Annotated in this window: 57 protein-coding genes and 2 tRNA genes (1 of these 59 running past the window's edge); 35 read left to right on the top strand and 24 right to left on the bottom strand. The window is 48.9% G+C overall.

Going from position 1 to position 57,671, the window contains the following annotated elements:
* The 15 genes from pstA to D1627_RS12415 form a co-directional block, all read left to right on the top strand.
* Positions 1-524 carry the 3' portion of a phosphate ABC transporter permease PstA gene (pstA, locus tag D1627_RS12485; RefSeq protein ID WP_119432608.1) on the top strand. 334 nt of this gene lie to the left of the window's left edge, so only the last 524 of its 858 coding nucleotides appear in the window; its start codon lies off the left edge, out of view; the stop codon is at positions 522-524.
* A gap of 6 nt (positions 525-530) precedes the next feature.
* Positions 531-1,295, top strand: coding sequence for a phosphate ABC transporter ATP-binding protein PstB (pstB, locus tag D1627_RS12480; protein ID WP_119432607.1), 765 nt, complete (start codon positions 531-533; stop codon positions 1,293-1,295).
* A 61-nt stretch (positions 1,296-1,356) separates the two neighbouring features.
* Entirely contained in the window at positions 1,357-2,064 is a 708-nt protein-coding gene (gene phoU / locus D1627_RS12475) for a phosphate signaling complex protein PhoU (protein ID WP_119432606.1), read from the top strand.
* 171 nt (positions 2,065-2,235) lie between these two features.
* Positions 2,236-2,901: a heme exporter protein CcmB gene (locus D1627_RS12470; protein WP_233555646.1), complete on the top strand. Its 666-nt coding sequence runs from the start codon at positions 2,236-2,238 to the stop codon at positions 2,899-2,901.
* A gap of 209 nt (positions 2,902-3,110) precedes the next feature.
* Positions 3,111-3,776 (top strand): cytochrome c biogenesis protein CcsA, encoded by a 666-nt coding sequence (ccsA, locus tag D1627_RS12465; protein ID WP_119432605.1) that lies wholly within the window; start codon positions 3,111-3,113, stop codon positions 3,774-3,776.
* The gene (locus D1627_RS12460) at positions 3,763-4,026 is read left to right on the top strand and encodes a CcmD family protein (protein ID WP_233555622.1); all 264 of its coding nucleotides are present in this window, start codon (positions 3,763-3,765) and stop codon (positions 4,024-4,026) included. The genes ccsA (D1627_RS12465) and D1627_RS12460 overlap by 14 nt, the downstream gene beginning before the upstream one ends.
* 62 nt (positions 4,027-4,088) lie before the next feature.
* Positions 4,089-4,373: a hypothetical protein gene (locus tag D1627_RS12455; RefSeq protein WP_199688431.1), complete on the top strand. Its 285-nt coding sequence runs from the start codon at positions 4,089-4,091 to the stop codon at positions 4,371-4,373.
* Positions 4,374-4,538: 165 nt separating this feature from the next.
* Positions 4,539-4,964, top strand: coding sequence for a cytochrome c maturation protein CcmE domain-containing protein (locus D1627_RS12450; protein ID WP_119432604.1), 426 nt, complete (start codon positions 4,539-4,541; stop codon positions 4,962-4,964).
* A 138-nt stretch (positions 4,965-5,102) separates the two neighbouring features.
* The gene (ccsA, locus tag D1627_RS12445; protein ID WP_119432603.1) at positions 5,103-7,700 is read left to right on the top strand and encodes a cytochrome c biogenesis protein CcsA; all 2,598 of its coding nucleotides are present in this window, start codon (positions 5,103-5,105) and stop codon (positions 7,698-7,700) included.
* Positions 7,701-7,799: 99 nt separating this feature from the next.
* Positions 7,800-8,597, top strand: a complete 798-nt coding sequence (locus D1627_RS12440) for a Rossmann-like and DUF2520 domain-containing protein (protein WP_119432602.1) — start codon at positions 7,800-7,802, stop codon at positions 8,595-8,597.
* Between the two features lie 104 nt (positions 8,598-8,701).
* Positions 8,702-9,031, top strand: a complete 330-nt coding sequence (locus tag D1627_RS12435) for a 2Fe-2S iron-sulfur cluster-binding protein (protein ID WP_119432601.1) — start codon at positions 8,702-8,704, stop codon at positions 9,029-9,031.
* A 92-nt stretch (positions 9,032-9,123) separates the two neighbouring features.
* Positions 9,124-9,369, top strand: a complete 246-nt coding sequence (iscX, locus tag D1627_RS12430) for a Fe-S cluster assembly protein IscX (RefSeq protein ID WP_233555621.1) — start codon at positions 9,124-9,126, stop codon at positions 9,367-9,369.
* Positions 9,370-9,529: 160 nt separating this feature from the next.
* Positions 9,530-10,027 carry a KdsC family phosphatase gene (locus tag D1627_RS12425; protein WP_119432599.1) on the top strand — a complete coding sequence of 166 codons (498 nt, stop codon included), beginning with the start codon at positions 9,530-9,532 and terminating at the stop codon, positions 10,025-10,027.
* A 120-nt stretch (positions 10,028-10,147) separates the two neighbouring features.
* The gene (locus tag D1627_RS12420; RefSeq protein WP_046310054.1) at positions 10,148-10,342 is read left to right on the top strand and encodes a cold-shock protein; all 195 of its coding nucleotides are present in this window, start codon (positions 10,148-10,150) and stop codon (positions 10,340-10,342) included.
* A 109-nt stretch (positions 10,343-10,451) separates the two neighbouring features.
* Positions 10,452-11,294 (top strand): geranylgeranylglycerol-phosphate geranylgeranyltransferase, encoded by an 843-nt coding sequence (locus D1627_RS12415; protein WP_119432598.1) that lies wholly within the window; start codon positions 10,452-10,454, stop codon positions 11,292-11,294.
* A gap of 57 nt (positions 11,295-11,351) precedes the next feature.
* On the opposite strand, the gene D1627_RS12410 is transcribed toward D1627_RS12415, so the two are convergent.
* On the bottom strand, positions 11,352-12,467 hold the full coding sequence (locus tag D1627_RS12410; protein WP_119432597.1) for a T9SS type A sorting domain-containing protein: 1,116 nt from the start codon (positions 12,465-12,467) through the stop codon (positions 11,352-11,354).
* 197 nt (positions 12,468-12,664) lie between these two features.
* On the opposite strand from D1627_RS12410, the gene D1627_RS12405 reads away from it, so the two are divergent.
* The 11 genes from D1627_RS12405 (at position 12,665) to rodA (ending at position 23,627) form a co-directional block, all read left to right on the top strand.
* Positions 12,665-13,096: a Fur family transcriptional regulator gene (locus tag D1627_RS12405; RefSeq protein WP_119432596.1), complete on the top strand. Its 432-nt coding sequence runs from the start codon at positions 12,665-12,667 to the stop codon at positions 13,094-13,096.
* 87 nt (positions 13,097-13,183) lie between these two features.
* Positions 13,184-13,684 (top strand): PaaI family thioesterase, encoded by a 501-nt coding sequence (locus D1627_RS12400; RefSeq protein WP_119432595.1) that lies wholly within the window; start codon positions 13,184-13,186, stop codon positions 13,682-13,684.
* 131 nt (positions 13,685-13,815) lie between these two features.
* Entirely contained in the window at positions 13,816-14,640 is an 825-nt protein-coding gene (locus D1627_RS12395) for an HAD family hydrolase (protein ID WP_119433011.1), read from the top strand.
* Positions 14,641-14,723: 83 nt separating this feature from the next.
* Positions 14,724-15,107: an SRPBCC domain-containing protein gene (locus D1627_RS12390; protein WP_119432594.1), complete on the top strand. Its 384-nt coding sequence runs from the start codon at positions 14,724-14,726 to the stop codon at positions 15,105-15,107.
* A gap of 540 nt (positions 15,108-15,647) precedes the next feature.
* Entirely contained in the window at positions 15,648-16,241 is a 594-nt protein-coding gene (purN, locus tag D1627_RS12385; RefSeq protein WP_119432593.1) for a phosphoribosylglycinamide formyltransferase, read from the top strand.
* Positions 16,242-16,275: 34 nt separating this feature from the next.
* On the top strand, positions 16,276-17,799 hold the full coding sequence (gene purH / locus D1627_RS12380; protein ID WP_119432592.1) for a bifunctional phosphoribosylaminoimidazolecarboxamide formyltransferase/IMP cyclohydrolase: 1,524 nt from the start codon (positions 16,276-16,278) through the stop codon (positions 17,797-17,799).
* Between the two features lie 291 nt (positions 17,800-18,090).
* Positions 18,091-19,116, top strand: a complete 1,026-nt coding sequence (locus D1627_RS12375; protein WP_025608913.1) for a rod shape-determining protein — start codon at positions 18,091-18,093, stop codon at positions 19,114-19,116.
* Between the two features lie 9 nt (positions 19,117-19,125).
* Positions 19,126-19,992 carry a rod shape-determining protein MreC gene (mreC, locus tag D1627_RS12370; protein WP_119432591.1) on the top strand — a complete coding sequence of 289 codons (867 nt, stop codon included), beginning with the start codon at positions 19,126-19,128 and terminating at the stop codon, positions 19,990-19,992.
* On the top strand, positions 19,982-20,515 hold the full coding sequence (locus D1627_RS12365; protein WP_119432590.1) for a hypothetical protein: 534 nt from the start codon (positions 19,982-19,984) through the stop codon (positions 20,513-20,515). The genes mreC and D1627_RS12365 overlap by 11 nt, the downstream gene beginning before the upstream one ends.
* Positions 20,512-22,338: a penicillin-binding protein 2 gene (gene mrdA / locus D1627_RS12360; RefSeq protein WP_119432589.1), complete on the top strand. Its 1,827-nt coding sequence runs from the start codon at positions 20,512-20,514 to the stop codon at positions 22,336-22,338. The genes D1627_RS12365 and mrdA overlap by 4 nt, the downstream gene beginning before the upstream one ends.
* The gene (rodA, locus tag D1627_RS12355) at positions 22,302-23,627 is read left to right on the top strand and encodes a rod shape-determining protein RodA (protein ID WP_119432588.1); all 1,326 of its coding nucleotides are present in this window, start codon (positions 22,302-22,304) and stop codon (positions 23,625-23,627) included. The genes mrdA and rodA overlap by 37 nt, the downstream gene beginning before the upstream one ends.
* Positions 23,628-23,638: 11 nt before the next feature.
* Here rodA and D1627_RS12350 read toward each other — a convergent pair whose 3' ends face one another.
* The 6 genes from D1627_RS12350 to D1627_RS18610 all read right to left on the bottom strand — a co-directional run bounded on the left by D1627_RS12350 (position 23,639) and on the right by D1627_RS18610 (position 30,401).
* On the bottom strand, positions 23,639-24,868 hold the full coding sequence (locus tag D1627_RS12350; protein WP_119432587.1) for a DUF418 domain-containing protein: 1,230 nt from the start codon (positions 24,866-24,868) through the stop codon (positions 23,639-23,641).
* 380 nt (positions 24,869-25,248) lie between these two features.
* Positions 25,249-26,331 (bottom strand): acyltransferase family protein, encoded by a 1,083-nt coding sequence (locus tag D1627_RS12345; RefSeq protein WP_119432586.1) that lies wholly within the window; start codon positions 26,329-26,331, stop codon positions 25,249-25,251.
* 464 nt (positions 26,332-26,795) lie between these two features.
* A tRNA-Leu gene (locus D1627_RS12340) sits at positions 26,796-26,879 on the bottom strand.
* Positions 26,880-26,959: 80 nt separating this feature from the next.
* A tRNA-Gly gene (locus tag D1627_RS12335) sits at positions 26,960-27,032 on the bottom strand.
* Between the two features lie 327 nt (positions 27,033-27,359).
* The gene (gene mutS, locus D1627_RS12330; RefSeq protein WP_119432585.1) at positions 27,360-29,993 is read right to left on the bottom strand and encodes a DNA mismatch repair protein MutS; all 2,634 of its coding nucleotides are present in this window, start codon (positions 29,991-29,993) and stop codon (positions 27,360-27,362) included.
* A 276-nt stretch (positions 29,994-30,269) separates the two neighbouring features.
* Entirely contained in the window at positions 30,270-30,401 is a 132-nt protein-coding gene (locus D1627_RS18610) for a hypothetical protein (RefSeq protein ID WP_262697035.1), read from the bottom strand.
* Between the two features lie 115 nt (positions 30,402-30,516).
* Here D1627_RS18610 and D1627_RS12325 point away from each other — a divergent pair, with 115 nt between their 5' ends.
* Positions 30,517-31,056: an RNA methyltransferase gene (locus D1627_RS12325; protein ID WP_119432584.1), complete on the top strand. Its 540-nt coding sequence runs from the start codon at positions 30,517-30,519 to the stop codon at positions 31,054-31,056.
* A gap of 266 nt (positions 31,057-31,322) precedes the next feature.
* Positions 31,323-33,809 carry an outer membrane beta-barrel family protein gene (locus D1627_RS12320; protein WP_158607183.1) on the top strand — a complete coding sequence of 829 codons (2,487 nt, stop codon included), beginning with the start codon at positions 31,323-31,325 and terminating at the stop codon, positions 33,807-33,809.
* Between the two features lie 50 nt (positions 33,810-33,859).
* Here the strand turns inward: D1627_RS12320 and D1627_RS12315 are convergent, their stop codons facing one another.
* A complete protein-coding gene (locus tag D1627_RS12315) occupies positions 33,860-34,354 on the bottom strand; it encodes a GNAT family N-acetyltransferase (protein ID WP_119432582.1) in 495 nt (164 codons plus the stop codon).
* Between the two features lie 131 nt (positions 34,355-34,485).
* On the opposite strand from D1627_RS12315, the gene D1627_RS12310 reads away from it, so the two are divergent.
* The gene (locus tag D1627_RS12310) at positions 34,486-35,094 is read left to right on the top strand and encodes a membrane-associated protein (protein ID WP_119432581.1); all 609 of its coding nucleotides are present in this window, start codon (positions 34,486-34,488) and stop codon (positions 35,092-35,094) included.
* Positions 35,095-35,153: 59 nt separating this feature from the next.
* On the opposite strand, the gene D1627_RS12305 is transcribed toward D1627_RS12310, so the two are convergent.
* From D1627_RS12305 to D1627_RS12285, 5 genes are all read right to left on the bottom strand, one after another.
* Positions 35,154-36,248, bottom strand: a complete 1,095-nt coding sequence (locus tag D1627_RS12305) for an efflux RND transporter periplasmic adaptor subunit (RefSeq protein ID WP_119433010.1) — start codon at positions 36,246-36,248, stop codon at positions 35,154-35,156.
* Positions 36,249-36,361: 113 nt separating this feature from the next.
* Positions 36,362-37,612, bottom strand: coding sequence for an ABC transporter permease (locus D1627_RS12300; RefSeq protein ID WP_119432580.1), 1,251 nt, complete (start codon positions 37,610-37,612; stop codon positions 36,362-36,364).
* 215 nt (positions 37,613-37,827) lie between these two features.
* Positions 37,828-39,072, bottom strand: a complete 1,245-nt coding sequence (locus D1627_RS12295; RefSeq protein ID WP_119432579.1) for an ABC transporter permease — start codon at positions 39,070-39,072, stop codon at positions 37,828-37,830.
* A 126-nt stretch (positions 39,073-39,198) separates the two neighbouring features.
* Complete coding sequence (locus D1627_RS12290; protein WP_119432578.1) at positions 39,199-39,915, bottom strand: ABC transporter ATP-binding protein; 717 nt, start codon at positions 39,913-39,915, stop codon at positions 39,199-39,201.
* Between the two features lie 345 nt (positions 39,916-40,260).
* Positions 40,261-40,356: a PLDc N-terminal domain-containing protein gene (locus D1627_RS12285; protein WP_119432577.1), complete on the bottom strand. Its 96-nt coding sequence runs from the start codon at positions 40,354-40,356 to the stop codon at positions 40,261-40,263.
* 225 nt (positions 40,357-40,581) lie between these two features.
* Here D1627_RS12285 and D1627_RS12280 point away from each other — a divergent pair, with 225 nt between their 5' ends.
* Positions 40,582-41,139, top strand: a complete 558-nt coding sequence (locus D1627_RS12280) for a hypothetical protein (RefSeq protein ID WP_119432576.1) — start codon at positions 40,582-40,584, stop codon at positions 41,137-41,139.
* Between the two features lie 51 nt (positions 41,140-41,190).
* Here the strand turns inward: D1627_RS12280 and D1627_RS12275 are convergent, their stop codons facing one another.
* From D1627_RS12275 to D1627_RS12230, 10 genes are all read right to left on the bottom strand, one after another.
* A complete protein-coding gene (locus tag D1627_RS12275) occupies positions 41,191-41,973 on the bottom strand; it encodes a pentapeptide repeat-containing protein (protein ID WP_119432575.1) in 783 nt (260 codons plus the stop codon).
* A gap of 146 nt (positions 41,974-42,119) precedes the next feature.
* On the bottom strand, positions 42,120-42,299 hold the full coding sequence (locus D1627_RS12270) for a hypothetical protein (RefSeq protein WP_119432574.1): 180 nt from the start codon (positions 42,297-42,299) through the stop codon (positions 42,120-42,122).
* A gap of 29 nt (positions 42,300-42,328) precedes the next feature.
* The gene (locus D1627_RS12265; RefSeq protein ID WP_119432573.1) at positions 42,329-42,700 is read right to left on the bottom strand and encodes a GntR family transcriptional regulator; all 372 of its coding nucleotides are present in this window, start codon (positions 42,698-42,700) and stop codon (positions 42,329-42,331) included.
* 1 nt (position 42,701) lies between these two features.
* Positions 42,702-43,439, bottom strand: coding sequence for a hypothetical protein (locus D1627_RS12260; protein WP_119432572.1), 738 nt, complete (start codon positions 43,437-43,439; stop codon positions 42,702-42,704).
* The gene (locus D1627_RS12255) at positions 43,436-43,654 is read right to left on the bottom strand and encodes a hypothetical protein (RefSeq protein WP_119432571.1); all 219 of its coding nucleotides are present in this window, start codon (positions 43,652-43,654) and stop codon (positions 43,436-43,438) included. Before D1627_RS12255 ends, D1627_RS12260 begins: the two co-directional genes overlap by 4 nt.
* Entirely contained in the window at positions 43,644-44,495 is an 852-nt protein-coding gene (locus D1627_RS12250; protein ID WP_119432570.1) for an ABC transporter ATP-binding protein, read from the bottom strand. Before D1627_RS12250 ends, D1627_RS12255 begins: the two co-directional genes overlap by 11 nt.
* Positions 44,496-44,670: 175 nt before the next feature.
* Entirely contained in the window at positions 44,671-46,074 is a 1,404-nt protein-coding gene (lpdA, locus tag D1627_RS12245) for a dihydrolipoyl dehydrogenase (protein ID WP_119432569.1), read from the bottom strand.
* A 28-nt stretch (positions 46,075-46,102) separates the two neighbouring features.
* Positions 46,103-46,468 carry a four helix bundle protein gene (locus tag D1627_RS12240; protein ID WP_119432568.1) on the bottom strand — a complete coding sequence of 122 codons (366 nt, stop codon included), beginning with the start codon at positions 46,466-46,468 and terminating at the stop codon, positions 46,103-46,105.
* Between the two features lie 41 nt (positions 46,469-46,509).
* The gene (gene odhB / locus D1627_RS12235; RefSeq protein WP_119432567.1) at positions 46,510-48,063 is read right to left on the bottom strand and encodes a 2-oxoglutarate dehydrogenase complex dihydrolipoyllysine-residue succinyltransferase; all 1,554 of its coding nucleotides are present in this window, start codon (positions 48,061-48,063) and stop codon (positions 46,510-46,512) included.
* Between the two features lie 115 nt (positions 48,064-48,178).
* Complete coding sequence (locus D1627_RS12230) at positions 48,179-50,926, bottom strand: 2-oxoglutarate dehydrogenase E1 component (RefSeq protein ID WP_119432566.1); 2,748 nt, start codon at positions 50,924-50,926, stop codon at positions 48,179-48,181.
* A 249-nt stretch (positions 50,927-51,175) separates the two neighbouring features.
* Here D1627_RS12230 and D1627_RS12225 point away from each other — a divergent pair, with 249 nt between their 5' ends.
* Positions 51,176-51,652: a very short patch repair endonuclease gene (locus D1627_RS12225; RefSeq protein WP_262697033.1), complete on the top strand. Its 477-nt coding sequence runs from the start codon at positions 51,176-51,178 to the stop codon at positions 51,650-51,652.
* 64 nt (positions 51,653-51,716) lie between these two features.
* A complete protein-coding gene (locus D1627_RS12220) occupies positions 51,717-53,453 on the top strand; it encodes a M28 family metallopeptidase (protein ID WP_119432564.1) in 1,737 nt (578 codons plus the stop codon).
* Between the two features lie 54 nt (positions 53,454-53,507).
* Here D1627_RS12220 and D1627_RS12215 read toward each other — a convergent pair whose 3' ends face one another.
* Positions 53,508-54,281 (bottom strand): DUF5602 domain-containing protein, encoded by a 774-nt coding sequence (locus tag D1627_RS12215; protein WP_119432563.1) that lies wholly within the window; start codon positions 54,279-54,281, stop codon positions 53,508-53,510.
* Positions 54,282-54,516: 235 nt separating this feature from the next.
* Between D1627_RS12215 and D1627_RS12210 the strand changes: the two genes are divergently transcribed.
* From D1627_RS12210 to aspA, 3 genes are all read left to right on the top strand, one after another.
* A complete protein-coding gene (locus D1627_RS12210; RefSeq protein ID WP_119432562.1) occupies positions 54,517-54,738 on the top strand; it encodes a hypothetical protein in 222 nt (73 codons plus the stop codon).
* Positions 54,739-54,891: 153 nt separating this feature from the next.
* On the top strand, positions 54,892-56,058 hold the full coding sequence (locus D1627_RS12205) for a ribonuclease D (RefSeq protein ID WP_119433009.1): 1,167 nt from the start codon (positions 54,892-54,894) through the stop codon (positions 56,056-56,058).
* Between the two features lie 55 nt (positions 56,059-56,113).
* Complete coding sequence (gene aspA, locus D1627_RS12200) at positions 56,114-57,523, top strand: aspartate ammonia-lyase (RefSeq protein WP_119432561.1); 1,410 nt, start codon at positions 56,114-56,116, stop codon at positions 57,521-57,523.
* Positions 57,524-57,671 lie beyond the last annotated feature (148 nt).

The raw sequence follows: 57,671 nt of genomic DNA, 5'->3' as shown, positions 1-57,671 counted from the left end.
CGGGTGTGCCTTCCATTATTTATGGTTTGCTTGGCCTGGAGGTTTTTGTGCGCCAGATGCGCTTGGGTGGCAGCCTGCTTGCAGGTGCCCTTACGCTATCGCTGCTTATTTTGCCGATAATCATTGTAACTACTCGTGAGGCTATTAAGGCAGTGCCCCGAAGCATCCGCGACGGCTCTTATGCACTGGGTGCCTCGAAGTGGCAAACCGTATGGAACCAGGTACTGCCTGCTTCCTTCGGGGGCATACTTACAGGCATTATCCTGGCGCTGTCCAGGGCAGTTGGCGAGGCAGCACCACTTATCGTGATCGGAGCATTGGCTTATGTACCCTTTACACCGTCCACACCGATGGATGAGTTTACGGTATTGCCAATCCAGATCTTTAACTGGACCTCCAGACCGCAGGAGGCATTCCTGACAAACGCTGCCGCGGCTATTATTATACTATTGATCATCACCTTCCTGCTGAATGGCATTGCCGTATACTTACGCAACAAACAGCAGAAAAAAGTTAAGTGGTAACACTCCATGAGCAAAAAAACGAATAAGCTGGAGGCTATAAACCTCGATGCATACTACGGCGACTTTCATGCGCTGAAGAACATCAACATTGGTATGGAAGAGAAGGCGGTTACTGCCTTTATCGGCCCATCGGGCTGCGGCAAGTCTACCTTCCTGCGTACCTTCAACCGCATGAACGACTACATTGATGGTTTTAAGGTAGAGGGCCAGATCTTGCTGGACGGCAAGGACATCTATCAGAAAAATATCCGTGTGGATGAGCTGCGAAAGGAAGTAGGAATGGTTTTCCAGAAGCCGAACCCTTTCCCAAAGAGCATTTTCGAAAACGTGGTATACGGGCTGAAGATACAGGGCATCAAGAAGAAATCGGTGCTGGAAGAGGCCGCTGAAACATCGCTGAAGCGTGCCGCCTTGTGGGACGAGGTAAAGGACAAGCTGCACAAATCTGCCCTGGCGCTGTCGGGTGGCCAGCAGCAGCGCTTGTGCATTGCGCGTGCGCTAGCAATCTCGCCATCCGTACTGCTGATGGATGAGCCGGCCTCAGCCCTGGACCCAATCTCTACCGCGAAGGTGGAAGAGCTGATCTACGAACTGAAAACCGATTACACGATTGTAATTGTAACGCATAACATGCAGCAGGCAGGCCGCGTTAGCGATCATACAGCCTTTTTCTATATGGGTGAACTGGTGGAGTTTAACAAAACGAAAACAATGTTTACAAGCCCCAAGGATGAGCGCACCCAAAACTATATCACGGGCCGCTTTGGTTGATACCCTTGCAGTAGCCTGCCGTATACTTGTAGATTCTCACCTTATTAAACATACCACCTAAATGCCACATATAGACACCGAATTAGAACGCCTCAAAACCAAGCTCCTGGAGATGTGGGACCTGGTAGAGTATCAACTCCAAAGCGGCCGCGAGGCTATGGTTAACGCCGATGTGGAGCTGGCTAAGCTGGTAATAAAAAGGGACCGCAAGGTAAACCAGTTCGACGTGAAGATAGACCGCATGTGCGAGAACTTCTTCGCCTTGTTTACGCCGGTTGCCGTGGACCTGCGCATGGTGTTGGCCATACTTAAGATAAACGCAAACCTGGAACGCATCGGCGATACGGCTGAAGGCATTGCACGCTTCGCCCGAAAGCTGGAAGCCCCCGTGGATCCTGCGCTGATGGAAATGACCAAAGTGCTGCCTATGTATGAGGAAGCCTTGGCTATGTTTGAAGATTGCCGCACCGCTTTTAAAAACAATGACCCCAAACTAGCTAAAGAGCTAATCAAGCGGGACAAGATCCTGAACAAGATTTACCGTAAGTCCGACACTGTGGTAACAAAGTACATGGTGCAAAACCCGAATAAAATCTCGGAAGCGCTGGCACTGCTCTCCATCATCAAGAAACTGGAGCGCGTTGGTGATCAGGTAACCAACATTGCCGAAGAAGTTATTTTCTACAGAGAGGCAAAAGTGGTAAAGCACCGTTCTGATAAGAAAAAGAAGAAAACTCCGAAAGACGACAAGCCTGGTAACACCCAGTAGGCTGCACAAAACTACACTTCAGAAAGGCACAAACCCTGGCGGTTGGTGCCTTTCTGCTTTTCAGCCTGCTCCAAAGTATAAAAGGCCTTAGCAGCTCCGCAAGCAATCCCTCACTAAAAATTACCTTTGCAAGGATTTGTGGCTTAACTTTGCAGCAAAAACCCAAAAGTGCTGTTTAAAGAAATCTTATACCTGATTCAGAAAGACTTGGTGCTGGAGTGGCGCCAGAAGTACGCTCTGAACGGGATGCTGCTCTACGTGGGCAGTGTCGTGTTTGTATGCTACCTCAGCTTTGGCATGCGCTCCAACCTGCTCGTGGCTCCCGTCTGGAACGCCCTGCTCTGGATTATCCTGCTGTTTACCTCGGTCAATGCCATTGCTAAAAGCTTTATGCAGGAAAACCGTGGCCGCCTGCTATACTTTTACTCCATTGTAAGCCCGCAGGGCATCATCTTGGCCAAGATCATTTATAACACCCTGCTAATGCTCTTATTGGCCATTATTTGCTTTCTGTTTTACGGTTTTGTGCTAGGCAACCCGGTGGCGGACATTCCGATGTTCTTGCTGAGCCTGCTACTCGGCGCAATCGGTTTTTCCACCTCGCTTACCATGATTTCGAGCATTGCCTCAAAGGCGGCCAACAGCAGCACTCTGATGGCCGTGCTTAGCTTCCCGGTGATCGTGCCGATGCTGCTGATGCTGATACGGATGTCTAAAAACGCGATGGATGGCCTTGACCGCAGCCTCAGCCTCGACGAACTGCTTACGCTGCTTGCCATAAACATGATTGTGGTCACTGTATCTTACATCTTATTCCCGTACCTTTGGCGTTCGTAAGGCTGGCGGCCGAGACAGTTTCCTGGCCTTGGTTTATGCATACTCCTTCAAAGAAATTGGGAAAACCCGATTCTGACATCGGATAAAAGCAGACGGCTCCGGAGGGAGAGAATTTGAGAAATTATTTGTTAGGATAAAGTATAGAAACAAACCGGGGAGTACGGGGCAATGCAGCCCAAGGCTTTAGCCCCGGCATCCGATTATAAGCAATGAGAAAGAATTGGTGGAAATTACTGGCTATTGTGCTACTGGTGTTTACCGTGGTGGCCGGTATGCTTTCTGAAGTACCGCGGCTTGCTATCCTTAACGAGACCATCCGCAATTTATACTTTCACGTGCCCATGTGGTTTGGCATGATCCTGATCCTGCTGATCTCAGTAGTATACTCTATTAAATACCTTCGTAACCCAACCGTTAAAAACGATGTGATAGCCTACGAGGCAGCCAAGGTAGGCATACTGTTTGGCGTGCTGGGCATCGTTACCGGCATGGAGTGGGCCAAGTTTACCTGGGGCGAGTACTGGAGCAACGACCCTAAGCAAAATGCATCGGCCATTGGCCTGCTTATTTACTTTGCTTACCTGGTGCTGCGCAGCTCGTTTAGCGAGCAACAGCAACGCGCACGTATCAGTGCAGTGTATAACATTTTTGCCTTTGCGGCCCTAATTCCGCTGCTGTTTATACTTCCGCGCCTCACCGACTCGCTGCACCCCGGCAACGGAGGCAACCCGGGCTTTAACACCTACGACATGGATAGCAGCCTGCGCCTAGTGTTTTACCCAGCCGTATTGGGCTGGACACTGCTCGGCATCTGGATCATTAACGTGAAATCAAGATTAGAAATACTCAGACAACGCATATATGAAACTGTTTAGAATACTGGCAGTGTGGTGCTTTATACTTGGTGCCACTGCAGGTTTGCAGCAAGCGCAGGCCCAGCCAGCCCAGACCGAAAGCGCTGTTGCAACGGCACAGCCAGAGGTAGAAATGGCCGACACCCTGCGCCAGGACGGCAAGATTTACGTGGTGGTAATTGTGCTGCTCACCGTAATGGCAGGCCTGATTCTGTACCTTGTAACGCTGGACCGTAAGGTAGGCAAGCTAGAGAAGCAAATGCGCGAATAAAGACGGCCGAAGGCCAACGGGTTTACGTATGAGCGCTCAGATAACTTTCAATTTTAAGAAAAATGAGCATCACCCTTAACCCTAAACTATACGTTAGCCTTCAGCCCTTAGAGCATGTAAAGCCGCACCCGGTAAATGATGGTCGCTTCGACCCCGCCTTTGCTTACAAAGTACTGGGTGTATATAATGCCAGCGAAACATCGGAGTGCTTTTTTATACTCAGCAATACATACAACGAGATCTGGTTTATCTCGCAGCGCCACCTCAGGGCCTACAAGCTGCTGGACTCTGACGCACTTTACCTGGCCCTGGACGAGGCAAAGCAGGAAAGCCTAATGAGAGCCTAATACTCACGATCATTGGCAGCAAAAGGAACTAAACGCCTTTGCTGCATACAGGCCCCGGTGATGTATGGCGCTGCAAGTATGAAATAAGCCGCAGGCAATGGATTTATATCATTCTGTTGTGTGTTAGGCTACAGGAAAAACAGCATACTTTAATTTTCATTATAGATGAAGAAGTCACATATCATCGGGATTTTAGTCATCGCAGTTGCGATTGTTATCATTATGTCGTCGGTTGGCGATGCCAGCACCTACGTTTCATTTGGAGAGGCCATTGAACGCGCCGAAGATGGCGACATGACGAAAGTGCATGTGGTTGGCCGCCTCAAAAAAGACCCGCAGGGCCATATTGTGGGCATGAACTACGATCCGCTTGTAGACCCAAACTACTTCACCTTCACGTTGGTAGACACAAACCGCGTAGAGCAACAGGTAGTATACTATAACCCCAAACCACAGGATTTTGAACGCTCCGAACAAGTAGTGATCACGGGCAATATGCAGCAGAATGTGTTTGTTGCCGACAAAATCCTGCTCAAGTGCCCGTCCAAATACGTGGAAAAAGAAATACAGCAAAATACAGCAAGCCTTTGATTTAGTTAGAAAGTTAAAGAGTTAGAAAGTTAGCGAGTTGTGTATTATGCCAGAATGGCTAACAGATAGAACTTCCTAACCTACTAGCTTTTAATCACTTTTTAACGTCTTAAATTTCTAACTTTTTAACTATCAGAAATGATTAATACGCTGATCGGGGATATTGGCCATGCGAGTGTGATTGTGGCTTTTGTAGCAGCCATTGTATCCTCTTACGCATATTTTATGGCATCACGCACCAAGGTGGAGGCTTCCGGCGACATGAGCTGGCGCAACCTGGCACGCGGTGCTTTTTACGTGCACGGTGCAGCCGTGATGATGGTTATCTTTTCGTTGTTCAATATTATCTATGAGCATCGCTACGAATACTATTACGCCTGGAGCCACTCCTCCAATCACCTGCCGGTATACTACATGATTTCGTGCTTCTGGGAAGGCCAGGAAGGCTCTTTCCTGCTTTGGATTTTCTGGCATGTATTGCTTGGCTTTGTGTTGATTAAGAGCGGCAAAAAGAACAATGTATGGGAAGCGCCAGTAATGGCCATGTTCTCTTTTGTGCAACTGTTTCTCACGTCCATGATTTTGGGTGTGGTGATCGGTGACTTGAAGATCGGCTCCTCTCCTTTTATCCTGATGCGCGATTTCATGACAGATGCCCCGGTATTTGCCATGGACCCGAACTTTGTACCGCAAGACGGCACGGGCTTGAACCCGCTGCTCCAGAACTATTGGATGGTTATTCACCCGCCTACCCTTTTCCTTGGGTTTGCCGCCACTTTAGTACCTTTTGCTTTTGCCATGGCTGGTCTTTGGAAAGGCAAGTTTACCGAGTGGGTAAAGCCTGCGCTGCCTTGGTCGCATTTTGCGGCAGTAGTGCTGGGTGTTGGTATCGTGATGGGTGCTTACTGGGCTTACGAAACGCTTAACTTCGGTGGTTACTGGAACTGGGACCCTGTTGAGAACGCCGTATACATTCCGTGGCTGGTGCTGGTTGGCGCTATCCATACTATGATTGCGTACCGCCGTGGTAAGTCTGGCCTGAAGGCATCGTTCATACTTGTCATCGCCTCGTTCATACTTATACTTTACGCTACCTTCCTAACGCGTAGCGGCATTTTGGGCAATGCCTCCGTGCACTCGTTTACAGACCTTGGCCTTTCCGGACAATTATTTGCATACTTGGCTGCCTTTGCGGTGCTGGCGGTTGGCTTGCTAGTTTACCGTTGGAAGAGCATCCCGACCACGGCCAAAGAGCTCTCCACGTACAGCGGCGAGTTCTGGGTATTTATCGGGGCAATTGTGCTTTGCTTAGCAGCATTTCAGGTATTGTTCACTACATCCATTCCGGTGTATAATTCCTTCATGGGCTTTATCGGCATCGAGACGAACATAGCCCTGCCAGCCGATCAGATTGCGCATTATACGCAGTTCCAGTTATGGGGCGGCGTAGCCATTGCCGTGCTTACCGGTGTCGGCCAATTGCTTTGGTGGCGCAAAGGCGATAAAGGCAGCTTCCTGGATGCAATTACGCTACCTGGCATGCTCACCTTACTGTTCGCCAGCCTGATTATTGTGCTTTCCAAGTTGGGCATGCTCCACGAGACAATGGATAATCCAGTGTATATAATACTATTGGTAGCGGCGCTTTTTGCTGTATTCGCTAACCTGAGCATTATCTTGAGCCTGCTGCACAAAAAAGTATCGCTCTCGGGTGGTGCAGTGGCCCATATTGGTATAGCCCTGATGCTAATTGGCGTGCTGTTTTCTTCGGGTTACTCTAACATCATCTCTCAAAATACTTCTGGTATGGTTTACTCCCGTGAGTTCCCGGATGCGATAAACCGCGACAACGTGCTGCTGTGGCGCAACGCTCCCGTAGAGATGGATAAGTACACTGTAAGCTACCATGGCCAGTTTCAGGAAGTAGAGGGCGTGCCGGGTTATGTAAATCGCGAGCTGCTTTTCCCAACAGCAGATGAATATAAAGCTATTGCCCGCGGGCAGATAAAGTCTGGCGATAAAGTATACTTTGAGACCGGCGACACACTGGACCTGCTTTCCCCGGAAAACACTTACTACCAGGTGCAGTACAAAGAGCGCGAAGGCGACAAGACCTTTACGCTTTATCCGCGTGCCCAGGTAAACCCGAACATGGGCCTGCTGGCATCCCCGGATATTAAGCACTTTGCCAATAAAGACCTGTATACGCACGTTTCTTCTGTACCTGACCCGAACGAGGAGAAAGAATGGGGTGACCTACAAGAATATGAGGTTGCCGCCGGCGATACCATCATCCTTAACGATTATGTGGCTGTGTTTAATGGTATTGAGCCGGTGCAACAGGTGCCAGGCGTAGTATTGGAGCCCGGAGACGTGGCTGTGCAAGCCGATATGAAAATCTTTGGCGAGCGCAAGAACTACCATGCCCACCCGGTACTGATGATCAAAGACCAGTTATTGGGCCGTGTGCCGGAAGAAGTGGCAGACCTTGGCCTGCGCCTAACTTTCCTGAACATCGATACAGAGAATAACAAGTTTAAGATCGGCGTAAATGCTACGCAAAAGGATTATATCATCCTGAAAGCCATGGAGAAGCCTTTTGTAAACATACTTTGGATTGGTACCATTGTGATGGCAATTGGTTTTGTGATGGCCATTGTACGCCGCAAGGACGATGGCACGCCGAAAAATGCTACGGCTAAACCTACTCCCAAAAGAAAAGCGCAAGCTGCCTAATTGCAGCAAAAGCACTTTCTAAAAAAGCCTTTGCTGCCGCAGCAAAGGCTTTTTTGCTTTATAGGCCTCCAGTTTTTAACTTAGCCCAACAGTTGAAGTATGGACTTACAGAAACCGATGAACATTGCCATAATTGGGGCCGGAAACGTTGCCTGGCACCTGGCGCAGGCATTACAGGCAGCAGGCCACAACATCATAGGCGTTTATAGCCGAACTGCCGGCAGCCGCGATGCGCTTCTGGAAAAGCTGGCACACGCCAAAGCCACCACTTCCCTCGATTTGCAACACATTGCTGTAGATGCCGTGCTCATAGCAGTTCCGGATGCAGCCCTGGCAAATGTGGCCGCAGCGCTTAAGGTGGCACCAGGCACTTTAGTTGCCCATACTTCCGGCGCAATGCCGCTGGCCGCACTTTCGCCTGTAACAGGCGCTGCCATAGGCGTTTTTTATCCGTTACAAACTTTCTCTAAAGCCAAAGCAGTCAGCTTTCAGGCTGTGCCACTTTTGCTGGAAGCTGAAAACCCGGGCACGCTTAAACAGCTTGAGGAACTGGCGGCAAGCATTACGCAAACGGTGCATAAAGTGGACTCAGTGGCACGAAAACAGCTGCACCTAGCGGCTGTTTTCGCCTGTAATTTCACGAATCATCTGCTTGGCATTAGTCAGGAGCTTTTGTATGGTGCCGGCCTGCCTCCACAAAGCCTGGACCCTCTGATTAAGGAAACAGTGAATAAAGCGCTTGAGCAACACCCCTTCACTGTGCAAACCGGGCCAGCTATCCGCCACGACGAGAATGTTATTGAAGCGCACTTGCACATGCTGGAGCAGCAGCCTCGCCTCCACCAGCTATACACGCTCCTTACGCAAAGTATACAAGGCACCCAACCTGATCAGTAAGCCTGCCCCCGCCAGATTGCAAAAGCGGCAACGCATAAATTCATACCTACTTTGATTCGGTAACCCGGCTTTGTAACTTTGCATTTTAGTATAAAGACACAGACATGAAAGTTGTAAATATAACATTTAAGTTTGCTGACGGCTCACCGGACCAAACACTCCCGGCCGTAGAAGGCGAGTCGGTGCTAGATGTAGCCCTGAACAACGACATCAAGCTGCAGCATAACTGCGGCGGCGTGTGCGGTTGCAGCACCTGCCATGTGTACATTGAGGCTGGTATGGATGACCTCCCGGAAATTTCTGACAAAGAAGAGGATTACATTGACCGCGCCGTAGACCCGCGCATCAACTCCCGCCTTGGCTGCCAGTGCGTTGTGCAAGGCAACGAGGATATTGTTGTAACCATTCCGGAGCAGGACTTCCTGGGCCACTAATTTAAATTGCTGAATGGCTGCATTGTTAAACTGCTGATGACTTACCTCATGCAGCGAAAGCCATTTAGCCATCAAACCATTTAACAGTTTAAATGATGAATAAGAGCTACGAACCACCAATACACTGGAACGACTACGAAGACATCGCGATGGCACTCTACGAGAAGTTTGGCGATGATTTTACCGAGTCGAAGATTTACCGCATCCGCTTTACAGACCTGCTGGAGTGGATACTTACCCTGCCTAACTTTGAAGGCACGCGCGAAGAAGCAAACGAAGGACACCTGGAGCAGATCCAGGCGGCCTGGGTTTACGAGTGGCGCGACAACCAAGACTAGAATAAACTTGTATCGGTAAGTATAAATTCTGAAAAATATATACTTTTAAAGGCTCTTTCATGTAAAGAGCCTTTTTGTTTTCAACCCAGCCCTGCCTCTTGAAGCCTTACACTTTCAGGGCCGCGCTATACTTCTTTTCCTGATAAACCTGACTGTCATTATGTCCATTACCCAAAAAGACCTGACCCGCATTAAGACATTTATCTTTGATGTTGACGGCGTGCTTACTGATGGCCGCCTATACTGCTTTGCCGACGGCGAGCAGGTGCGCGCCTTTAACATAAAAGATGGCTTTGCCATAAAGCACGCCATTAGCCAAGGCTACCGTGTAGCAATCATCTCTGGCAAAAACGAGCCGGGCGTGCGCAAGCGCCTGGAACAGTTAGGTATAGAAGATATCTTCTTGGGTATAGAGGACAAAGTGGACACCCTGGAAGACTACATTTATATGCAGGGTGTGCACCCGGCTACCGTAGCATACATGGGCGACGATATGCCTGATTTTGAAGTGATGCAACGCTGCGGGTTACGTGCATGCCCAGCCGATGCTGCCGATGATATTCAGGAAATTTCGATGTTTAAAGCCAGCAAGAAAGGCGGTGAAGGCGCTGTGCGTGAACTAATTGAGCAAATCATGAAAACACAAGACACCTGGTAATTGAGCCTGTTTATACTATTCTATAAAGAAATTGAATAATTTGTTTAATATGTTATTGCATATATTAAAAAATATTTCTAGTTTACGACAGATTAATTACTTATTAACAGTTCAAATTTTATGAAGACAGGAAAAGTAAAATTTTTTATTGAGTCAAAAGGCTTTGGTTTTATCACCGAAGACGAAACGAATGAAGATTTTTTTGTGCACGTAACAGGCTTAAATGGCTTGCAAATTCAACAGAACGACCGTGTTGAGTTCGACACTGTTGAAGGCAAAAAAGGAATTAATGCAGTAAATGTGAAGAAGTTCTAACAAAGCATACTTACTGATACAGGAAAAGCCCCTCGCAGGGGCTTTTTTTGTTGCCTGTTCCGAGCTGTATTGTAACTTTACAGCGGCCGCTCATCTTCTGCTACTGCCCGTGAAATCTATACTAACACTGATCCGAGCCCGCAACCTTGTGATGATTGCGCTAAGCCAGGCACTTGTGCAAGCATGCTTGCTATCGCCTGGCGTACAGTGGGCCAAGGTATTAAACTCAGACTTTCTGTTACTGGTTCTATCTACGGTATGCATTGCAGCGGCCGGCTATATCATCAATGATTACTACGATGTAAAAATTGATGCCATCAACAAACCAGACCGGCTATTGATAGGCCGCCGGATACGCAGGCGAAGGGCCATGTTTGCTCACTTAATTTTATCGGCACTGGGGGTTTTGGCCGGTTTATACTTAGCCTTACCTGTTGGCTTGATTAACCTGGGTGCTGTGCTGCTGTTGTGGGGCTACTCGGCAAGGCTCAAGAAAATGCTCTTAGTCGGCAACATCGTCATCGCGTTGCTTTCCGCATCCATGCTGCTGGTAGTGGCCGTTTACGACGACACCCTAAATAAGATAACGATGGGCTATGCCTTGTTTGCCTTGCTCATCTCGCTCATCCGGGAAATCATAAAGGACATTGAGGACATGAAGGGCGATGCCTCTTTCGACTGCCGCACGCTACCAATAGTGGCCGGGCTTCGGGGTGCAAAGCTAGTCCTTTACCCATTAATAGCCATTTTCCAGGTCTTTGTACTTGTGGTTATTTTCCATCCTGCTTCCCGCTTGTTATTTGATGTATATATGGCAGCCCTAGTATTACTGCCCAGCGTGTGGCTGCTGCTTAAGCTGGTACGTGCCGATCGCAAACGAGACTTCACATTTCTCAGCAACCTGAATAAGCTCATCATGCTTACAGGCATCCTCTCGATGCTGCTATTGTAAAAAGAAAAGCCTGAGGCGAGCGCCCCAGGCTTAAAACGTAACCAATTAATAGGGGTATTATTTTACAATCAGGCGGCTCGAGGCCACATCATTCCCTGCAAATACCTTTACAAAGTATGTTCCTTTAGCAAACTTCTTCGTGTTGATTTCTACCACACCGTTCGCTCTGTTAAGTTCCAGTACCTGGCGGCCCAGTATGTCTACCACAGCCACATTGGCATTACGGATTTTACCAAGATTCAGGCGCACCATACCATCAGAGACAGTTGGGTAAACAGCTACACGGGTATCGCCGATCATATCGTCGAGGCCGGCTACGGTAGCTACCATCACGGTCTCGTTGACTGAGGCTAATACGTTGCCATCCACACGGTGTAAGTTTAAAGCATAATTATAAGTGCCTGCTGCAGCAAAGTTAATTTTAAAATAGTACTTATAGTCTCCCTTCATCTCTTCTCCGCCTTCAGGGCCTATAACAGCCATTCCGGTTTCGTCGAATGTAACGGTGGAGTACTGTGCTTCTTCTTCGGTTTGAGCCTCGCGGTTAGCGTTATACATCAGGGTAAAGTTGTTACGCTGCTCTGGGTTTTGCAGCTTGATCACAAGGTTTACCATGTCGCCATTATCAGCTCTATCGTTAGGCCTTACCAGCACTTGCCATAAAATATCCTTGTCGGCTGTAACATCAGAGATTATGTCCAGCGTTCCATCTATGGTCGGCTCAGCGGTTTGCTGCACCACTACGCTACCTGAGGTGGTAACCACATTCTGGCCGTTAGCAGTGTTAACTAATGCGATTGTATAAGGATATGTTCTGCCAGCATTAAAGCGTATTTTAAAACTATGCACGCCATTGGCAAGCGCAAAGCCATTTTCTGGCCCAAACATTATAATACCATCGTTGGCAATGCTAAGGTTCATATAGGCTTCTTCGCCAGGGGCTTTATACTGTATCTGCCCAATTTGGTCTTTCTGGTAATCGGTAAACGCTAAGCGGCCACGTACTGTAGCAGTTTGCCCAGCCGCATCCACGGTTACGGTAAACTCTTTCTCTTGGCCGGTTTTAACGCCTTCTAGCTGGCCTAGCGTGGTGGTTACCGTCTGAGCCATACTTGCACTGCTAACAAGCATAACAGCTACCAGTATCAGGAAAAATTGTAAAGCTGCTTTCATTTTCTATTACAATATTAAGATTTTATATAATTGTTTAGTTTCACTATTTGGCTTTAGGATTCATACGTAAGTCATAGTTTTTAGCTTTCATTTTTTATACTTTTTTTACTATATATCGTTCGTCTTTTGTTACAGCACTGTTTTTAAACAGGAAATATGTAACTTTGAGAGTTTCCAGACCAGAGAACTTTATAAGTATGAATAAGGCGCAGGAGCTGCTTTCGGACTATGGCTTACGCAAAACAGGTTGCCGGCAAGAAGTGCTTCGCCAGTTCCTGGAGAAAGGCTATGCCCTGTCGCACGCTGATCTTGAGAAGCTGATCGGGGACCGATATGACCGTGTAACGATTTACCGTACGCTATACTCTTTCGAGGAAAAAGGCCTGATCCATAGTATAAATGATGTGGGCGGTGCCGTAAAATTTGCGCTGTGCCAACAGCAAACATGCTCTCAGGAGATTCATCACGACAACCATATCCATTTCAGCTGCACGGCCTGTAGCCAGACTTTCTGCCTGAACGAAGTCCATATCCCACACATCAGTTTGCCGCAGGGCTATCAGGTAAGCCGCATGCATTTCTCTGCCGAAGGTATCTGCAAGGGTTGCAGCAGCCAGATTAAGGGCTAAACCCGACTACCTGTTTGCTGCGTAAATTTTGCTATATTTATACTTGTTGCCATGCGGCAGCAATAGATAAGTATAAACAAGCCTCCTATGCAAACCCAGAAAGATACTGCTGCTGAGTTTCAAAGTACAGTGTTATCACCTGTCAAGTTTCGCCTGTTTCTGCTGGCAAAGCTGCCCATGGCTTATCTCGCTGGCTTACGCGTAGCTAGGCTTACCCACGAGCAGGCATCGGTTACGATACCTTACAAGTACATCAACAAAAACCCGTTTAAATCTATATACTTTGCCTGCCTAAGTATGGCGGCAGAGCTATCTACAGGGGCGCTTTGCATGATGCATGTTTATAAATCCCGGCCTTCCATATCGATGCTGGTGGTAGGCATGCAGGCCGATTTCACTAAAAAAGCTGTAGGCAAAATCACTTTTACCTGCACCAACGGCGCAGAAATAGCGCAAGCGGCAGCAGAAACTAAAGCTACGGGCCAAGGCGTAACGGTTATAGCCACAAGTATAGGCATGGACGAACAAGGAGATAAAGTGGCTGAGTTTCGGTTTACCTGGTCGATGAAGGCGAAGAAGACAGCCTAAACTGCATTTCAGAAATACATGCTGCCAATTGCCTATACTTGTATACTTGCCGGCTACGCCAAAGCCTGGGCTTTTATTGGGTTTTGGCTAGCCATACGCGTAACTTGCAGTCTGAACCACAGTACCCACTCATGAACCTTAAAGCCATCTGCACTGACATTGACGGCACCTTGCTTAATGCAGACCGCCAACTTTCCCAGCGCACGATCAATACCATCCAAAAGCTAACGGAAGATGTTCCGGTTATACTTGCCTCCTCCCGTATGCCAAGTGCCATGCGCCACCTGCAATACGAACTGAACATACTGCACCACCCGCTCATCTGCTTTAACGGCGGCTATGTGCTCTATTTCGAGGATGCCAACACCGCGCCCGTACAACTGGACTCTGTACAAATGCCAGCTACTGTTTGCCAGGCTATTCATACTTTTGCCTATAACACCAACATCCATGTCAGCCTTTACGAGCAGGACAACTGGTATGCCCCCCAGCGGGATTATTGGGCCGAGCGCGAGGAGCAAAACACCAAAGTAACTCCCATGATTGCGGAGCTGGCACCGATACTTGATCGCTGGCACCAGACAAAAACCGGCGCTCATAAGGTCATGTGCATGGGGCCAGCCGATGAGATCGAAGCGTTGTATCAGGAGCTTACCACTAAGTACGCAAATCAAGTACACGCCTACCGCTCCAAGGATACTTACCTAGAGATTGCGCCGCGTGCCATTTCCAAAGCCACCGCACTGGAGCTTTTACTTAGCAAGCGCTACGAGATTAGCATGCAGGAGGTAATGGCCTTCGGCGATAACTACAACGATATAGACATGCTACAGTCTGTGGGGATGGGCATAGCTGTGGGCAACGCCCGCGACGAGGTAAAGGCCGTAGCCAAAGAAATCACCGAAAACAGCACCGACGATGGCGTAGCCATAGCTATTGAAAAGTATTGGAATTAATTTTGGCATTCAAGTCAAGGCGAGATGCGCTTTCACAGTCCTCTAAGCTTTTGGCTTGATCCTCATGTATAACATCCCTGCAAATGAAAGACTATAAAAAATACTACATCATCCCCGCTGATCCCGAGGAAGTATACATTGCCCTGACAAACCCACAGACCATTCAGCTTTGGACAGGCGAAACCGCAGAAATGTCTACGGAGCCTGGCTCGGAGTTTTCGCTTTGGGAAGGAAGTATAACTGGTAAAAACCTGGAATTCGAAGAAAACAAGTTGCTGGTGCAGCAGTGGTACTTCGGAGAGCAGGAAGAAGCCTCTATTGTTACCATCAAATTGCACCCGCACAAGTATGGCACCTCGGCAGAGCTACGCCACACCAACATCCCCGACGAAGCCTATGAGGATATTACCGATGGCTGGAACGAAGCATACTTTGCCTCTTTGATTGATTTCTACGAAGGTGAGTAAAGCCATTTATACTTGTTCAGTTAAAGTATGAATCGCTAGCTGCTAGACAAGCCACAACCAATTCACGCAGCTGTAACCCCACCCCTCCCGAGAACGGCGTCATTCCCCTGCTCTGCTTCAAAGTACAAGGTCGGGAGTTTCTGCATCACCGGGTCCAACTACCACTACCCCTCCTTGTCAAAGGAGGGGAACTCTGTTGAAGCTCCATTAGCGGTAGCTATCAAATATGATCCCAGTCCTTGAGTTGAGCGCCTTGTATTAATGCGGTGCCCGAAGGGCAGCCTACAGCGAAGCGATGGCAGCTTCAATACACCGCGCGATGCTCAAAGAAGAGGGCCCCTACCCCCGCCTTGAGGGCACCAAAGCCAGAAATACAACAAGCTGGTTGTAAAGCCGGGGATTAGCAGTAGCCAGAAAAGTATAGCCTATTTCAGATTAAGGAGAACGGCTATTCAAAGTATAAACCACGATTTTATACTTATACATTTATATCTAAACCAGAACCCCCTATATTTGTAGCTTCATTACAACCCAATACCATTGGAACCCAAGAACAAGAAAAATATAGTCATTTTCGCTTCTGGATCGGGGAGCAATGCGCAGCGGCTGCTGGAGCATTTCGAGCACCACCCTGAAATTCGTGTGGCCGCCCTCTTCTCCAACAACCCGAAAGCGTATGCCCTCCAACGAGCCGAGACCTACCACGTCCCGGCTTTTTTATTTTCCAGGGATGAGTTTTATAACTCCGATAAAATAGTGGAGCAGGTGCAGCAGTTCAAGCCCGACCTGGTGGTGCTGGCCGGCTTCTTGTGGCTGGTGCCGCAAAACTTCCTGCAGGCTTTACCTGATAGCATCATCAACATACACCCTGCCCTGTTACCCAAGTATGGCGGCAAAGGCATGCACGGCCTAAATGTGCATACTGCTGTAGTGCAAGCCGGCGACGATAAGTCGGGCATCACCATTCACCGCATTAACGAGGAGTACGACAAAGGCGAGTTTATACTTCAGGAGCACTGCCCAGTATACCCTACCGACACCCCCGAGGAGCTTGCCGCGCGCGTACTACAGCTGGAACATAAATTCCTGCCCCTGGTGGTGGAGAAACTGCTCCTGAAAAAGGAAGAACTGTAAAAACACGATAATCAACCCCATACATTAATTACCCATGCAACCCGTTAAAATTAAATCCGCACTGATCTCGGTGTACTACAAAGACCGCCTAGAGCCACTGGTGGAGCTGCTAAAGCAACACGGTGTAACCATCTACTCTACTGGCGGCACGCAAACGTTCCTGGAAGAGCAGGGCGCCCAAGTGGTAGCTGTGGAAGACCTGACTGACTATCCGTCTATCTTCGGTGGCCGCGTAAAAACGCTGCACCCTAAGGTATTTGGTGGCATTCTGCACCGCCGCGACAACGACAGCGACCTTTCGGAGCGCGAAAAGTATGAAATCCCGCCGATTGACCTGGTGGTTGTGGACCTCTACCCGTTCGAGGAAACCGTGGCATCAGGCGCAGCAGAGGCAGACGTGATCGAGAAGATAGACATCGGGGGCATTTCCCTGATCCGTGCGGCGGCCAAAAACTTCAAGGATGTACTGATCGTGTCATCGCGCGAGCAATATGACGAGGTCGTAGAATTGCTGCAGGAGAAAAACGGTGCCACGGAGCTGGAAGACCGCAAGCGCTTTGCCGCCAAGGCCTTCAATGTATCCTCGCATTATGATACCCATATCTTTAACTATATGAATGCCAAGGAGGAAACGCAGGCATTTAAGCAAAGTGTGCAGCACAGCATGCCGCTGCGCTACGGCGAGAACCCGCACCAGAAAGGCACGTTCTACGGCAAGCTGGAAGACCTGTTTGAGCAACTTAACGGCAAGCAGCTCTCTTATAATAACTTAGTGGACGTGGACGCTGCCGTGGCCCTAGCCGCTGAGTTTGAGGAGCCAGTTGTTGCCATCCTGAAGCATACCAACGCCTGCGGTTGCGCCACCGGCGAAACCATGAAGGAAGCCTACCTGAACGCCCTTTCTTCTGACCCGGTATCTGCTTTTGGCGGTGTGATCATCGCGAACAGAACCATTGACCTGGCTGTGGCAGAGGAATTAAACAAGCTGTTCTTCGAGGTACTGATTGCCCCGGAGTATGACGCGGACGCCTTAGACCTGCTGAAGAGCAAGAAAAACCGCATCCTACTGAAGCAAAAGCCAGTAGAGTTGCCAAACAAGCTTTTCAAAACGCTTCTGAACGGCGTAATTGAGCAGGACAAAGATTTAGCCACCGAAACAGAAGCTGACTTTAAGACCGCTACCAAGCGCCAGCCAACCGCTGAGGAGAAGAAGGCATTGGTGTTTGCGGCCAAAGTATGCAAGCACACCAAATCTAACACCATCGTGCTTGCCACGGATAAAATGATTTTTTCTAGCGGTGTGGGCCAAACCTCGCGTGTGGATGCCCTGCGCCAGGCCATCGAAAAAGCCAACAGCTTTGGCTTCGATGTGAGCCAGACGGTCATGGCTTCCGATGCGTTCTTCCCGTTCCCGGATTGCGTGGAGATTGCTGACAAGGCCGGCATTAAAGCCGTGGTGCAGCCAGGCGGTTCCATCAAAGACCAGGACTCAATCGACTACTGCGATGCCCATAACATGGCCATGGTGATGACCGGCGTGCGACACTTTAAGCACTAGTCATACTTCACATCTAGCTAAAGATCCCCGGTTTCTGACGAGGCCGGGGATTTTATTTTAGTCCCGGGCTTAAACACAAAGCCTTACTCAATTTAATGCAAGGCACGTCGTTAGTAACCCTAGTGGGTATACTTGCGCCCTTTTTGCACAATAAAAAACTTTATTCAGCCTATAGAAGCGCACCAGCATTATTAATTCCACTGAAATTCACTAATTTTGCCGCAAGTTTTTGACTAGAAATATTGTATATTGAAAATATAACAGGCAACCGCACGCCTTTCATACTTTACCATGGGACTATTTAATTTTTTAACCAGCGATATAGCCATTGACCTGGGTACTGCCAATACCCTGATCATCCACAACGATAAGATTGTAGTTGACGAACCTTCCATCATCGCCGTGGACCGCACAACGGGCCGTGTACTTGCCATTGGCCGCAACGCCATGCAGATGCACGAGAAGACGCACGAGAACATCAAAACCATCCGACCGCTGAAGGATGGCGTGATCGCTGACTTCCACGCTGCTGAGGAAATGATCCGTGGCATGATCAAGATGATTGACACGGGCCGCCGCCTGTTCCAGCCATCGCACCGCATGGTTATCTGCATCCCGTCTGGTATTACAGAGGTTGAGAAACGCGCCGTACGCGACTCGGCACAGCACGCCGGAGCCAAGGAAGTATGGATGATACAGGAGCCGATGGCCGCCGCCATTGGTATCGGTATTGACGTGGAGCAACCGATCGGCTCCATGATCGTGGACATCGGGGGCGGTACCACAGAGATTGCCGTGGTTGCCTTATCCGGCATTGTTTGCGACCAGTCCATCCGCATTGCCGGCGACGTGTTCACCAAAGACATTCTGGATTACATGCGCCGCCAGCACAACCTGCTGATCGGGGAGCGCTCCGCTGAGAAGATCAAGATTGAGGTAGGCGCTGCCCTGACCGAGATCGAAAACCCACCAGCAGATTACGAGATTCGTGGCCGCGACCTGATGACGGGTATCCCGAAGGTGATCAAGGTTACGTATCAGGAAATCGCCATCGCGCTGGATAAATCAGTTTCTAAAATTGAGGAAGCCGTGCTTAAAGCCCTTGAGATCGCTCCGCCAGAACTTTCTGCCGACATCTACGACAACGGTATACACCTGACTGGTGGTGGTGCCTTGCTTCGCGGCCTGGATAAGCGCCTGGCTGCAAAAACCAAGCTCCCGATCCATATCGCCGAAGATCCGCTCAGAGCGGTGGTGCGTGGCACGGGCGCAGCCATCAAAAACATAGAAGGGTTTAAGAATGTCCTGCTAACCTAACAGGGCGAGATGCGGAATCTTTTTGCATTTATTTACCGGTTCCGTGCGTTCCTCGTGTTTGTATTACTGGAGGCGCTGTGCGTGTACCTGCTTGTGCGTTACAATACGTACCAGGGCGCAGCGTTTTTTAACTCGGCAAACAAGTATGTGGGGCAAGTGCTGGAGTTCCAGAGCGGCATCACGGACTATTTCCGGTTAACCAGCATTAACCAAACGCTGGCCAAGGAAAACGCCAACCTGCGCCAGGAACTGATGCGGCAGCGCCTGTTGGCTTTGGCCGACAGCACCGCCAGCTTGGACAGCACGTATTATGCCGCCACGGATAGCAGCCAGGCAAATCCATACTTGCTGCATGCCGGGCGTGTAATAAACAACTCCGTGCGCCGCATGAACAACTACCTGACCATTGCCGCCGGCACTGCCGATGGCGTGAAGCCGGGTATGGGGGTTGTATCGCCGCAAGGTGTGGTGGGCCGGGTAAAAACCGTTTCAGAGAACTATGCAACAGTAACCTCGCTGCTGCACTCGCAGATGCTGATTTCAGCTAAAATACGCGCTAGCGACACCTTTGGCACCATTAAATGGACTGGTGGCGATTACCGCACTGTGTTGCTGGATTATATTCCGTTGCATATTAAACCCGTGAAAGGCGACACCATCGTAACCAGCGGCTTTAACACCGTTTTCCCGGAGGGCATTATGGTCGGCACGATTAGCTCTATTGAGCAGGAGCCGGATAAGAGCTTTTATACTATTAAGGTAAAGCTGGCTGTGGATTTTGCCCAGCTGTCTTATGTATATGTTGTGGAGAACACGAAAGAGGAAGAGCGCGAAACGCTAGAACAAAACGCAGGCATCATTACCGATGAACAGTAGCTTTGGCTTAAAACATATTGCCCAGTTTTTTTTATTTGTGGCCCTGCAGGTGCTGCTCATGGATAGCCTGGTGCTCTTCAGTACCGGGTTTTGCTTTATCTATGTAGCCTTCTTGCTCTTTTTACCACTGGTTATCAGCAGAGTATGGCTTTTGGCGCTGGCGTTTATACTTGGCTTCACCGTGGATATGTTCTATGACACTATGGGTATACACGCTGCCGCCAGTGTACTGCTGGCCTTTTTGAGGCCACACATATTGAACCTTCTCACACCCCGCGATGGTTACGAGGCTAGCGATACCGTGAACATACATACCATGGGGGGGCGATGGTTTCTGGCTTATACTTTTACGCTTGTTCTGTTACACCATACGGCTGTTTTCTTTCTGGAAACAATTACGTTTCAGACAGCTTGGTATACCATAGTTAAGATACTTCTTAGCACCTTCTTTACCGGTATTGTAATGGTTATTCTCCAACTTCTGTTCTTCTCACACAAGCGAGAGCGGATAGATTACCGATGAAATACTTAGAAAACAGAAAATACGTTATTAAAGGCATTTACCTGCTGGTCGGCATCGTCTTCGCCCTCCGGCTTTTTTATATACAGGTAATTGACCGCAGTTATAAGCAGGCCGCCGAGACGAATGCCATCAAGGCCATTGTGCAGTACCCCTTCCGTGGATTAATCTACGACCGTAAAGGCCAGTTGCTGGTACAGAATACACCGGTATACGACCTGATGGTGATCCCAAAGGATGTTAAAGACCTGGACACGCTGCGCCTCTCACAACTGGTAAAGCTGCCTTTAGAGGATGTGCGCGAACGCTTGAAGAAAGCACGCGCGTTCTCATATGTGCAGCCTTCCCCGTTCTATCAAAAGCTCAGCACCCGCGAGTTTGCGTACATTCAAGATAACCTGATCGACTTCCCCGGGTTTTACATCAATGCCCGTACGGCGCGTGGTTACCCGCACCAGAGCCTGGCACACGCCTTAGGGTATATTGCCGAGATTAGCCCAAAGCAACTAGATGACTCAACCTACCGAGGATACCGCCCCGGCGACTATATTGGCAAGAGCGGTATAGAGCTGGAGTATGAGCAATACCTAATGGGGCAGCGCGGGGTAAAGTATAAGATGGTAAACGTGCGGGGCGTGGAAAAAGGCTCGTTCCGGGATGGCACTTACGATACACTGGCTGTGGCTGGCGAAAACCTTATCAGCACCATCGATCTGGACCTGCAAGCCTACGGCGAGTACCTCATGAATGGCGCCAAAGGAAGCGTAGTGGCCATAGAGCCTGCTACTGGCGAGGTGCTGGCCTACGTTTCATCTCCTTTCTATGACCCTAACTTATTTACGGGCAAGGAGTATGGCAAAAACTACATGGCGCTGCTAAATGAGCCCAACAAAACCATGTTCAACCGCCCAATCATGGCGAGCAGCAACCCGCCGGGCTCTATCTTTAAACTGGCACAAGCGCTGATTGCTTTGCAGGAAGGCGTAATTACACCAAATACTGGGTACCCGTGCAACCAAAGCCTTGTAAAATGCTCGCACGCGCACCAAGCGCCTACCAATCTTGAGGTAGCAATTAAAACTTCCTGCAACCCATACTTTTATCAAGTATTTCGCGCAACCATTAACCAGGGCAAATCAAAAAACACCTTTAAGGATACGGCCATTGGGCTGGCAGATTGGCGTGAGCAAATCACAACTTTTGGGTTCGGCACAAAGCTCGGTATTGATTTACCAAACGAGAAAAGCGGCATTATAGCCTCTCCTACCATGTATAATAAAATATATGGCGAGAACCGTTGGAAGTTCTCAACCATTTATTCGCTAAGTATAGGCCAGGGAGAGCTTGGGGTAACACCGCTGCAAATGGCCAACTTTATGGCTATTATGGCCAATAGAGGCTATTATGTGGCACCGCACGTTATCCGCTCTATCGGCGAAAACGGAAAGCCTTTGCCGCAGTATCAAAAGCGCCACTATACTAGCATCGATGCCAAGCATTTTAAGCCTGTGGTAGATGGCATGGCTGCCGTAGTGGAATCGGGAACGGGCCGCAACGCCAGCCTGGCTAAGCTCGGGATTGCCGTTTGTGGTAAAACGGGTACTGCCCAGAACCCGCAGGGTAAGGACCACGCAGTGTTCGTGGCCTTTGCCCCGAAAGACAACCCGAAAATCGCAATCGCAGTGTATGTAGAAAACGCTGGTTTTGGAGCACAGTCGGCGGCGCCAATTGCCGGCCTGATGATAGAAAAGTATTTAACAGACTCCGTGTCTAGAAAACCGATGGAACAATGGGTGTTGAGCAGAAAGTACTTGGAAATAGATTAGTGAGCCCGACCACCGTTCGCCGTTCGTCCCGCCTGATTACCCCGCACCTCGACTGGGTAACCGTGTTGCTGTATTTCCTGCTGGTAGCGTTGGGTTGGATGAATATCTATGCCGCCGTTTATAGCCCCGACAATGTGATCAACATTTTCAGCATGGATATAAACTCCGGCAAGCAGTTAGCCTGGATCGGGGCTTCCTTCCTGTTGATTATCGTGCTGCTTGTAGTAGACCATAAGGTGTACGAGCATTTAGCCTACCCTATCTATGGCTTTATCATACTGTTGCTGCTGGTAACACTTGTGGTTGCAAAGCCGATTGCCGGCTCACGCTCCTGGCTTGATCTAGGGGCCGGAATCCGGTTGCAGCCAGCCGAGCTTGCCAAGTTTGCCACTGCACTTGCTGCCTCCAGGTTCTTGAGCACCATAAACCTACGCCAGCAGAACTTTAAGGACCAGATGATTCTGGCAGCTATCACCTTGGTGCCGCCACTCATCATTATTCTGCAAAACGAGACTGGTTCTGCTCTGGTGTTCGCAGCCTTTGTGTTGGCATACTTCCGCGAGGGCATGTCGCCGCTTATACTCATTATAGGTGGCTCCGCAGCAGCTGTATTTATACTTACATTGCTTGTTCCGAAGTTATACCTAATTGCGGGCATCACCATACTTATGGCCCTGGCCACTTGGCTAGACTACCGCTTGCTACGGCGCTTTAAGGTGATAATTGCTCTGTGGGGAGTTGTGGTGGCAATGATTTTCAGCGTTGACTTTTTTGTGAATGACGTGCTGCAACCACACCAGCAGAACCGCATTAAGGCGCTTATCAACCCTGAGGCTGACCCCTTGGGTTTTGGCTGGAACGTAACGCAGTCTAAAATTGCCATTGGCTCTGGTGGCTTGTGGGGCAAGGGCTTCTTAGAGGGTACGCAAACCAAATTCGATTTTGTGCCGGAGCAAAGTACTGACTTTATCTTCTGTACTATAGGTGAGGAGCATGGCTGGATTGGCAGCACCATACTTATTGGGCTTTTCCTGCTGTTGCTTACACGCATCGTAAACATCGCTGAAAGGCAGAAGTCGGTATTTGGCCGCACTTATGGCTACTGCGTTGCCTCTATTATCTTCTTCCACTTTCTGGTAAACGTTGGCATGACGATCGGGCTGGCGCCCGTGGTAGGCATTCCTTTGCCTTTTTTCAGCTACGGAGGCTCCTCGCTTTGGTCTTTCACAATCCTGCTGTTTATACTTTTAGCAATAGATGCTAACAGAGCCAAGGAGTTGGCAAGATAACCCGCTTCGTACTATTTAGAGGAAACTGAGCCCATGGCACCTGCCTCTACTGTACTGTAAACAGGCTTACGGATAGGTTGCACCTTTAAGTATGTAAGAGACCTCCAAAGCCACTCCAGCGGGCCAAGCCTGTAATTGGCCATCCACCAGGAGGCTAGCAGCATTTGCCCTGCAAAGTAAAGCAGTGTAATAGGTAATACTAACATTAGCCCTAGTTCGCTGATCGCCCCTGGTGCAAGCGCGTACTCATAGAACCCAACCATAAACAAAGATTGCGAAACATAGACGGTCAACCCTACTCTACCTACAGGCACCAGCCAGCTCAACATGTAGCTTAGGGCATTTTTGTTCCGATACAGTTGCACAATTAATGCTACAAAAAAGGTTGAAAGCGCTATTTTTTGGATGTCCGTGCAGATGGCCTCAATAACACCAGCAGTAAAATTAGTACCTAGCCCTGCAAAAGCGATTAGACCTACAATGCCTGTACAAATAACTGAGGCTACGCCACCCCAAATCAGCAATTTCTTAAAAAAGGCTCTATGGGCAGGCGTATCTTTAAATATGTTTTTCCTGCCGGCATAAAGCCCAAGCATAAACAGCGATACTGTTACAAACACTCTTCCGGATGGTATCAGAAAGGCAAACTTGGCAACGCCAAATACTTCGCTGATCACATACTGGTTTGCAGCTGTAATAGGAGGATAAATGAGAGCTTCGAGCTGTGGTGCAAATATTGATGCCATTATACTTACCACAAATAGCAGCAAGCTGCACATCAAAAGCTTTTTACCTGACCAATTCACGCAAAAGATAAGCACCGTACCCAGCAAGGCGTAAATCTGCAGGATATCGCGTGGGTAAAGTAGCGTATGCAAATATCCTAATACCAAAAGTATAGCCAGTCTCCATAAAAAGCGCCCTATAAATGGGCGCCCCATACTTTTTGCGCTCTGCAGCTGTATGGCAAAACTTAGCCCAAACAAAAACGAGAAGATGCTATAGAACTTGCCAGTGGCAAATACTTGGACCCCCATTTTTATCATATTTTCCATCAGGCTTAAATTGCCCGAGTCGCCAATAGTGGTTGGCTGTGCAGTTGTTTCCAGAAAAGAATAGGTAGTATGCGTTAGGATGATACCTAATAAAGAGAAGCCCCTCAATGCATCAATGACCTCAATTCTTTTAGAAGGAACCTCCGTTTTTTCAGTTTGTTTAGCCGGAGCAATTGTATAAGGCATGCTATAATATAAGGGACTAGCCGTAAGGGAAATACTAAGTGTCTGTGGTACTTCCTATTTTTAAGTTAGTACCAAACAGAAAAAATCATATTCCTTATACCACCTCTCGATATTATAGTTTCAACATCGTTAAATTATCAGTGAACTTCAAGAGAACTTTTAAAATAGTAGCTACCTAAGAAGGTATTTCACGCTTCAGCAACTATCTATAACCTTCAGCTTTAAAAAATTAGACACACGCTGTGTCTACATAACTGAGCACTTTCAGTCATTTATGCAATGTAAAGATAGCATCTCTTGACAATTCAAAGCAGCTAGCACTGTAACTGATTTGTCATCAAAGAAAGCTAAGTGCATGTAATTCAGGTTCAGAAGACGCCCTAGATAGTTGCCGTTTGGCTCTGTTCTTGGCTTTCTGTATCTCCTGCCAGGCTAACGCCATAAGTACTTACCGGCTCAAGCACCACTGCTTTTTTGCGTTGCATGCTTGGCCACTTTATATGGCTGTTCCAGGCACTAAGTTTATTCTTAACCGTTTTCGATATAGTTTTCTCTATGTACCTATTTATCAGCGTTGCGATGGCCGCAATTCCAAAAAATATAGCGATTACTACTGCTATATGCACCCACATATCCTGTGCAGGGAAGAGCCTACGGAAGGCAAGGCCGATTTCTTGATGTAAAAGGTAAAACGGATAAGATATCTCACCTATGAACAGGGCCCATTTGTATTGTTTCAGGAAGCCCAACTTGCCTGCTACCAGCAAAGTAAAAATCCCGAAGCAAGCACCAATAATTATCGCCTCATATGTATGATTATAGTAGCTAAGGTGTTTACCAAACTGATATTGTATGGTTACAGCGAAACAAAGAAGCAAGCCTATAACGTGCTCAGCTTTTAGCTTTGGAGCTATGTATACTTGATAAAACAAAGCTCCGGCTACAAACAGCGCAAAGTATTTTACAACATCCTGCAGGTTTTTCTGAAGCCCAAGTTCAGGGTTTAGAAAAATGCCCCCTATCGCCGAAATCAACATAAATCCACCCCATAAGCGCACATTCCGCACAAGCCCTAACACAAGCGCGCCGAAAACAACCATATAAAACACAAGTTCTTCTGCCAAACTCCAATAAGCACCATCAATATTCTTTTCTCCAAGAAACATCTGAAACATACTTAAATTGAGTACAAACTGCTTCAGAGAAATGGCTTGGCCCGCAAGAATTAGCACCAAAGAGGTAAGTATGACACATGCCCAATAGGTTGGGTACAACCTTGAAATACGTGCAATCACAAAATCTGAGGAGCTTTTAACGCTATTTGCAGTGAGCAGGATAACGAAACCTGATATTATAAAGAATAGATGCACTCCCAGATAACCATAGTTAAATAACTGGAAATGAAACAAAAACACTCCAAAAGCAGCTACTCCGCGAAGCGCGTCAAGTTCCTGTATTCTCATATAAATTTGTGTTATAGCTTATTACAGCAAAGTATATAATATATGCTCTATACTATTGAAATAGAGGCATCTAAGATACAATCCTTAAAAGAAGTTAGTGCCTTTAAGGTGAATATTTTTTTATTTTGTGTGATTATTTAAATATACATCTACTAAGATGTGCAACATTTCGAAGTTTGCAGGCCTCTCGGTCAGAGTTAGCAAATATTCCTTAGTCTGAAACAACCTGTGCCATCATTTGCACAAGAGGTAAACGCTTGCAAACACTAAATCTTGGCTTTGCACGCAACGTAATTAGGATACAGTTTTTAGCTTAATTAGTTTGGTTAAAGCCATATATTATTTAAGCAGCGTCATTAAACGGAGGGTTAAGCTTAAGAAAGCTATAAATGCAAAAAGCCGCTTAAAACAGTGTTTAAGCGGCTTTTTCAGTATATCTGCTTCTGCAAATATAGTAAATTGAGTACCAGGAGCGGGAATCGAACCCGCACGAGCTTGCGCTCACAAGATTTTAAGTCTTGCGTGTCTACCAGTTCCACCATCCCGGCAACTTCGGGCTAATCCCGAAGAGGTGACTTTAAAAAACAAAGACGTTGTTTATCACAACGTCTCTTGTCTTAATTAAGCGAGCGGGAGACGGGATTCGAACCCGCGGCCTCGACCTTGGCAAGGTCGCGCTCTACCAACTGAGCTACTCCCGCTTTTGTCATTTCCTAAATCGTTGTAGTGATTTAGTGATGCAAAGATATAGACAAATTCTGAGATGTCAAGAGCCGCTCTAAAAAAAATTAACTACTAACACTCTTCTTGCTGATTATCAGGGAGAAAATTTTCAAACTTTTTTAGAACCGGTTTGTGCTGCCTGCCGCTGCACCTTCATCTAAGTGTAAATTTATACTTCCTGAGCCAGAAAACAAGCAAATTTATACTTTAAGCATCTATTTGTTAGACCCAGAACTATTGAAAAAGCCGATGCAACTATATTTTGAAGTATAGTCGCACCGGCAAAAAATCATTTTAGGCATTTTTTAACGTACGCCAGACTTCTCTTTGTCCTGTAGTAGTAATTTTAACTCATTTAGTTTTAGCAGCGCTTCCACGGGAGTTATCGTGTTTATATCGAGTTGCTCCATTAGTTCCTTCACGCGCTCCAACTGTGGGTCGTGCAGCTCAAACATACTTAGCTGGTAGTTGTTCTTCGGCACGGTCTTCATTTTCTGCTGCGGAGCCTGTTCCGATACCTTCTCTTTTTCCAGGTGGTGCATGATCTCATCGGCGCGCAGCACTACGTTGTTCGGCATCCCGGCCATCTGGGCCACATGAATACCAAAGCTGTGCTCGCTGCCACCCGGCACCAGTTTGCGCATAAACAAAATCTTGCCTCCTGCCTCGCGCACCGATACGTTATAGTTCTTCACGCGCGGCAGTTCCTCGGCCAGTTGGTTTAGCTCGTGGTAGTGTGTCGCGAAAAGGGTTTTGGCCTTGTACTTCGGGTGGTTGTGCAGGTGCTCCACAATGGCCCAGGCAATGGATATACCGTCATAGGTGCTGGTGCCGCGGCCAATCTCATCCATTAGCACCAGGCTGCGGTCCGAAAGGTTATTGAGTATACTTGCCGTTTCGGTCATCTCCACCATAAACGTAGACTCGCCTTTCGACAGGTTATCCGAAGCACCCACGCGGGTAAAGATTTTATCTATGATACCGATTTGCGCAGCCTCTGCCGGCACAAAGGAACCGATCTGGGCCATCAACACCATAAGAGCCGTCTGGCGAAGCAGGGCGCTTTTACCGGCCATGTTTGGGCCTGTAATGATAATTACCTGCTGCTCCTCGTTATCCAGGAAAATATCGTTTGGCACGTAGGTTTCGCCGAGCGGCAGTTGCTTTTCGATAACCGGGTGGCGGCCTTTTTTAATATTAAGAATATGACTTTCGTTTACCTCGGGCTTCACGTAGTTGCTGCTCAGGGCAATGCCGGCAAAGGCGCTCAGACAATCAATTACACCGATAATTTTAGCATTTTGCTGTACTTGCGCCACGTAATCCATAGCATACAGCACTAACTCGTTGAACAGACTGAACTCGATGGTATAAATGCGCTCCTCGGCATTCAAAATCTTCTCCTCGTAAGTCTTTAGCTCTTCGGTGATGTAGCGCTCGGCGTTAACCAGCGTTTGCTTGCGTATCCAGGAGGCCGGCACTTTGTCTTTGTGCGCATGCGTTACTTCCAGGTAGTAGCCAAATACTTTGTTATAGGCGATTTTAAGCGAGCTGATACCCGTGTTCTTGATCTCGCGCTGCTGCAACTGTGCCAGGTAATCTTTGCCTGAGAAAGCGATGGCACGCAGCTCATCCAGCTCCTCGTTCACGCCCTCGTTGATCATATTACCCTGGTTGGTGAGCATGGGCGGCTCCGGCTTCAGCACATTTCGGATCTCCTCGCGCAAGCCATCGCAGGGGGCTAGCTGGTCGGCCAGTTTAACCAGGGCAGGTATGCCACTGGCGGCAAGCAGTTTCTTGATCGGAAGTATGGCCTCCAGCGCTTTGGCCAGCTGCACCAGCTCACGCGGATTTACACGCCGTACGGCCACTTTCGAGATAAGGCGCTCCAGGTCGTTGATCTGCTTCAGGTGCTGCACCAGTTCATCCAGCAGCTCGCGGTGATTTGTCAGAGCCTCTACGGTATCGAGGCGGCGGCGAATCTGGGTAACGTCTTTCAGGGGAAGCACTACCCACTTTTTAAGCAGGCGAGCCCCCATGGGTGTCACGGTTTGGTCGAGCACGTTGATTAGCGGTACGCCCTCTGGATGCTGCGGATACACCAGCTCCAGGTTGCGCACAGTAAAGCGGTCGAGCCATACATACGTATCCTCTTCTAGTCGGGAGATTGTGGCAATATGGCTAATCTCGTTGTGCTGCGTTTCGGAAAGGTAATGAAGTATAGTGCCCGCCGAGATAATGGCCTCGCTCATCCCCTCAATGCCAAAACCTTTCAGAGAGGCCGTTCCGAACTGCCGTGTCAGCGATTCATAGGCGTAATCATACTTAAACACCCACTCCTCCAGAGCATAGTACCGGAAGTCGGGACCATAGCGCTCGGTAAAGGTTTCTTTTTCGCGCTTGCAGAAAAGCACCTCGGCAGGCGCCAGACTTTGCAGCAGCTTACTAATGTAGTTTTTATCGCCCTGCGCCGTGATGAACTCGCCCGTGGAAACATCCAGAAAAGACACGCCCGTTTCGGTTTTGCCGAAGTGCACAGCGGCCAAGTAATTGTTGCTGCGCCGCTCCAGCACCTGGTCGTTAAACGACACGCCAGGCGTTACAAGCTCTGTTACACCACGCTTCACGATGCCTTTTACCGTTTTCGGGTCTTCGAGCTGGTCGCAGATGGCCACGCGCTCGCCGGCACGCACCAGTTTGGGCAGGTAGGTATCTAAAGAGTGATGCGGAAAGCCGGCCAGTGCCGTTTCCGAGGATGATCCTGCACCGCGCTTAGTCAGCACGATATCCAGTATCTTACTTGCCTTAATGGCATCCTCGCCGAAGGTCTCGTAAAAATCCCCTACCCTAAACAGCAGCAGCGCCCCCGGATGCTTTGCCTTGATAGCGTTATATTGCTTCATCAGCGGGGTTACCGTGCCTTTGCCTTCTCCTTTCATACTGTAACTCTATTTAATTCTATACTCTTAGAGTATAGTTTCATTTTAAATAATTTCTTTAAAGATTCTTGCGAGCTTTTCGCCTCGCCGGCTAGGCCTTACTTTTCTCCTTGATGAGAAAATAAGAGGGCCCCTACCCCCACTCGCTGAACGCTCAAACAAAAAATCGTCATTAGTGCACCTGGCAGCCGCTATACTAAGGGCTTGCTGTTCCTAAGTTCTTACCTTAAAAGCCAGCTCTTAAACAAACTGCTGTTTCGGATTTGTAATCCGGAACTAACTAAAAGCGGATTTGTAATCCGCCTGCTGGCCTGTTCGCTGCTGCCTATCCTTTGCGGATTTCAAATCCGAAAGAGCAAAAAGAGCAAAAGCAAGTGTCATACTTTCCAAGTCCAGCAGTTTAGCCATTCAACAATTTAACAAGCAACAATTAGTTTGCCTTTTGCCTAAAACCACCGGAACTTTGCAGCCGCGCTGGATGCAAAGTCTAATATCTCATGTCTAGCGTCTAATGTCTAAAAGAATGCGAAAACTCTCGATGGATGACCTCAACCGCGAATCGGTTGAAGAATTCAAAAATAAGAAAAAAATACCGTTAGTCTTGGTGCTCGACAATGTGCGCAGCCTGAACAACGTGGGCTCTGTTTTCCGGACTGCCGATGCCTTTATGGTCGAAAAAGTATACTTGTGTGGCATTACGGGGAAGCCTCCGCACCGCGATATTGAGAAAACTGCGTTGGGCGCTACCGAGTCAGTAGATTGGGAGCATGTGCCCGATACCCTTGCACTGGTGAAGGCTCTGAAAGCCCAAGGATATAAAATCGGGTCGGTGGAGCAGGCCGAGAACAGCGTGAAGCTAAACGATTTTCAGCCGGAGGCAGGCCAGAAGTATGCGCTGGTGCTGGGCAACGAGGTTTTCGGGGTGGAGCAGGACGTAATAAACCATTCTGATTTTGTGCTGGAGATTCCGCAGTTCGGCACCAAGCACTCGCTCAACATATCGGTGGCCACAGGTGTGGTAGTCTGGGATTTCCTGAGCAAAATACTGGCTGGCCAGCAGTAATGTATACCTGGGCTCATCTTAAATCTTACACGGGAGGGTTGGCGCTTTAAAGCCGGCCTTCCCGTTTTTTAGTAACTTTAAGTGTTAAGCGCTCTTCTGCAGCCAGTTAAAAAAACACTTTTTAGCCGGGCATGTTAAACCTATGGCCTCGGCATGCGTCGTACTTAAAGCATACCTGCCAAGCGCCAGGTAAATTTATACTTGTAATCTATCCTACCACCCTTAACATTATAACCGCGGCAAACACTGTATACACACATTATCTCATGAAGACTTACTTACTCCAATTCATACTTATACTCGCAGCATTTTACTTACCCACAAACCTTCAGGCACAAGCACCCGGCCCGGCTCCTGCCAGCGGCAACATTAGCGGCACAGTAGTGGAAGGCCCTCAGAAAACCCCGCTCGGCTTTGCCAACGTCGTGCTGCTTACCCCCCGCGACTCCAGCCTGGTAACAGGCGCCACCACCGATGTCAGTGGCCGCTTTAACCTCCAGCCAGTTCCTTTTGGCAGGTACCTGCTCCGTATCTCGCTGGTAGGCTACCCTACCAAGTATGTTAAAAACCTTACCGTATCCGCCACCGCCCCTACCCTTCAGCTCGCCACGCTTACCATGCAGGCTTCCACTACCCGGCTAAACGAGGTAGAGATCGTAACAGAGCGCGAACTGGTAGAGTATGACCTGGACAAGCGCGTGGTAAACGTCGCCCAGGACGTTGCAGCCGAGAGCGGCACTGTGGCTGATGTGCTGCAGAATGTACCCTCTGTTACCGTGGATATTGACGGGAACGTGAGCCTGCGCGGGAGCTCCAACGTAACCATACTTGTAGATGGCAAGCGCACGTCTTTAGCCAACCTGAGCCTGGACCAGATTCCGGCAAACCTCATCGAGAGTATTGAGCTTGTTACGAACCCATCCGCCAAGTATGACCCGGAGGGCACCTCCGGCGTTATAAACCTTATCCTGAAGAAAGAGAAAAAGCCCGGCTTTAACGGCTCGGCCTCGGTAAACGTGGGCACGTACGAGAACTACAACTCCTCGCTCAACCTGAACTACCGCTACGACAAGTGGTCTTTAAACGCGGGCTACGATTTCCGGCACCGAACCCGCCCCGGCACCAACAGCAGCTTTACCGATTACTTGGGCAACACCATCTCAAACATCAGCGGCGAGGACACCATCCGGTATAACTTCCTGGACCAGCAGCGCGAGCGCGATAACCTGGATGTGTCGCATAATTTCCGTTTCGGTGCCGATTATTACCTATCGCCAAAAAGAGCGTTATCTGCCTCCGTGTTTTACCGCACCGATGACGAGGAAGGCTCCAGCAACCTGCTTTACCGCTTTTTAAACACAGACCGGCAGGAAGTTGGCCAACGCACCCGCCTCACCGAAGACACCGAGCAAGGCTATAACATGGATCTGAACCTGGGCTACCGCCAGACCTTTGAGCGCGAAGGCCAGGAGCTGACCGCGGATCTGGTTTATACTAATAACTTTGATGAGGAAGGCAGCGAGTTCAGGGAAACGTTGCAAGGCAGGTCGTCGCGGCAAAACACGTTAACGGATGACGGAAACACGCGCTTTACGGCGCAGGCGGATTACGTGCACCCTTTGTCTGAAGACAGCAGAGTCGAGACAGGTTTCCGCAGCTCGTTTCAGCGGCTGGATGAGGACTCGCGCTTCTTCGTGTTTGATTTCCCGGAGAGCCGTTTTGTGTTTAACGACACGCTCAGCAACCATTTTGTGTATGACGAGCAGGTGCACGCCGCCTACGCCAACTACAGCAACAAGTATAAGAGCTTCAGCTACCAGCTGGGCCTGCGCGCAGAGCAAACCTACACCACCTCCGACCAGCGCACGCAGGAGGAAGTATACACCAACAACTACTTCAGCCTGTTCCCTAGCCTGTTCATCACTCACGACATCAATAATGATAACAAAGTACAGTTTAGCTACAGCCGCCGCATAAACCGCCCGCGCAGCCGCTACCTGAACCCCTTCGTAGACCGCTCCGATAAGTTTGACGTAGACTACGGCAACCCAAAGCTGAACCCGGAATACATTAACTCGCTGGAACTGGGCTACCTGAAATACTGGGGCAATTCCTCGGCTAACCTGAGCACGTTCTACCGCCGCACCACCAACCAGGTGCAACGCCTGCGCCAGGAGGCCCAGGTAACCGAAGACGGCGAAACGTACACCCGCTTCGAGACAACCTTCCTGAACCTGGCCAGCGGCTCCTCTTACGGCCTGGAGTTTGGCGCCACGCATACTATCGGCAACTGGTGGCGGCTAAACGGCAGCCTGTCCGGCTTTAGAACCGAGCTTAACGACACCCAAGGCGATACCGAGCTCAGCAACCAGCAGCTTAGCTGGAACACCCGCATCAACTCCACCATGACCGTTTGGAACCACCTGGACATACAACTGAACGCATACTACCGCGCACCCACGGCCACCATACAAGGTCGGCGCGAGCAGCTTTTCAGCACGGGTTTAGGCATTCGGAAGGATGTATTGGATAAGAAAGGCACGGTGATGCTGCGCGTGTCTGACGTATTCAACACCCGCCAGTGGAACTACACGCGCTTCAGCGATACGTTCCGGACCGAGAGCAATAACCGCCGCCAGAGCCGCATTTTCTACATAGGATTTACCTACCGCCTGAACAGTGATGAGAAAGACAGCCACCGCAGAAACCGCGAGGAGCCAGACCGAGGCGGTGGCGATGAAGAGGATTTTTAGGCAGCTATAGCCGCTAAAGTATACGTTGGCGCGGCTTGCAATGCATCAAACTATACTTCTTTCGTTAGCTCTAGCTCCATTTTAATGTCGGCGCGCTCGTAGATGCTGGGTGGCATGGGCACTTCCATAAAACCGAGGCGCTCGTACAGGTTTAAGGCCGTTTGCAGGCGGCGGTTTGATACCAGGTATACTTTGCTGGCTCCTACGCGGCGCGCCCTGTCTATGGCGGCCTCTCCGAGCATCTTTCCAATTTTCATGCCTTGCATTTTAGGAGCCACAGCCATTTTTGCCAGTTCCAGCACTCCATCACCATCGTTTATAAGGGCGCAGGTGCCCACCGGCTCGCCGTTAAAGAGTGCGATCAGGATGTGCCCGCCTTTGTTAATGATATAGCCCTGCGGGTCGCTCAGCGATTTGGTATCGGCCTCTTCCATCACAAAATACTTTGAGATCCACTCGTGGTTGAGGTCATAAAACGCCTTGGCGTAAAACAGGTTAAAATCCACGATTTGAATAGCAGAAGGGGTATTATAATGCTGTGCCATGATGGTAACGAAAGTATGAACAGCGCAAAGTTAGGAAATTGCCCGCACAGGTAGCACGGGGATTTATACTTTAAATATGGCCCGATGTTCAGCAACATAGGTATACAAGATTAAACAACCGCAAGCCGCCCATGGAAACCGCCACTGCACTGCCGCCGCTATGGCTGCAACTTAGCTACACAGCTTTTGTGGCCGTGCTGGTGCCGGTGTACTGGAGGAAGTATGGGCCGGGCAACTTTCTATGGTTCTCAGATATTGCGCTGTTTGCTGTGGGCATTGCCCTCTGGACGGGCTCTAAGCTGCTGCTAAGTATGATGGCCGTAGCCGTACTGCTGCCAGAACTCGCCTGGAACCTGGACTACTTCTATCAGCTGATAACCGGGCGCACGCTTTTAGGCTTGAGCAGCTATATGTTTGACCGGCGCAAAAGCCTTTTTCTGCGCGGCTTGTCGCTTTTCCATGTGGTTTTACCGGTGCTTATACTTTGGTTGCTGAGCCAGTGGGGCTACCAGCGGCAGGCGCTTTACTGGCAAACGGCCCTTGCCTGGCTGGTGCTGCCCCTTACCTACTACCTTACAAACCCTGAAGAAAACATAAACTGGGTATTTGGCCCCGGCGAGAAGGCCCAGCACAAAGTGCCCAGGCAATTATACTTGCTTGCCGTGATGCTCTTCTTCCCGGTTGCCGTTTACCTGCCGTCGCATTTGCTGCTTTTGTGGCTGTTTGGTGAGACTCCATAAAAAAAGCGGGCATTGCACCCGCTCCTTTCACCTTAAACAAACAACAATATTTTTCCAGGTTATATCTGCGCCATACCTGCTTCGGGCACTTTTACCTTATCTTTTTTCTGCAGGCCGGCCAGTATTTCAATGTTGATGCCATCCGAAATGCCGGTTTTTATCTTGCGCTTCTCAAACACCTGCGGCGAGGTTTCTACTTCCACGTAAGGCTCCTCTTTCTCAAACTTCAGCATGCTTTCCTTTATGGCTAGTGCTTTCTCGCGCTTATCCAGCACAATGTCGGCGTTGGCGCTGTAGCCGGCACGTATAAAGTCCTTTTCATCCAGCAGCACTTTGGCCCGGATCGGAAACTTGATAGACCCTTCCTCGTCCACACCTTTTGGGGCGATATACTCCAGGGTGGCATTGAACACGCGGCCCTCAATGGCGCCAATGGTCAGCAGCAGGTCCATGTTCTCTTTTAGCTTGCCTACCTCTGATTCATCGATCTTGCCCTCAAAAATAAGGCTGCGCATATCGGCCACGGAGGCAATGGTGGTGCCCTCGTTAAAGTTGTTCCGCTCGATGATCGAGGTCCCGACTTTTACCGGCACATCCAGCAGCATGCCATCAATGGTGGAGTATACCAGGTTCGATGATTGCCCGCGCTTGCGCGAGGAGCCTTCGCGCACCAGTTGCAGGTTGCTTTCGGCGGCAGAAAGGGCTTCCTGCTTCAAGGCGAAGTCGGATTTATACTTGCGGAACTCCTGCTCCGGGATTACTTTCTCGGCATACAGCTTTTCGTACCGCTCCAGTTCGCGCTTGGCCTCCTGAAAGTTTAACTTGGCGGTTTGCAGCTGCGTTTCGGCGTTGTTTACGTTTACCATGTTGGGCACAATCCGGATCTTAGCCAGCAGCTGCCCCTTTTTCACTACCTCACCGGCCTCTACATAGAGCTCCTCCACAATGCCCGACACCTGCGATTTTACCTGCACTTCCTTGCGCGGCACAATAGAGCCAGTGGCTACGGTTTTCTTCACTATCTCCGTTTCGAACGGCGATTCTGTTTTGTAAACCACCGGGTCAGTGTTTGCCTTCTTGTAGAAGTAGTAGCCCAGCCAGCCCGAAAGCCCCAGAAAAACCACGATAAACAAGCCTAATAGAACCTTTTTCATAACCATTTATCAATTAACAAGTCTTATTCTAGCACTGTGCGCACGCATACTTTAGCGTTGCAGGCAAGTATACCTGCGCGCACATCCGTTTTTATACTTCCTGGTAAACCATACTATTCATCTTTTAGGGCCACCACAGGGTTCACCCTGGCGGCTTTGGTGGCAGGTATGAGTCCGGCCAGCGCACCGGTTACCACCAGCAGCACCGTTGCGGTAAAGGCGATGCCGGGGTTAACTTCGGGTATGCCAAAAAAGCCCGCCTGCACCTCGAACCTGCGCATCAGGTACTCGATCAGGGCGATGAGGCCTGTACCCCCCAGAAGACCAACATAGCCCGCCAACCCCGTTATCACGATAGACTCCTGAATGATGAGGCTGACGATGGACCAGGGCGTGGCTCCCAGCGCCTTGCGGATACCGATCTCTTTGGTGCGCTCTTTCACCACGATCAGCATAATGTTGCCCACCCCAATAATACCCGCGATGATGGTGCCTATACTTACCAACCAGCTAAAGCCCGCAATGCCTGCAAAAAGCCCCTGCACATCCTGAAACTCCTTTTCCACGTTGGCCGAGCCAAAGGCTTTCAGGTCGGAGGGTGCTACCTGGTGGCGCTGCATCAGCAGGGCTTTCACCTTGTCCTCGATGAGCGCGGCAGGCACGCCTGGCTTTGGCACCATGGCCATAAAGCCAATCCTGTTCACCTGGTTAAAGGTTTGCTGCAACGCCGTATGCGGTATGTAAATTACTTTGGAGTCCTCCACAATGTCTTCGCCTTTGCCGACGGGCGTAAAAGTGCCCACTACCTGAAAGTAGCTCCCTTTGATGCTGATATACTTGCCAATCGGGTTTTTCTCGTTCGGGAACAGCACCTCCAGCACACGCGGGCCAACCACAGCTACCTTGCGTTTCTCGCGCATGTCGATATCATTCACAAAGCGGCCACCCGTAACGGTTAGCGGCTTTACAAAAAGCATCTCGGGCGTTTCGCCGTTCACGGTAAACGAGGAGCTTTTGTCCTTGTAATTCACCGTGAAATCGCCGCGCAGTTGGTTGCTTGGCGCCACCACGCCTACTTCCGGTATATTGGCTTTAATGGCCGCCACGTCATCGTTCGTCATCTGAATATAACGTCCGGCTTTCAGGCCCATGTATGGCACGCTGGTCCGCTGGCTCCAGACAAAGACCGCGTTCTTGGCTATGTTAAACTCGCTGGTAATGCCATTCTCCAGCCCTTTGCCCGCGCCCAGCAGCACAACCAGCATAAAAATGCCCCAGAACACCCCAAAAGCCGTAAGTGCTGTGCGCAGCTTATGCTTTTTTACGGTGTTATAAATCTCGGTCCACTTATCAATATCGATCATGCGCGTTTACAATTTTGAATAACTGACTTTTGAATTTTGAATAATTGAATTTTAAATTTTGATTGAGTGAATGAGTGGATTGTAGCTTGAATTACAAGCAGTTACAGACTCCCAAGTGTAAAAAGCACTCCTGCCTAAATCGGGGAAATTCATACCTTTCAATTATTCAATATTCAATTATTCAAAATTCATTCACTCATTCACTCATTCACCACCTACTCCGCCCGCAGGGCTTCTATGGGTTTGATGTTGGCGGCTTTCAGGGCAGGCACCAGGCCGGCAATGGCCCCGGAAAGCACCAGCACCACCGTAGCGCCCAACGCCACGCCAAAATCGACTTCAGGGTTGGCAAAGAAAGGGAGCTCCGCCCCCGACGATACCAACAGATACTCCAGCAAGGCCAGTAGCCCTGTACCGAACAGCAGCCCCATGTAGCCCGAGAAAGCGGTGATCACGATGGATTCCTGCAGAATGAGGCTTACCACGGAGAGCGGTGTAGCACCCAGGGCCTTGCGCACGCCAATCTCGCGGGTGCGCTCCTTCACAATGATCAGCATGATGTTGCTTACGCCCACGATCCCAGCTATCAGGGTGCCGATACCCACAATCCAGACGAAAATGCGGATGCCGCTGAAAAGCCCCTGCACCTTCAGGTATTCCTCCTCGGTGTTTTCTATGCCAAGCGCCATATCGTCTGTTTCCGAGAACTTGTGCCGCTGGGCCAGCAGCACGCGCAGCTTGTCTTCCATCTCTTTGGCAGGCACGCCCTCTTTGGCGGCAAGCAGCATAACCTGCACCTGGTTTGGCTGGTTAAACGTGGTTTGCAGCGTAGCGAAAGGGATGTAGGCACGCTCCTCGCGGCGGCCGCTGTTGTTGCCGCGCACCTTAAAAGTGCCGACCACCTTAAAATGTATTCCCTGGATGTTCACGTACTCGCCTATAGGGTTCTGATCGGCAAAAAGCACCTGCGCCGCCTGCTCGCCCAGCACGATCACCTTGCGCTTTTCACGCTCGTCCAGCTGGTTTAGCAGGCGGCCCCGAAACGCGCGCTCGCCGTTCATGTCCATAAACGCGGGTTCAGCGCCAAACACCTGGTAAGAACCGTTCTGCTTTTTATAGTTGATGGTATACTCTCCCCATACCCGGTTGCGCGGCGCCAGCATATCTAGGCCAGCCACCTCACGCTGCACGGCTTTCAGGTCTTCGTTGGTCAGCTTTATCTCGCGGCCCGGCTTAAGGCCCTTGTGCGCTACGGCTGTTTTCCCGCTCCACACAAACACGCTGTTTTTAGCGCCATCGCCGAAGCGGTTGTACACGCCGTTTTCCATGCCCTTGCCCGCACCAAGCAGCAGCACCAGCATGAAAATACCCCAGAACACGCCAAAGGCCGTCAGGAAGGTACGCAGCTTGTTCTTCTGCATGGTAGCCAGTATTTCCTGCCATTTGTCTAGGTCGAACATGCTTTTAAAATTTTGAATGAGCGAATGAGTGTATGATTGAATAGATTCGTTTGTAAATTCTTTACTTAATTATCGCTATTGTTTTCCCTCGTTCACCCAGTCTCTCATTCACTCATTCACACTTATTTATCTCTTCAGAATCTCCCTTTCTACCTCCGTGGCTTCCAGCATTCCGTGGTCGTCGTTCACAATCAGGCCATCCTTTAGCCGGATGATGCGCTGGGTTTGGGCGGCGATGTCGTTCTCGTGCGTTACGATCACCACGGTCATGCCCTTTCGGTTCACTTCTTTAAAGATGTCCATCACCTCATAGGATGTCTGGGTATCGAGGGCGCCGGTTGGCTCATCGGCAAGTATGAGTTTGGGCTGCGAGATAAGTGCGCGGGCGATGGCTACGCGTTGCCGCTGCCCTCCCGACATCTCATTGGGTGAGTGTTCTGCCCACTCCTTCAGGCCCACCATCTCGAGGTATTCCAGGGCCAGCTTGTTGCGCTCGCGGCGGCCCACTTTCTGGTAGTATAGCGGCAGCGCCACATTCTCCATGGCGTTTTTAAAAGACAGCAGGTTGAAGCTCTGGAACACGAAGCCCAGGAAGCGGTTGCGGTAGTAGGCGGCCTTTGCCGCCGAAAGGTTCTTTATCTGGGTGCCCGCCAAGGTATAGTTGCCCTGGTCGTAATCGTCGAGGATGCCCAGAATGTTTAGCAGCGTGGATTTGCCAGAGCCTGAGGAGCCCATGATCGACACAAACTCGCCTTCGTGTATGTGCATGTCGATGCCCTTGAGCACATGCAGCTTGTTTAAGCCTACGGCGTAGTATTTATGGATATCCTGAAGCTGTATCATGGGCTAAGCTTTTGGTAATGAGAATGCTCCTTATTTAGTACGGTAGTTTGCTATGCAAGGTACTAGAAGTATTACTAATTCTGGATTACTTTATACTTACAACGGTTTTCTCTCGACTTATTAAGCTACAGCGTCGACCAAAATAGTTTAACAGCAGCTGTATTTTAGTAAAAAGGCATATGCTGCAAGTATAAAATCAAGCTATCTGGTTCTGTAAGTATAGATGCAGCTGCTTGCGTACGGGTTGCCTACACCTGCAGGATTTTTTCCGGAAGGGCGCTGTCTAAAAAGCAAAAAGCCCTTCAGCAATTTCTGGATGGCTCTGACTTTGTAATTATCAGGTATTTATTTAACTAGGTTTCTGCGGCCTAGCAAGTAATACAGGGCCACACCAAGCACCGGGATCAGAAGCACCAGCAGCAGCCATACGATTTTATCCACGGGTCCTTAAAATCGCTGGTTACGATTTCTACCACGGCATATCCCAAATCAGAACCGGAATCAGAAGTATAAACAGCTTGATCAGGCCAATGCCACCTATAAATAACAGTAAGTTTAGCATATTTTTAAGTATCAGATATATTACTAGATATTGTATTTGTACTACATTAAGCAAAGCCCTTTAAAGTATACGTTAGAAGTATAGCTAGCTAACAGCCCTGATGCATGATGCGCGAAGAACTGCCTAAACCCATACTTTTCCACCCACTCAAGCACCATTTGGGCTACATCCGGGAGCTGGTGCAGGAAAGTATAAACCTGCCAGAAACACAGCTGCAGAAAGCCCTGCGCACCATCGGTGGCTCGCAACTCGACCTATATATCGGGCCGCTCACGGCGCGGCAGCTATCGGAGGAAGTTATCTTATACTTGCAGCAACAGGATTTGGTGCAACCGGAGGCGTTCCGGGAGTACCTTACCCCTAACGGCTACCGCATCTGTACGCTTTCGGATAAATCGGTGTGGGCCTTGCGCTGGGGTGTGCACGAGGGCCGGCATGTGCACCTGCACCCCGGGCGCTACTCGCCGCATACTTTGCGGGTTAAGGCAAACCACCTTAAAACGGCCATTGCTGTGGCTGCGGCAAGTATAAAGTATGGCCAAAGTATAAACCTGGAGCTGTTGAACCAGGTGCGGGCTGCCTGGCTGGCGCTGCCGCCGGTGCCTGGGTATAGTGCCGAGGAGGGCCTGGGAAAGGTAATGCTATTACTGCAGCCACTATAGAAAAGCCGCGCCGTCTTTTGCAAAGCGGCGCGGCCAGGGGCATGTATATTTTTACTGCGCCATGCGCTGCAGGGTAGCCAGGGTTACATGCTCGTTGTTGAATTTGGTATACTTAAAGTCATCGCTGCCTTTAAAGTTTGCGCCCTTGATGTTGAAGGATCTTTGGACCTCGGTATATTTAAAGTTGGCGATGCCGTTAAACAGCGCTTTCTCGAAGTTTACGCCTCCGTTGAACTCTGCATACTTAAAGTTAGCCTCTCCCCCGAAATTAGCGCCTGCAAAACTTACGCGCTCCGGAAACTCAACATACTTAAAGTTTGCATCTCTATCGAAGCGCACGTTGCTGAAGTTAGGGTTCTTATCAAACTCGGCGTACTTAAAGAGCGCCTCCTCCGCAAATCGGCTGCTCATAAAGTTGGCTTTGCCATCGAACTCGCTATACTTAAAGGCAGACTGCTTCTCAAAATTGCAGCTTTCGAAAATCACGTCTTTCTCAAAATTGGTGTTGTATACTTCGTTGCTGTAGCTGAAAAGGCCGCCTTTCACCTCTGTGCTAACATAGGCCAGCACATCGCCTTTAAAGGTGCAATTTACAAAAGTAAGCGGGGCAGTTACCGTGCTCACATGCTCATTGGAGCCATTGTTACCGTTTTTGCGCTTCATGTTCTTGAGCTTTGTCATGTCGAGGTCGCCCTCGATAACGGCATTTTTATAAGACACCGCCTCACCTCTGTTTATCTTCCCGATAATATCGGATGCTTTTACACGTGTCTGGGCCCAGGCCATTAGGGGTAGCATGAGCATAACGAGTAGTACCTGTACTTTTCTGATCATAGTTGTATGTGTTAAGGTTATCGGTTGCCGGAGGCGTTTGCTTAAAAGATGTAGCAAGTATGGGCAAGGTTGCCTGAGCCTCAGAAAAAAATAAAGCCTTCGCGCCGTTCGCCTCTAAAAAGCAGCTGGCACAAAGGCTTTTATACTTACTGATTTACCGGTGGCGAAGGAGGCGAAGGAGGCGCGGGTGGTGCCGGCGCTTTGAGCAGCGGTTCTGTTTGCATCGAGGCATCCGAACTATAATACTTGGCAGTACCCATCACGGCTGTGGCCCCGAGCAGTATCACGATAAACAGGCCCAGCAGAAGTTTATTACTTAGTTTCATGTTAATGCGCTTTAAAATAGTGAGATCGGTTAATTTATACTTGGCCCCTCATACTTGGCAGCATACGCCTTTAGATCCTCCAACGACAGCCCCAGTAGTTTCATGGTTTTTAGAAACACCGGAAGATCCTCCTCCACAAACTGCTCTTTTTTCAGGGCAATGGTTTTTTCGAGTCCGTCATCGGCCAGGAAGTAGCCAATGCCGCGCTTGTTGTAGATAATGCCCTTATCCTGCAGATAGTTGAACGTGCGCATGGTAGTGTTCGGGTTTACCTCAAACTCCACGGCCATATCGCGGATAGAGGGAATTTTGTCGCCGGCTTGCCATTCTTTCTTCAGGATGTTCTCGAAGAAGCGGTTGGCGATCTGTAGGTATATGGCTTGGTTGTCTTTGAACTCCATCTTACACTTGCCTTTCTTTCAATTTAAAATACGACACCACCAGCAGGTACAGCGGCAGCACAAACCAGAACAGGAATGGAAGGATATGCTTTACAAACGCTTCCATAAGATTTTTGAATTCGTGAGAAAAGCCATGATTTACTCCGCTTCCGTTCGCTCCGAAGAGTATATATCCCACACCGCCAGTATACATGGCCCACAGGGTAAAAAAGACGAACAGCGCCAGCAGTGTTTTCAGGAAATTGTTGCCTTTAAAGGCTGTTGCGCCTAAGAAGAAAATCGTTTGGCACACTAGAAATATACCTAATATCTTAAATGCGTTTTTACCCAGTAGGCCCGGCAGAGCAACAGGTTCACCAGCCACCCAGGAGCTGGCAGCGCCAAGTATAAACATACTTGCGACAGCCGTAATCAGGTATACCGGTGCTACTATCACCCAGGCCCCCACTAGTTTTTCGGCAGTAGAAACCGGCAAGGTTAAAAAGGCATAGCTTTTCTGAGGCGAGTGCATCTCATTAAAAATCATACTGGTAAAAATGTACCCTCCCAGAAAAAACACCACCAGGTAAAAAGGGATCAGGTTTCTTACATCATCTGGGTTAAAGTAGGCCACAAAGCCGGACACCACTAGCAGTATGCCGGTAACGGCCGCGATGGCAACCCACATAGCGCTCAGGTTCATGTACAGCTGCCGCTTTATAAAGTGGCCCAGCCGTGTCAGGTTGAGTTCAGTAGTCATAGTTTTATTTTGTACAAATGGTCGTCAACAATAGAATTATCTTTGATTATACTTTTCAGGAGCGCCTCCATGGGGTAAGTATAGTTTACCTGTTTGGTGGTAAGCAGCACGGCACACACGGCAGCAACCAAGGCCGTTAACAGGGTGCGTATGCTTCGGAGCATCCTGCCGGTGGCAAGCTGATTTATATTTTCGGTGTCAGGCTTAGTACTCATACTTCAGGTTGGCGAAGGCCTCGTTAATGGCAGGCGCATTTTTAACGATGCCGTTAAACAGCAGCTCCATGTCCACGCGGCTGTCCACGCCTGCTATGTTCTTCACGATGCCCGCTTTTCGGCCCTGCAACTCCTCTGTGTACAGAATCTCCTCATCCGGCACGCCGGCCAGGTTGTACTCAAAAGCCAGGCGCTCAGAAATATGGGCAATGCTGTAGTTAAAGATGATGTTGCCTTGCTCCAGCACCACAATGTTATCGATCAGGTTTTCTAGGTCGCGCACCTGATGTGTGGAGATGATGATGATCTTATCCTCGTCCAGAGAGGCCGCCATAATCTTGCGGAACTGGCTTTTGGAAGGAATGTCGAGGCCGTTGGTTGGCTCGTCAAGTATGAGCACGCGCGCGTTGGTAGCCAGGCCAAAGGCAATCAGGAATTTCTTCTTCTGGCCATAAGACAAGGTAGAAAGCTTCGCATCGTCCGACAGCTCAAACTCCGCCAGATATGCGTTCAGTTGGTTTTGGCTGAACCTGGTATAGAACACCGAATTGATCTTCACGAACGTGGCCAGACTAACTGGTGGCAGCTCAAACTCCTCCGGAATCATATAGATATCCTGCAGCATGGCGGGCTTACGCGCGGCGGCATGGTGGCCAAACACGGTGCACTGCCCGCTATTCGGGTACAGTAGCCCGGAAACTAGCTTCAGCAGCGACGATTTGCCGGCGCCGTTCTTGCCCAGCAAGCCATAAATAAAGCCAGGCTGCAAAGTAAGGCTCAGGTTCTCGAAGAGCTGTTTCTTCTTTTTATACCTGAAGTTGATGTGTGAAAGTTCAATCATAGTTTCATCGGCTTAGTGTATTAGATTACTAGTACACTACAAATGTAAAGAAGGTTTTCTGATTCGCAAGTGTTTGATAAAAATATTTTAACCTTCTCTTGGTAAAGCCTATAAAAACAAACAGCGCCACCCCGAAGGGTGGCGCTGCCAGGTATAAATTAATGTATGAAATAGCTTAGATATGCAAAGCGCGGTTTTCCGTGGCGGCTAAACAAGCTTCTTTCATGGCTTCCGCATAGGTTGGGTGGGCGTGGCTCATACGGGCCACATCCTCGGCAGAGGCACGGAATTCCATAGCTGTTACCGCTTCGGCAATCAGGTCAGCAATGCGTGGGCCGATCATGTGCACGCCCAGGATCTCATCTGTCTCCTTGTCTGCCAACACTTTCACAAAACCGTCGGTATCACCGGATGCCTTGGCACGACCTGATGCTTTGAACGGGAACGAACCAGACTTGTAGGCACGACCTTGCTCCTTCAGTTGCTCTTCGGTAAAGCCTACACCAGCCACTTCTGGCCAAGTATAAACCACACCCGGGATCAGATTATAGTTGATGTGCGGCTTCTGCCCTACGATGTGTTCTGCTACCAGCACACCTTCTTCCTCGGCTTTGTGCGCTAGCATCGCGCCACGCACCACATCTCCAATCGCGAAGATGCCCGGCACGTTTGTTTCCAGATGGTCGTTTACGGCAATCATACCGCGCTCGCCCATCTGCACCCCGGCATTCTCCAGACCAAGGCCTTCGGTGTACGGCTTGCGGCCAACAGATACCAGCACGTAATCGCCTTCAAATGTCACGGTTTCGCCTTTCGGGTTTTCGGCAGTCACCTTCACTACCTCGCCCTCGTTAGTAGCGCCGGTTACTTTGTGGCTCATGAAGAACTCAAACTTCAGCGATTTCTTCAGGATGCGCATCAGCTCTTTGCCCAGCGCACGGTCCATGGTCGGGATAATGGAATCCATGTACTCGATCACCTGTACTTTAGCACCCAAGCGGGCATACACCGACCCCAACTCCAAACCGATCACACCACCACCGATGATGATCATGTTTTTCGGGATTTCCGTCAGCGATAAAGCCTCAGTTGAGGTAATAATGCGTTTCTTATCAAGAGGAAGGAACGGCAGCGTGGTTGGCTTAGAACCAGTCGCGATAATCGTTTTCTTTGTTTCGATCTGCTGCTCTTTGCCTTCTGCGTCGGTAACCTTGATCGTGTTTTTGTTCACAAAAGAGCCAAGGCCGAAGTATGTATCGATCTTGTTCTTCTTCATCAGATATGAAATTCCGTCGTTGTTCGACTTCACTACCTCGCCCTTGCGCTTGATCATCTGCGTCAGGTTCACCTTCAGGTTCCCCAACTCGATGCCGTGCTCCGAGAAAGCGTGCGCCGCGTTGTGGTAATGCTCCGAAGAGTCGAGCAGGGCTTTGGACGGAATACAGCCTACATTCAGGCAAGTACCGCCCAATACATTATACTTCTCTATGATCGCGGTTTTCAGGCCTAGCTGCGCGCAACGAATCGCCGCCACATACCCGCCAGGGCCAGAACCGATTACTACTACGTCGTAATTCATTTTTAAATTAGAAATTAAAAATTAGAAATTATGCGTTCGATTTCATCGTGATAAGGATCTTGCTGATGATCTTTCGCAACTGCATACATTCCTCATGTATAGAATCAAACGCATTTTCAGGAATATACTGGCTGTCCTTGAGTAAGCGCAGCCAGTATGATGTTTCCCGTGCCTCTTTTGCGGCAATGTTTAATTTATGAACGAAATCAGCTTTAGAACTTGCAGCGATGGCCTCCTCTACATTTGCTCCAATAGAAGTCCCGCTTCGCAACAGCTGCTTTGCCAGCACAAATTCTTTTTGTTCTCCAGTCAGGAATTTGTACAGCTTCACTACACGAAGGGCAAAAGCATAGCTTTTATCGCAAATGACATCCTCCTTTTTCCCCTCCTCCACAATTTCTAATTTCTAATTTCTAATTCATAATTAGCGCTTGGCTATACGCCAAGCAGCAGGCGCATCGGGTCCTCAAGCAATTCCTTCACGCGTACCAGGAAGCTTACCGACTCACGGCCGTCGATGATGCGGTGGTCGTAAGACAGGGCCAGGTACATCATCGGGCGAATCTCAACTTGTCCGTTGATGGCAACCGGGCGCTGTACGATGTTGTGCATGCCAAGTATGGCCGACTGCGGCGCGTTGATAATCGGTGTAGACATCATGGAGCCGAAGATACCACCGTTGGTGATCGTGAAAGTACCACCAGTCATTTCCTCGATAGAAAGTTTCCCGTCGCGGGCCTTCTTGGCTAAACGAACTACTTCTTTCTCAATGCCGTCCAGTGAAAGTTGTTCTGCATTACGGATCACCGGTACTACCAGGCCTTTCGGCGAAGAAACCGCAATAGAAACGTCCACAAAATCGCTGAACACCATTTCAGTGCCATCAATCTGTGCGTTTACCGCTGGCCATTCCTGCAAAGCAACAGTACAAGCCTTCGTGAAGAACGACATAAAGCCTAAGCCTACTTCGTGTACTTCCTTAAACTTGTCTTTATACTTGGCGCGGATGTCCATGATCGGCTTCATGTCTACCTCATTGAAGGTAGTAAGCATGGCCGTTTCGTTTTTCACCTGCACCAGGCGGCGGGCAACTGTTTTGCGAAGCGCGCTCATTTTCTCGCGGCGCTGATCGCGGTTGCCAGAAGCGGCTGGTGCTTCTGCAGCGGCCGCTTGCTTGGCAGCTGGGGCAGCAGCTGGCTTGGCCGCAGCTTTCTGTGCGCTTTGCGCATCCTCCTTTGTAATGCGTCCATCACGACCTGTACCTTGTACGTCAGCCGGGTTAATGCCCTTCTCAGAAAGGATTTTGCCTGCAGCCGGAGATGGCGTGCCCGAAGCATACGTTTGTGCGCCTGATGTAGCAGCAGCAGCCGGTTGGGCAGCCTGTGCAGCCGGAGCGCTTGGCTGAGCAGCTGGTTTCGCAGCGCCTGCGCCCGCACCAGCAACAATCTTGCAAAGCAGACCGCCAATCTCTACTGTATCGCCTTCTTTAGCTACTATTTGCAGCGTACCAGTTGCTTCGGCTGGCAATTCGAACGTAGCCTTGTCAGACTCCAATTCCGCAATTACCTCATCCATCTCTACCTGGTCGCCATCGCTTTTCAGCCAGCTGGCAATAGTAACTTCCGTGATGGACTCACCTACAGTAGGCACCGTCATTTCAACAGTTTGGCCAGCAGCCTGGGCAGTAGCAGCCGGAGCAGACTCCTGAGCTGCCTCAGCAGCAGCTGGCGCCGCAGGAGCAGATGCCGCAGCACCGTCCTGGTCTATTTTACAGATAACGGCACCCACATCAATGGTATCGCCTTCTTGTGCTACTATGCGTAAAATGCCTGCGGCTTCGGCTGGCAATTCGAATGTGGCTTTGTCAGACTCCAATTCCGCAATCACCTCATCCATCTCCACGCGGTCACCGTCTTTCTTTAGCCATTGGGCTATGGTTACCTCCGTGATCGACTCACCTACGGCAGGCACTTTAACTTCTAAGCTCATATTTTTATCAATTATGAATTACGAATTTTGAATTACGAATTATAAAGGAGAGATGACTTCGGAATTCTTTGAGCGATCATCTCTCCCGTTATAATACCTGAATATTAGTTTCTAATTAAATAGAGAATGCTCTTTCTACTAAATCTTGCTGCTCTTTAACATGCACCTTCATATAACCGGTAGCAGGCGAGGCACTTGCTTTACGTGCAACAACATCCTCAACATTGTTTCGCATAATACGCAGGATGTATGTCCAAGCTCCCATATTCTCAGGCTCCTCTTGTACCCAGTATACTTTGGCGTTTTTATACTTCTGAAGTTCTGCCTCCAACTGTACTTTCGGGAATGGCGCTAGCTGTTCCAGGCGGATTATCGCTACATCCTTGCGCTTGTTGTTCTGCTGCTCCTCTAATAGGTCGAAGTATACTTTGCCAGAGCAAAGCAGTACTTTCTTCACAGATTTAGCGGTCGCATAGCTATCTCCGATTACTTCTTTAAAGCTACCCGAAGTAAAGTCCTCTACCGGAGAAACCACCAACGGATGGCGCAGCAGCGATTTTGGCGACATGTTTACAGCAGGCTTGCGGAATGGCAAGGCCAACTGGCGGCGCATAAAGTGGAACAAGTTAGCTGGCGTAGTCAGCATGGTTACGAACATGTTGTTCTCGGCAGCCAGCTGCAGGAAGCGCTCTGGGCGGGCATTGGAGTGCTCTGGTCCCTGGCCTTCGTAGCCGTGCGGTAACAGCATCACCAAACCATTCATACGCTGCCACTTAGACTCAGTAGAGGATATAAACTGGTCGATCATTACCTGGGCTCCGTTGGCAAAGTCGCCGAACTGTGCTTCCCAGATTACGAGTGCATCCGGGTTCGCCATGGCATAGCCGAATTCAAAGCCCAGTACGCCATACTCCGAGAGCAGCGAGTTGTAAATCTCAAACGAGCCTTGTTGCTCGCTCATGTGGTTTAGGTTATTGTAAGGAGCGCTTGTTACAGCATCATGCAGTACAGCATGGCGATGTGAGAAGGTGCCGCGCTGCACATCCTGGCCAGAGAAACGAACGATCTTGCCATCCAGAAGTATAGACCCGTAGGCCAGCAACTCACCGGCTGCCCAGTTTAGCTGCTTGGTCTCAAAGAACATCTCTTTACGCTCTTTGATCAATTTCTCGATCTGCTTCAGCGGCTTAAAGCCTTGCGGCAGCGTGGTTAGGGCTTTACCAACAGTTTCTATTGCCTCAGCAGCAATACCTGTTTCCGGCGATTGATTAAAATCCTCCGGTTTAGAGCGGCGCAGCTCCTGCCATGCCAACTCCATTTGCTGGTAGTTATATGGCAATGGCTTCTGCTTTACTAAATCCAGACGATCCTGCAGCATTTTGCGGAACTCCTTATCCATACTCTTGGCAAGGTCGGCATCCACTTCGCCACGCGTGATCAGCTCTTTGTTATATACTTCACGCGGGTTTGCGTGCTTCGAGATCAGATTATAAAGCTGCGGCTGCGTGAACTTTGGCTCATCCGACTCGTTGTGGCCATGGCGGCGGTAGCACACCATGTCGATAAAGATATCGTTGTTCACCTTCTGGCGGTACTCCATGGCAAAACGCATGGCAAATACCACGGCTTCCGGGTCGTCGCCGTTTACGTGCAGCACCGGCGCATCCAAAATCTTGGCTACATCAGTACAGTAGATCGATGAACGTGCATCCTCGAAGTCAGTCGTGAAACCAACCTGGTTGTTAATCACGAAATGGATGGTACCACCTGTGTTGTAGCCATCCAGGTTAGCCATTTGTGTTACCTCATACACTATGCCCTGGCCGGCAACGGCTGCATCGCCATGTATAAGTATAGGAAGGATCTTATCCGCGTCCTTGTTATATAAAGTATCGATTTTGGCACGTACAAAGCCTTCCACTACCGGGTTCACCGCTTCTAAGTGCGATGGGTTCGGGGCCAGTTTCAGGTTTACTTTATTGCCAGATGGGGTAACCACCTCCGAAGAGTAGCCCATGTGGTATTTCACGTCACCGTCACCCATAGTAAGGTCCGGAACGGCAGTGCCTTCAAACTCAGAGAAGATCTGCTCATAGGTTTTACCCATGATGTTGGCAAGCACGTTCAGGCGGCCACGGTGTGCCATGCCTATCACTACTTCCTCCACGCCAAGCTCGGAACCTCTGTCGATGATGGCATCCAGGGCAGGGATAGTTGTTTCGCCGCCTTCTAGCGAGAAACGCTTCTGGCCTAAGAATTTTGTGTGCAGGAAGTTCTCGAAAACAACGGCTTCGTTCAGCTTAGAAAGAATGCGTTTCTTGAAATCAAGGGATGGTTTGAAGTTTAACGACTCCTTCTCTACTTTTTCTTTGAACCACTCCAGTACCTCCGGATCGCGGATATACATGTACTCAAAGCCGATAGAGCCTTCGTAAATCTTTTTTAACGCGCCTTCAATGTCGCGTAGTGTGGCTGGCCCGATGCCGATAATATCGCCAACCTGGAAAACTGTATCTAGATCTGCTTCAGATAAACCGAAGTCAGACAGGTCGAGGCGCGCTTTGCGATCTTTGCGCTGGCGCACGGGGTTGGTGGTGGAGCGTAGGTGCCCGCGAGTACGGTAGGCGTGGATCAGGTTACGCACCGCTACTTCCTTCTCCGACTCGCCGGTAGCTACGGCACCCTTAGCAGGAGCGGCAACTATAGCTTCGTGCCCGTTTTCGCCGTATGCTGAGGCAAACTCGAAGCCTTCAAAAAACTTGCGCCATCCGGCATCCACAGATTCCGGGTCTTGCTGATATGCCTTATACAGCCCATCAATGTAATCGCCGTGCGCATTGGCGATGTATGTATATTTATCCATAGTTAAAACTACTGCGTGTGTAAAAGGCAAAGTTAGAAGGATTATCCAAAAATCAAATTACACGTATTCGCATTCGCAAATATTGCTCATTATCATTCACTAAACTATTCTATAGCTTACCCTGAACTAGTACATGTAGTTGCTTTTTTCTAATAGACTATCAGTGTAGTTAGTATCTAATTTAATTGTAGGCGTTTAAACTATGCTTTTAGTGGCTTTGTTCTAGCTCTAACATCAGGGAGCATACTTGTGGCAAAACAGATAAAGAAAAATTATAAAATATCTGCAGCACCTCTTACGGCAGCGGAAAAAACAAGCCGCTATATGCGTGGCAACAAAGCTAAAAACACAAAGCCCGAACTGCAGTTGCGCAAAGCGCTATGGCATGCCGGCTTGCGCGGCTATCGTATACATTGGCCCAAAGCACCTGGCAAGCCTGATATTTGTTACCCAAGCCGACGGTTGGCTATTTTTATGCATGGATGCTTCTGGCACCGCTGCCCTTACTGTCAGCCGGATTTACCGAAGTCAAACGTTTTGTTCTGGCGCAACAAGTTTGCCGCAAACCTAGCGCGCGATGCTAAGTATAAACAGCAGTACCGCGAAGCAGGCTGGCAGCGCCTTGTGGTATGGGAGTGCCAGGTTAAACAGCACCTACCAGGCATTATAAATCTTATCAAGGAACTACATCAGGGAGTACCAGGAAGCTGGCAATTAGCGGCTTAAGTATATCGTACTGGCCAATGTATAGATTTTTTATTTAACTTAAGGGTACACTAATCATCATTCTATGAAAAAAAATATTCTGCTATTAAGTTGCCTAAGTGTACTGGCCATGGGCTGTAACGAAAATGCCCGCCAGGTTGAAGATGTGGATGCAGACGCAATAGCACTTGCCGACAGCACGAACCTGCAACCAGCGCTCGAAAGCATTTCCGCTGCTGATTTGCTAGCGCATACTACGGTGCTAGCATCTGATGCCTTCGAAGGCCGCGCCCCCGGGTCTGTTGGCGAAGACTCTACGGTGGCATACCTTACACGGCAGTTTAAAAAGCTGGGCCTGCAGCCAGGTAACCCCGATGGCAGCTATGTGCAAAAAGTGCCTATGTTTGGCTACACTCCAACACCTACAGCTTCTTTCACTGCCAACGGCAAAAAGATACAGCTCAACTTCCCTGATGATTATGTGGCCGTTACACGCCGTTTTGTACCCAACGTGGACCTCAAGAATACAGAAATGGTTTTCGTGGGATATGGCGTAGTGGCCCCTGAGTATGGCTGGGATGACTATAAAGGCCTAGACGTAAAAGGCAAAACAATTGTAATGCTCGTGAACGACCCGCCTATACCTGATGCCAGTAATCCAAATAAACTCGATAGCACCATGTTTGGCGGCAAAGCCATGACATACTATGGCCGCTGGACTTACAAGTATGAAGTAGCTGCTGAGAAGGGAGCGGCAGCCGCCATTATCATCCACGAAACTGGTCCGGCTGGTTATCCTTACGAAGTTCTTTCGGGCAGCCACAGCCGCGAGGGTTTCGATATTAGCGCAGCCAACAAAAACATGCACCGCGCCGAGATTGAGGCCTGGATTACAGAGCCTAAGGCCCGTGAGTTGTTCACTGCGTTGGGCCGCAACTTTGATGACCTGAAAATGGCTGCACGCCAGAAAGAGTTCAAACCTGTTCCGCTTAAGGCTACGGCCAGCTTCACCCTTAAAAATAAGCTACGCGAAGTACAGTCGCAGAACGTGATCGCCAAACTGGAGGGGTCAGACCCGGATCTGAAAAATGAATATGTAGTATACACTGCCCACTGGGACCATTTGGGCAAAGACCCCAGCCTGCAGGGAGACCAGGTTTACAACGGCGCCCTGGATAATGCCAGCGGCACCGCAGGCCTCCTGGAGATTGCGAAGGCTTTCAGTGAGATGAAGACAAAGCCGAAACGTTCCATCTTGTTTTTAGCCGTTACCGCTGAGGAGAAAGGCCTTTTAGGTTCTAAGTATTATGCCAATAACCCGCTTTATCCGCTCAGCAAAACAGTAGCCAACATTAACATGGATGTGCTAAACGCTTACGGCCCTACCGAGGATGTGGTAGTGGTTGGCTATGGCAACTCCACACTGGAGGATGTGCTGGCCCAGGAGGCGGCTACGCAAAACCGGCATATCGTGCCTGAGGCCACACCTGAGAACGGCTCTTTCTATCGCTCAGACCATTTCGAGTTTGCCAAGCAGGGCGTGCCGGCTCTTTATGCTGAATCAGGTGTTAAAGCCCGCAACCAGCCCGCAGACTATGTAACTAAATGGAATGAAAACTATACTGCCAATGATTATCATAAGCTTACCGATGAGGTTCGTGATGACTGGAATTTGGAAGGTGCGGTAGAAGACCTGCAGTTATTTCTGCGCGTCGGTTACAGAGTTGCTAACACAGAAAAAATGCCTGAGTGGAAACCAGGCACTGAGTTTAAGGCAAAAAGAGAGGAAACGCTTTCAAAAGCATCTGCTTCAAAAAAATAACAAACGCACTTTATCATAACAAAAAAGCCCGGCTACTGCAGCCGGGCTTTTTTGTTATTCCTTGGTTCTATACTTTAGGTTAGAGATGTATACCTCATACGTATCGTTTTCAGTGTCATTAACGATAGTATACGATTGTGGGTGGTACCCATCCTGCTGCACCTTGGCGGCCTGTGCTACAGGTATAACCTCTTTCCGGTTGGCATCCAAGCTTTGCAGGTAAGCAAGGGTAATCATTGGTTCATAAAAAATCACCTTGTTGTTGTTGGCGCCATATACAAAGGTTTTAGTAAAGTTCTCGCCATGCATCTCTGGTGAGTGCCCGTCTACCCAATGCACTCCCATATCCGGCACAGCCTCCATACCTGATACATAGCTTGGTGGCATGTAGTTATCCTGAAAGTCTTGGGTATGCCCTTGCGGGCCAGGTACTACAGCATTGCGATCTGCTTCTGATATAGTATAAAAATGCATGTCGAAGTGTGGCATTTCGTAGACCATTGGCGGATGGCCGTTCGGGTTCCAGTCCAGCATAACGTGGTTGTATGGCGGCATGTCCACACCTTCCGGGAAAGCAAGTGTATACACAGTCATTTCGCTTGGCAACGAAGGCACTATTTTCTTAGAGATACTGATGCCAATAGCAACCGGCTTTTTATCCGGAGTTACTTTTACCCAAGAGCGCACAGTTCCCTGCCCTATCTGCGTGGCTGGGCCATACAAAACTGTAGTTTCAGGTTCATCATCTTTGCTACAGCCTGAGAATAGTAGCGAGATACCCAGGACTAGTGCAGCACATAGCCGATTTACTGTAGAATATTGTTTCATGCCTTTATACTTAAAAGTTTTTAGTCTGATTGTTATCAAAGTTCAAAAGTAATTAATATAGTTTAACATGAGCCAAATTAATTTCTCAGCTGTATAAGTCGTTTGCTAGTTATATTTATACTTTAACCTAGGCTAGGGGAGCGTTAACTTCAAAAAATATCATTTACAACTATCGCAAGGGTTACTTCTAATAACCTACTGTATAAATTAGTACAAAATCAATTTGGTTAAGATTATGAAAAAGTATTGGAAATTAGCTTTTGCCGCTTTTGCGTTTACCGCCTTTACGGCTTGTAGCAACCAGGATAATAACGCTACAGAATCGGACACCATTGAGTCTACTGATGAAGTAGAGTCTGACATGGAAACCGACATGAACATGGAAGCTGACACAATCATGATGGAGGAGGACACTACAATGATGGATATTCAGGAGGAGCAGCCTCCTATCGAGTAATTAAACCTTCAGATACAATTGAATAAAAGAGTCCCTGCCCTTATGGCAGGGACTCTTTTCATTTAAAACTGTTACTAAAGTAGATCCCCGCTACTGCTCCTAAAAAAGAAAACATAAGGTGCAGATATGCTGGAAACCTTTTTAACTTTAGGAATGGAAAATACAATGCTGACACACGACGGCGTAACGATTAAGTTGATCGAAAATCAGGATCAGCTGCAAGAAGCATTAGCTCTGCTAAACAATTGCCAAGAGCTGGCTTTAGACTTAGAGTTTGACCAAAACCGCTTTACCTACGGCTTTAACCTTTGCCTGGTGCAGATTGCCGATGAAGCCGGCACATGCTATATCATAGATCCCTTCACGATTAATGACCTACAGCCTTTGTTTGATTTGCTGCAAAACGGCGGTATTACTAAAATCATACACCACGCGAACAATGATATACTTTTGCTCGACAAATTAGGCTGTAGCATAAAGGGAGTGATGGATACGGATGTGGCCGCCAAAATTCTGAACTACGAGCGCTCATCGCTGGCTACAGTTATGAAAGAAGAGTTTGATATTGAGATTGATAAATCGCAGCAATCAAGCAACTGGAACAAGCGGCCATTGACAGATGCCCAGCTCCGCTACGCGGCACTCGATGTTATTTACTTGCACCGCATTAAGGGTAAGCTCGTGAACGAGGTAAAGGAACTTGGCAGGCTGCATTGGCTGGAAGAAGAAAATCAACTTCTGGAAGGCCTTACTTACAGCACCCCTGAAAATCCACATCTCAAGCTACGCAACGCATTCAGGCTTTCTTTTTACCAGCAGCATATTCTCAAGAACCTGTTTGCCTTTAGAGAACAAATGGGGCAGCAATTTAATAAGCCGGCTCCGTACGTTATCCCAAACGAAGCTTTGGTTGAGCTAGCCAGTAACACGGATGTAGATGTGCATGAGTGGCTTAACCACACTAAAGGTATACATGGCGGCCTAAAGCGCTCACGCAACGAGCAACTACTTGCGGGTGCTATTGTTGAGGCTAAGCAGAGTGCCCAGGCAAATAATATTAGCCACGATTACCCTGAAAGCCGTTGGCAAAGACCTCCCCGCACTCCAGAAACTGAGCAGCGCAAAGAGGAGTTAACGCAAGTTCAAAAATGTATTATGACTAAGTATGGCGAGTTTGCCTCACGGTTAATCATTAATCAAAGTGTTATTAATGAGTATAGTGTAAACGGAAACTTGCGTTGCACAAAAGCTTATGCTTCTCACATTGTACAGGAAACAGCAGAAGAGCTTGGAATAAAACTTCCTAAGCCTATTTCATAAAACGATGACTCCCAAAATATACAGCAACAGATATTAACATCAACTTTCTATAAGTATGAGCGAATTTAGAACCGAACATGATTTTCTGGGAGAGATGGATATCCCCGACCAACTATATTATGGCATACAGACAGCCCGAGCCCTGGATAACTTCTATATAACTGGTATTCCCATTTCTAAGGAGCCATTGTTTATCCAAGCATTTGGTTACGTTAAAAAAGCCGCAGCCATGGCCAACCGAGACTGTGGTGTTTTGAAGCCAGAGATAGCAGAAGCGATCTGCCTGGCTTGCGACAAGCTAATAGCCGGCGAGTATCTTGACCAGTTTGTAACGGACATGATTCAGGGAGGTGCAGGAACTTCGGTTAACATGAACGTAAATGAAGTTGTGGCGAATTTAGCGCTCGAGATTTTAGGGCATAAAAAAGGCGAGTACCAGTATGTGCACCCTAATAACCATGTTAACTTCTCACAATCCACTAATGATGCTTACCCTACAGCTTTCCGTTTAGCACTATACCGCAAGATTGAAAGTTTTATAGAAAGCCTAGAAGAACTTCAGAAAGCATTTCGCTTAAAAGGAGAAGAGTTTGCCAACGTATTAAAAATGGGCCGCACACAATTGCAAGATGCTGTACCGATGACATTAGGCGCTGAGTTTAACGGTTTTTCCACTACAATTAAGGAGGATATTCAACGCCTAAATGAAGCAAAGATGCTGATATGCGAGATCAATATGGGTGCCACAGCAATCGGGACATCCATTAACGCACCTGAAGGCTATCCGGAAATTGTTACTGAGCACCTCCGTAACCTTACAGGTATTCCGGTTGTACTTGCTGAGGACTTGATTGAAGCGACATGCGATACAGGTGCTTATGTACAGGTTTCTGGCGTCATGAAACGCTCCGCTGTTAAGATATCTAAGATATGCAACGATTTACGGCTCCTTTCCTCTGGCCCTCGAACCGGTATTAACGAAATTAACTTACCGCGTATGCAACCAGGCTCTTCTATTATGCCTGGCAAAGTAAACCCTGTAATACCTGAGGTTGTTAATCAAACTGCTTTTTATGTGATCGGTACAGATATGACCGTAACTATGGCAGCTGAAGCAGGTCAGCTACAGCTGAATGTAATGGAGCCTGTAATCGCCTTTAGTTTGTTCAGTTCATTAACTTACATGGAAAATGCCTGCTATACTTTAACTTATAAGTGTATAAAGGGCATTACAGCCAACGAAGCGATCTGTGCTAATATGGTAATGAATAGCATCGGCATCATTACAGCGCTAAACCCTATATTGGGATACGAAGAATCAGCTTCTATTGCTAAAGAGGCCTTAGCTACAGGCAAATCTATACATGATATTACAGTAATAGAGAGGGAATTAATAACTCAGGCTAAGTGGGATGAAGTCTTTTCTTTTGAAAATCTTATCCATCCTAAGTTTATCAATAGCTAATTGGCAAGGATTTAACAAGTAAAGGCCGGCTGTGTATTGCAGCCGGCCTTTACTTGTTAAAGCTTTATACTATAAACAAATATTGGTTTAAAGTTATGTAGTCCGAGCCAGAATCCAGAGAGTACTGCTAGCGCCTGCGCTGTCCCGG

This window comes from Pontibacter oryzae, from assembly GCF_003576375.1.
GTDB classification, from domain to species: Bacteria; Bacteroidota; Bacteroidia; order Cytophagales; family Hymenobacteraceae; genus Pontibacter; species Pontibacter oryzae.
Note: the sequence above shows the minus strand (reverse complement) of the source record. Positions and strands in the feature narration are given on the sequence as shown.

What these genes read in the sequence shown, in the direction of transcription:
- D1627_RS12250 (WP_119432570.1), bottom strand. Translation starts at nt 44,495, where the DNA reads ATGATTGAACTTTCACACATCAACTTCAGGTATAAAAAGAAGAAACAG.
- D1627_RS12260 (WP_119432572.1), bottom strand. Translation starts at nt 43,439, where the DNA reads ATGACTACTGAACTCAACCTGACACGGCTGGGCCACTTTATAAAGCGG.
- D1627_RS12425 (WP_119432599.1), top strand. Translation starts at nt 9,530, where the DNA reads ATGTCCATTACCCAAAAAGACCTGACCCGCATTAAGACATTTATCTTT.
- D1627_RS12320 (WP_158607183.1), top strand. Translation starts at nt 31,323, where the DNA reads ATGAAGACTTACTTACTCCAATTCATACTTATACTCGCAGCATTTTAC.
- D1627_RS12420 (WP_046310054.1), top strand. Translation starts at nt 10,148, where the DNA reads ATGAAGACAGGAAAAGTAAAATTTTTTATTGAGTCAAAAGGCTTTGGT.
- D1627_RS12280 (WP_119432576.1), top strand. Translation starts at nt 40,582, where the DNA reads ATGATGCGCGAAGAACTGCCTAAACCCATACTTTTCCACCCACTCAAG.
- D1627_RS12310 (WP_119432581.1), top strand. Translation starts at nt 34,486, where the DNA reads ATGGAAACCGCCACTGCACTGCCGCCGCTATGGCTGCAACTTAGCTAC.
- D1627_RS12460 (WP_233555622.1), top strand. Translation starts at nt 3,763, where the DNA reads ATGAAACTGTTTAGAATACTGGCAGTGTGGTGCTTTATACTTGGTGCC.
- D1627_RS12375 (WP_025608913.1), top strand. Translation starts at nt 18,091, where the DNA reads ATGGGACTATTTAATTTTTTAACCAGCGATATAGCCATTGACCTGGGT.
- pstB (WP_119432607.1), top strand. Translation starts at nt 531, where the DNA reads ATGAGCAAAAAAACGAATAAGCTGGAGGCTATAAACCTCGATGCATAC.
- D1627_RS18610 (WP_262697035.1), bottom strand. Translation starts at nt 30,401, where the DNA reads ATGGCTAAACTGCTGGACTTGGAAAGTATGACACTTGCTTTTGCTCTT.
- D1627_RS12440 (WP_119432602.1), top strand. Translation starts at nt 7,800, where the DNA reads ATGGACTTACAGAAACCGATGAACATTGCCATAATTGGGGCCGGAAAC.
- purH (WP_119432592.1), top strand. Translation starts at nt 16,276, where the DNA reads ATGCAACCCGTTAAAATTAAATCCGCACTGATCTCGGTGTACTACAAA.
- D1627_RS12215 (WP_119432563.1), bottom strand. Translation starts at nt 54,281, where the DNA reads ATGAAACAATATTCTACAGTAAATCGGCTATGTGCTGCACTAGTCCTG.
- D1627_RS12295 (WP_119432579.1), bottom strand. Translation starts at nt 39,072, where the DNA reads ATGTTCGACCTAGACAAATGGCAGGAAATACTGGCTACCATGCAGAAG.
- D1627_RS12210 (WP_119432562.1), top strand. Translation starts at nt 54,517, where the DNA reads ATGAAAAAGTATTGGAAATTAGCTTTTGCCGCTTTTGCGTTTACCGCC.
- D1627_RS12230 (WP_119432566.1), bottom strand. Translation starts at nt 50,926, where the DNA reads ATGGATAAATATACATACATCGCCAATGCGCACGGCGATTACATTGAT.
- D1627_RS12300 (WP_119432580.1), bottom strand. Translation starts at nt 37,612, where the DNA reads ATGATCGATATTGATAAGTGGACCGAGATTTATAACACCGTAAAAAAG.
- aspA (WP_119432561.1), top strand. Translation starts at nt 56,114, where the DNA reads ATGAGCGAATTTAGAACCGAACATGATTTTCTGGGAGAGATGGATATC.
- D1627_RS12315 (WP_119432582.1), bottom strand. Translation starts at nt 34,354, where the DNA reads ATGGCACAGCATTATAATACCCCTTCTGCTATTCAAATCGTGGATTTT.
- D1627_RS12435 (WP_119432601.1), top strand. Translation starts at nt 8,702, where the DNA reads ATGAAAGTTGTAAATATAACATTTAAGTTTGCTGACGGCTCACCGGAC.
- D1627_RS12365 (WP_119432590.1), top strand. Translation starts at nt 19,982, where the DNA reads ATGAACAGTAGCTTTGGCTTAAAACATATTGCCCAGTTTTTTTTATTT.
- D1627_RS12305 (WP_119433010.1), bottom strand. Translation starts at nt 36,248, where the DNA reads ATGAAAAAGGTTCTATTAGGCTTGTTTATCGTGGTTTTTCTGGGGCTT.
- lpdA (WP_119432569.1), bottom strand. Translation starts at nt 46,074, where the DNA reads ATGAATTACGACGTAGTAGTAATCGGTTCTGGCCCTGGCGGGTATGTG.
- D1627_RS12405 (WP_119432596.1), top strand. Translation starts at nt 12,665, where the DNA reads ATGAATAAGGCGCAGGAGCTGCTTTCGGACTATGGCTTACGCAAAACA.
- odhB (WP_119432567.1), bottom strand. Translation starts at nt 48,063, where the DNA reads ATGAGCTTAGAAGTTAAAGTGCCTGCCGTAGGTGAGTCGATCACGGAG.
- D1627_RS12350 (WP_119432587.1), bottom strand. Translation starts at nt 24,868, where the DNA reads ATGCCTTATACAATTGCTCCGGCTAAACAAACTGAAAAAACGGAGGTT.
- phoU (WP_119432606.1), top strand. Translation starts at nt 1,357, where the DNA reads ATGCCACATATAGACACCGAATTAGAACGCCTCAAAACCAAGCTCCTG.
- rodA (WP_119432588.1), top strand. Translation starts at nt 22,302, where the DNA reads ATGGGTGTTGAGCAGAAAGTACTTGGAAATAGATTAGTGAGCCCGACC.
- iscX (WP_233555621.1), top strand. Translation starts at nt 9,124, where the DNA reads ATGATGAATAAGAGCTACGAACCACCAATACACTGGAACGACTACGAA.
- D1627_RS12205 (WP_119433009.1), top strand. Translation starts at nt 54,892, where the DNA reads ATGGAAAATACAATGCTGACACACGACGGCGTAACGATTAAGTTGATC.
- mreC (WP_119432591.1), top strand. Translation starts at nt 19,126, where the DNA reads ATGCGGAATCTTTTTGCATTTATTTACCGGTTCCGTGCGTTCCTCGTG.
- mrdA (WP_119432589.1), top strand. Translation starts at nt 20,512, where the DNA reads ATGAAATACTTAGAAAACAGAAAATACGTTATTAAAGGCATTTACCTG.
- D1627_RS12450 (WP_119432604.1), top strand. Translation starts at nt 4,539, where the DNA reads ATGAAGAAGTCACATATCATCGGGATTTTAGTCATCGCAGTTGCGATT.
- D1627_RS12455 (WP_199688431.1), top strand. Translation starts at nt 4,089, where the DNA reads ATGAGCATCACCCTTAACCCTAAACTATACGTTAGCCTTCAGCCCTTA.
- mutS (WP_119432585.1), bottom strand. Translation starts at nt 29,993, where the DNA reads ATGAAAGGAGAAGGCAAAGGCACGGTAACCCCGCTGATGAAGCAATAT.
- D1627_RS12410 (WP_119432597.1), bottom strand. Translation starts at nt 12,467, where the DNA reads ATGAAAGCAGCTTTACAATTTTTCCTGATACTGGTAGCTGTTATGCTT.
- D1627_RS12265 (WP_119432573.1), bottom strand. Translation starts at nt 42,700, where the DNA reads ATGGAGTTCAAAGACAACCAAGCCATATACCTACAGATCGCCAACCGC.
- D1627_RS12270 (WP_119432574.1), bottom strand. Translation starts at nt 42,299, where the DNA reads ATGAAACTAAGTAATAAACTTCTGCTGGGCCTGTTTATCGTGATACTG.
- D1627_RS12325 (WP_119432584.1), top strand. Translation starts at nt 30,517, where the DNA reads ATGCGAAAACTCTCGATGGATGACCTCAACCGCGAATCGGTTGAAGAA.
- D1627_RS12275 (WP_119432575.1), bottom strand. Translation starts at nt 41,973, where the DNA reads ATGATCAGAAAAGTACAGGTACTACTCGTTATGCTCATGCTACCCCTA.
- ccsA (WP_119432605.1), top strand. Translation starts at nt 3,111, where the DNA reads ATGAGAAAGAATTGGTGGAAATTACTGGCTATTGTGCTACTGGTGTTT.
- ccsA (WP_119432603.1), top strand. Translation starts at nt 5,103, where the DNA reads ATGATTAATACGCTGATCGGGGATATTGGCCATGCGAGTGTGATTGTG.
- D1627_RS12290 (WP_119432578.1), bottom strand. Translation starts at nt 39,915, where the DNA reads ATGATACAGCTTCAGGATATCCATAAATACTACGCCGTAGGCTTAAAC.
- D1627_RS12395 (WP_119433011.1), top strand. Translation starts at nt 13,816, where the DNA reads ATGAACCTTAAAGCCATCTGCACTGACATTGACGGCACCTTGCTTAAT.
- D1627_RS12255 (WP_119432571.1), bottom strand. Translation starts at nt 43,654, where the DNA reads ATGAGTACTAAGCCTGACACCGAAAATATAAATCAGCTTGCCACCGGC.
- D1627_RS12345 (WP_119432586.1), bottom strand. Translation starts at nt 26,331, where the DNA reads ATGAGAATACAGGAACTTGACGCGCTTCGCGGAGTAGCTGCTTTTGGA.
- D1627_RS12400 (WP_119432595.1), top strand. Translation starts at nt 13,184, where the DNA reads ATGCAAACCCAGAAAGATACTGCTGCTGAGTTTCAAAGTACAGTGTTA.
- D1627_RS12390 (WP_119432594.1), top strand. Translation starts at nt 14,724, where the DNA reads ATGAAAGACTATAAAAAATACTACATCATCCCCGCTGATCCCGAGGAA.
- D1627_RS12220 (WP_119432564.1), top strand. Translation starts at nt 51,717, where the DNA reads ATGAAAAAAAATATTCTGCTATTAAGTTGCCTAAGTGTACTGGCCATG.